Raw genomic sequence first — 41,835 nt, 5'->3', positions numbered from 1 at the left:
CCCCACTTGAGTGAAAACGAAAGTGGTGGGAGTATGTCAATTCTTAAACCAATATTAAAATCACATGAAAAGTTGCGGCTGCACAATTTAAAAATTGTTGAAGTGATGTTGTATTGTTGTGCGCTGTTCAACCTAAGCTGTAAAAACAAATAGGCGACCCGTAGGTCGCCTAAAGCAAAACTTGAATTGTGTATAAATTACCAGTGTTCACCTGGGAACAAGCGCGCATACGCTTTTTGTACCCAGTTCAGTTTTTGCTGCTCGCCCACAGACGCGGTAGAGCTTGGGAATAAGTTATAACCAATCGACATGAGTTTGTTGTTAATGTCTGGTGCAATCGCATAAGTGATTGAAGCCAAACGACCCAAATGTGTCGCAATTTTCTTCGGACGTTTCACAATCGCATAAGCAATTAAATCTGCCGCTTGCTCAGGTGAAAGGGTGGGCACGTACTTATAAATTTTGGTTGGTGCGATCATTGGGGTACGGACCAATGGCATATACACCGAAGTAATCGCAATTTTGTGTGTATGCGCTTCTGCAGATAGACAGCGACTAAACGCATCCAATGCGGCTTTAGATGCCACATAAGCCGAGAAACGCGTTGCGTTGGCTAATACACCAATCGAGCTGATGTTGATGATGTGACCATCTTTACGGTGCATCATCTGCGGCAAAATATTGAGTACCAAACGCACAGCACCAAAATAGTTGAGCTGCATGGTACGTTCAAAGTCGTGGAAACGATCAACCGACTCATGTACTGCACGACGGATTGAGCGGCCTGCGTTGTTAATTAAAATATCAATATGATCGACAGAGGCAAGAATTTGTTGCGATACAGCATCAATAGAGTCCATATCGTTTAGATCACAAGGGAAAACTGAAGCCTTGCCACCACGTGCTTCAATTTCAGCTTTGACTTGTTCGAGCGTTTCCTGAGTACGTGCCACCAAAAGCACATGCGCACCTGCATCGGCTAGCTTATGTGCCACGGTTAAACCAATACCACTCGATGCACCTGTAATAAGGGCAACTTTACCATTTACACGCTGTTGAAAAAGTTTCTCTAATTTTGGCTTCACGCTAATATTCCTGATTTAGATTCCTGAGTTGTCATTTTTATTGAGATTGACGATTCAAATTTCAGACTGAATTTGAACTGTTTTACTTGGCTTTATGATAGCCGATTGCACAAAAAAAGCTATGGAATAAGTGGTTGAATTTAAAAATGAATTTAGAGTAATTGCTCTATTTTTGTGAGCTGTATATCTTTATTTTTACCATGAAATAAAGCTAATGCAAAGACATACAAAGAAAAATTAAAATAAAAAAGCATCCTGTTGAAATTAATCAGCAGGATGCCAGTACAAAGTTTGAACTGATGAGTTTTTATACGGCTGCTAAAGCTTGCTCTAAATCGGCAATTAAGTCATCGGCATGTTCAATCCCGATGGATAAACGCACCATATCTTCACTCACACCAGCCGCTTTGAGTTCATCTGCACTCAACTGACGGTGAGTGGTGGTTGCAGGGTGGCAAGCCAGACTCTTGGCATCGCCAATATTGACCAAGCGTGTGAATAATTGCAGTGCATCAATAAAGCGGGTTCCGCCTTCACGGCCATCTTGCACACCAAAAGACAGAATTGCAGAAGGTTTGCCTTTCACATATTTTTGTGCCAACGCATGTTGCGGGTGATCTTTCAAACCTGCGTAATTGACCCATTTCACTTTTGGATGTGCCTGTAAATATTCCGCTACTTTTTGCGCGTTTTCAGTATGGCGTTCCATACGCAGGCTTAAGGTTTCTAAACCTTGTAAAATTAGGAATACGTTATGCGGGCTAATCGCTGCACCTGTATTGCGTAGTGGTACTACACGTGCACGTGCAATAAATGCTGCAGCGCCTAAGGCTTCTACATAGTTCACACCATGGTAACTTGGGTCAGGTGTATTTAAGGCTTTAAAACGCTCAGGATATTTGCCCCAAGGGAATTTACCGCTATCGACAATAATGCCGCCAATAGACGTACCGTGACCACCAATATATTTGGTCAGTGAGTGAATGATGATGTCTGCGCCAAAATCAAATGATTTTTGCAAGACAGGCGTGGCTACAGTGTTATCCACCACCACTGGAATGCCGTATTCGTGCGCAATTTTCGCAATCGCTTCAAGGTCAATAATATTGCCCAATGGGTTACCAATGGATTCTACAAAGACCAGTTTGGTTTTGTCATCAATCAGGTCGCGTAAGCTTTCAGGCTGTTGATAATCGAAGAAACGTACTTCAATGCCTTGTTTAGGCAAGGTGTGGGCAAATAAGTTGTAAGTACCGCCGTATAAAGTTGATACTGAAGCAATGTTATCGCCTGCTTCGGTAATGGTCTGAATTGCGTAGGTAATTGCAGCCATACCCGATGCTAAAGCCAATGCGCCAATCCCGCCTTCAAGTGCTGCAACACGTTGCTCCAATACTGCAGTGGTTGGGTTCATAATACGGGTGTAAATATTGCCTTGTACTTTTAAATCAAATAAATCGGCACCATGTTGCGTATTATCAAAGGCATAAGAAGTGGTTTGGTAAATAGGCACAGCCACGGCTTTGGTGGTTGGTTCTGGGCTATAGCCTGCATGAATGGCCAAAGTTTCGTCTTTATAGGTCATGTTTACTTCATCTTCGTGAGTTAAATTGGTTTGAGTCTAGCACTTTTAAATATGAAAGAAAGTGTAAAAATGCTGCAATATTTAGCTGTAAATTTGATATAGCAGGCAAAAAGTCCTGTGCTTATCCGCTGATCGCTAGAGTTGTAACAAAGCATGCAAGATGTTTGTGGTGTCTTATTTTTTCTCCGTATTCAGGTATAATACCCGATTATTTTTTCGCTCATTAGAGCAGGGGCTGCTCATCTGAGCCCCAGATTTGGTTTTCTATTGAGGAGTCCTACGTGGCCCAATATATTTATACGATGAACCGAGTGTCGAAAATGGTTCCGCCTAAGCGCGAAATCTTGAAAGACATCTCCTTATCATTTTTCCCAGGTGCGAAAATTGGTGTGCTTGGTTTAAACGGTGCAGGTAAATCGACTTTGCTCCGTATTATGGCGGGCGTAGATAAAGATTTCTCTGGTGAAGCTCGTGCACAGCCAGGCATCAAAATTGGTTATCTTGAGCAAGAACCACCACTAGACCCGAGCAAAGATGTACGCGGCAACGTGGAAGATGGTGTGCGTGAAGCTTTAGATGCTTTAGAGCGTTTAGACCAAGTTTTTGCAGAATATGCAGATCCAGATGCAGATTTCGACAAACTTGCAAAAGAGCAAGAGAAGTTAGAAGCGATTATCCAAACTTGGGATGCACACAACCTGAACAATCAGCTTGAACAAGCAGCGGCAGCATTAAATTTGCCAGCTTGGGATGCTGATGTTAACAAATTATCGGGTGGTGAGCGTCGTCGTGTGGCTTTATGCCGTTTGTTATTGTCTAAACCAGACATGCTGCTTCTAGACGAGCCGACGAACCACTTGGATGCAGAATCTGTATCTTGGTTAGAGCGTTTCTTAAAAGACTTCCCGGGTACGATTGTGGCAATTACCCACGACCGTTACTTCTTGGATAACGTTGCAGAATGGATTTTAGAACTTGACCGTGGACATGGTATTCCATATCAAGGTAACTACTCTTCATGGTTAGAGCAGAAAAATAACCGTTTAGAGCAAGAACAGAAGCAAGAAGAATCTTTTGCTAAAGCCTTGAAAAAAGAATTGGAATGGGTACGTTCCAATGCGAAAGGCCAGCAAAAGAAAAACAAAGCGCGTATGGAGCGTTTTGAAGAGCTTAACTCGCGTGAATTCCAACAGCGTAACGAAACTTCTGAAATTTATATTCCACCTGGCCCACGTTTAGGGAACAAAGTGGTGGAAGTGGAAAACATCAGCAAGTCATTTGGTGATCGCTTACTTTACGAAAACCTTTCCTTTACTGTGCCGCCTGCAGCGATTGTGGGGATTGTCGGTCCAAACGGTGCGGGTAAAACGACTTTATTCCGTATGATGACTGGCGAGCAGCAACCTGATACGGGCAGCGTGACTTTAGGTGACTCGGTAAAAGTGGCTTATGTCGGTCAGATTCGTGACACTCTAGATGATGACAAAACTGTTTGGGAAGAAGTTTCTGGCGGTTTAGACATTTTGAAAGTGGGCGATTATGAAATTGCATCGCGTGCTTATATTGGTCGCTTTAACTTTAAAGGTCAGGATCAGCAAAAACGCGTTGGTGAATTGTCGGGTGGTGAGCGTAACCGTTTACAACTGGCAAAAATTCTACAGCAGGGCGCAAACGTGATCTTGCTGGATGAGCCATCAAACGACTTGGATATTGAAACTTTACGTGCACTGGAAGATGCAATTTTAGTCTTCCCAGGTACAGTGATGGTGGTATCGCACGACCGTTGGTTCCTAGACCGTATTGCAACGCACATCTTGTCATTCGAAGATGAGCAACCAGAATTCTTTACAGGTAACTATACTGAGTTTGAAGAATATCGCCGTAAGAAATATGGTGATGATCTGGCAACCAAACGTAGCAAATACCGTAAAATTGGCGCTTAAGTCTAAAAACTTGAGTTCTCATTAAAAAAACCAGCCGAGAAGGCTGGTTTTTTTATATTTGCTCGATGATGTGGTCTTGTGATCAACCTAGCAACATTTTTCTTAATCTAGATGTAGACCAGTGAGGTTTAAACTTCCCACTCATGTGCACATTCACGGCACTTCCATTTTTTTTGTGACTGCATAAAGGCTTGCATAGAAATTTTGAAATCAGGCAAATCACGATAAAACAAGAAACCTGCAATTACACACAGCACAAATACCGCCACAGTAATGCTTTGTAAGGTTGTGCCTGCACCATCACCAAAAATCCACATGGCGATACTGATCAAGACAAGAAGTAATAAGACAAATACCGCTGGAATAAGCATCACCAAGCTTTTTGGCACCACAGGACGCGGTGTTGTTTGACCTGCCTGCGCAACAGGCATGATTTTTGGGCTTTGACATTTAGGGCATCGGTATTGCATTACAACTCCAAAATTCTAATCTGATCGTTATTCTAACCAAATGTACGGCAAATCAAAAACAGTCTGTCAGAAAACAGGGCAATAAAAAAGCCCAAGTCATTGCTTGAGCTTTATTATAAGATGAAGATAAGTGAATTTATATTCATCTTGAATATGGCGTCCCTACGGGGATTCGAACCCCGGTTACCGCCGTGAAAGGGCGATGTCCTAGGCCTCTAGACGATAGGGACTTGATGAGGCAACACAGGTAAAGCCTTATTTAAACTTGGTGGAGTCAAGCGGGATCGAACCGCTGACCTCTACAATGCCATTGTAGCGCTCTACCAACTGAGCTATGACCCCAGTCTGTGTGAGCGCAATATTAGGGCTATTGCGCGCACACGTCAACAAAAAAATGAATTAAGCTAGATCAATTGCATCATTTTTCGGCAATTTGATGCTTTCATTCAGTTTTTCCCAGACTTTAACTTCTTTTTTGCTTGGTCCGCCAACCACTTCTAAGGCATGACGCAAACGCGCAAAGGTCAGGTCAGGACCAATGGTGACCATGGTTTGCATCACAGGTGTAGATGCGGTTGAACCTGCAATTGCAATAAAGAACGCAGGCATGAAATCACGCAATTTGATTTCCATTTGGTTGGCTAAATCCATTAGGGTTTGGCTCACCGTGTCGTTGTTCCAAGTAAATAGACTTTCTAAACGCCAAATTGCAAATTGTAGGCTTTGACGCACTTGTTCTTCAGACAGTTTTTTACTTTCAAACTGTTCCTTGCTCAAGCTTGGGAAATGGTTGAAGTAATGTGCAGACCAATTGACCGCTTCTGAGAGTAAATTAATACGCGGTTGAATCGCGGCAGCAATCTCTTCCAATTTGGCACGATCTGCTTTCCAAGCCAATAAGGTATCTAACAGCTCAGCAGGTGAAAGCGCTTTAATCCATTGACCATTCAGCCAATTGAGTTTTTCCACATCAAAGATAGGGCCGCCTAGTGAAACACGTTGAATATCAAAGTGTTCAATCATTTCGGCTAAGGTGAATTTTTCACTTTCATCTGGCATTGACCAACCCATGCGACCTAAATAGTTCAGCAAAGCTTCAGGTAATACGCCAATGTCTTTGTAGTAGTTGATTGAAGTTGGGTTTTTACGTTTAGATAATTTTGATTTGTCTGGGTTACGCAACAATGGCATGTGGCATAACACAGGCATATCCCAACCAAAATATTGATAAAGCAATTGGTGTTTCGGTGCCGATGGAATCCATTCTTCACCACGAATCACGTGAGTGATTTGCATCAAATGGTCATCGACCACGTTGGCCAAATGGTAAGTTGGCAAGCCATCTGTTTTCAGCAAAATTTGCATATCGACTTGCGCCCATGGAATTTCCACTTCACCGCGCAGCATGTCATTAAATTTACATACGCCTTCGGTTGGCACTTTCATACGAATAACATGCGCTTCGCCTGCCGCTAAACGACGCTGCACTTCATCTGCAGACAAGTTTAAACCACGACCATCGTAGCGCGGGCTTTCACCACGTGCTTGTTGTTCTGCACGCATTTGATCGAGTTCTTCGCTAGTAGCGAAGCAATAGAAAGCATGTCCTTGTTCAACCAATTGCAAGGCGTATTGCTTATAAATATCCATACGTTCAGACTGACGATACGGTGCATGCGGGCCGCCGACATCTGGACCTTCTGCCCAATTTAAGCCTAACCAACGCAATGAATCCAAAATCATTTTTTCAGATTCAGGGGTTGAACGCAGTTGGTCAGTATCTTCAATACGAAGAATAAACTCACCACCGTGTTGTTTGGCAAAACATAAGTTAAACAAGGCGATATACGCTGTTCCCACGTGCGGGAAACCAGTAGGAGAAGGCGCGATACGAGTACGAACAGTCATAAGCAAAAATTAATTCAAAATGTAAATTGCAACCATTATAACGAAAAAGCCCAAGTACTTAATGTTAAATTCAACATTCTGTACTTGGGCGTTTCAACTGCATTTGAAAAGGGGATCAAAGGCAGTGAATTTAATGCGGAGTTATGAGTTATCTTGCGGGAATAAGGCTTGTACAAAACGGCTAAAACGCTGATTTTGCAAGGCAAAGAAATTTTGAGTTGGGGCAAGATTAATTGAAGTCAGCACTTTTAAATCATTATTCGATTCAAACTTTTGCTTGTCTGCCTGTTTTTGCTGGGTAATGGCTTTTTCAATTAAAGAGCCTTTTGCCTCAGTTAAATTGGTTTTGCTTTCAGCAGATTTGATCACTGCACTGTGACCGACTGTACTTAAGCTGAGTAATACTGCGAACATGAGTTTAGATTTCATTTTGATTCCCCCTTTCCTTTATGAGTGAACTCACAATTTATAAATTGTTTTAATCACTTTAATATTTAATCACAAAAATCATAACAAAAGTAGATTTGCGTCACACTCTTAATAAGATCTTTATCATCATTTACTCACTATATACCGATTTTTCAGATGATCTTTGATTTAGAACATGTTGTAACAAACAACTGTGGAGATATCGTGAAGATTGTTACAAAAGTCACAATAAAATAGTTTTGAAGCGGGTTTGATTGCTGTGATGTCGCTTATTTTACCGTTGAGTCTAAAAACGGATCAAAGTTTTATTCACTTTTTATATATCTAATCCATAAAAAGGTATAAATTTGGAATAAACGCCGCATCTTGAATTAAATTGATTAAAAACAATTAATTAAAGCTAAATTATTTGAATTTAATCATTTTTTGCATGTTTTTTACAAATTGCGCAGCGCCTGAGCATTGCATATATTGAGCGACAGATTAAAGGTGATGTGTGCTGTAATGAAAACTCAATTGAAAGCTTTATTGGCTGCTGCGCTATTGGCAACAGGTTTTGCTGCAACGACTGCTCAGGCTGCAGATCGTCAGTTTTTAAATGTATCGTATGATGCGACCCGCGAATTTTATGATGAATTTAACAAGTCGTTTGGTCAGTACTGGAAAAAACGTACAGGTTTAGACGTCAACTTTAAACAATCACATGGTGGTTCAGGCAAGCAAGCGCGTTCTGTGGTCGATGGTTTAAAGGGCGATGTCGTAACTTTGGCATTGGCGAATGACATTGAAGAAATTGTAAAGTCAGGTCAAATCCAAGCAGGTTGGCAAAAAGAATTTCCTCATAACTCTGCGCCTTATACCTCGACCATCGTCTTTATGGTGCGTAAAGGCAATCCGAAAAACATTAAAGACTGGAATGACTTAACCAAACCAGGCGTACAAATTATTACCCCTAACCCGAAAACAGGTGGTTTGCCACGTTGGGTGTATTTATCGGCTTGGGGTTATGCAGAAAAGCAGCCGGGCGGCTCTAAGGCCAAAGCGCAAGAATTTGTGGGCAAGATGTACCACAATGTAAAAGTGATGGATTCGGCAGCACGAGCGTCGATGACTACATTTGCTGAACGTGGCATTGGTGATGTGTTGTTGACTTGGGAAAATGAAGCCCTTGTAACTTTAAAAACCTTAGGCAAAGACAAGTTTGATATTGTTTATCCATCTATTTCTATTTTGACTGAACCTTCGGTGGCAATCGTAGACCGCACAGTAGAAAAAAATGGCAATAAATGGTTGGCGAAAGGTTATATCAACTATTTATATTCACCTTTAGGTCAGGAAATGGCGGCTAAGCATTTCTACCGTCCACGTAATGAAAAAGTCCTTGCAAAATATGCAGCACAATTCCCGAAATTAAAAACTTTCACGATTGATGAAGTGTTCGGTGGCTGGGAAAATGCACAAAAAACACATTTTGTGAATGGTGCGATTTTCGACCAAATTTATAATACTAAGCGTTAAACAGATATCCATTTTCGGCTAATCTTTTATTGGATTGGCACACAAAAAAATCTCTACGGAGATTTTTTTGTGCTTTAAAAAAGTCAAAAACGGTTTTCCCTATGGAAAGTAATATTTATCTACAAAAAGACGTTTGGAGCTTTGCCAAAACAAGGTAATAATGTGCAGTTACATTTTAGCTGTATTGATTGAACCTTATGTCGCATATTTCTGTATTACTTCATGAAACTGTTGATGCCGTGTTGGCAGATCGCAATACAGGAATTTATGTCGATGCTACCTTTGGACGAGGTGGACACACGCGTTTGTTGTTATCCAAATTGGATGCGCAGGCACGAGTCTATGCCTTTGATAAAGATCCACAAGCTTTGGCCGTGGCAGCAGAATTGGCGCAGCAAGATTCGCGCTTTCAGATTATTCATGCCAGTTTTGCCGATATGCAGCAAGCGTTGAATGATTTGGGCGTCACTCAGGTCGATGGTGTGATGGCCGATTTAGGCGTGTCGTCACCACAGCTAGATCAGGCAGAACGCGGTTTTAGCTTTATGAAAGATGGCCCGCTTGATATGCGTATGGACAACTCACAAGGCCCGACTGCGGCAGAATGGCTGGTGGATATTGAAGAAGAAGCCTTAGCCAATGTGATTTTTCAATATGGTGAAGAGCGTTATAGCCGCCGTATTGCCAAAGCCATTAAACAGGCGGGTTATATTGAAACTACCGCACAATTGGCTGAAATTGTAAAAGTTGCCCATCCGAAGTGGGAAAAAAACAAACACGCTGCAACACGTACTTTTCAGGCAATTCGTATTGCGATTAATAAAGAATTAGAAGATATTGAAAACTTCTTGCCGCAAGCCGTTGAGGTGTTAAAACCCGAAGGTCGTTTGGCGGTAATTAGCTTCCATTCTTTGGAAGATCGTTTAATTAAACAGTTTATTCAAAAAGAATCGAGCCTGCCTGAAGATTCGGGTTGGGGCTTGCCACAACAGCAACAAGATACACGTCGATTGAAAAAAATATCACGTGTGCGTGCCAGTGATGAAGAAGTCAAAGCCAATCCACGCTCACGCAGCGCATGGCTACGTGTTGCAGAACGATTAGCTTGAAAAGGCCAATAATGAAAACTGAAACCGTTGAAAAAAATCAATCTCAAGTGCGACTGAAAAAAATGGTCGCCTATTTTATTTTATTGGCGCTGGTATTTATCAGCGCGATTATGGTGGTGTTTCAAGTGTTTGAATATCGCCATGATTATCGTGAGCTGAGTTCTTATATGCGCGAGCGAGATGACTTAAATGCCGAATGGGGGCGTTTGTTAATTGAACAGCAGACCTTTGGTGCAACTGCACAAATTGGCACCCGTGCGGTGACGCAACTGCGTATGTATTCACCGCCCGCACCGCAAACTGTGGTGATTTCTTTGCCTACAACCTCAGAACAACAATAAGGCGAGTTGCACATGGTCGATACGCGTAAAAAGCAAACCCGAAAGAAACAGCAATCGGTAACTGGAAAAAATGCCATTCATGTAGAAATGTGGCGTTTTTACTTAATGTGGGCTGTGGTACTGCTGGTGTTCGTGGCACTGGTGGGACGTGCTTTTTATGTGCAAATTGTGAACCATGACTTTTTACAAAACAAAGCCAATGCCAATATTTTAAGAACAGAAAAGCTCAAAGCTATGCGCGGGGTGATTTATGATCGCCACGGTGTGCCTTTGGCAATTAGTACCCCTGTAATGAAAGTGGTGATTGATCCACGTGATTATTTTGACAATAAAAAACTGTTTGAAGAAATTACAGCCGAGTTGGAAAAAAATCCGACCAGTCGTAAATTGCAGCGTCAATTGCCAGATAAAAACTTGAATTTAGATGAACTTGCCGATGCAGTTGGGATGGATCGCCAAGAACTGAAAAATAAAATGAACGAGCGTCCGCGTTCACGTTATTTGGTTTTACAAAAAGAAGTGCCGCCGCAACAGGCAGAGCTGATTCTAAAACGTAATTTCCAAGGGGTATATACCGAGAAAAACTATAAGCGTTATTACCCGCAGCCACAGCCGAATGCACAAATTATTGGTTTGACCAATAGTGAAGGCACAGGCATTGAAGGCTTGGAAATGCAGCTAAATACCCGCTTGGCAGGCGTGGATGGCGAACAGCAAATCGTGCGCGATAAAAAGGGTAACCGTGTCAAAGACCCAGAAGTGGTGAGAGAGGTTGAACCGGGCGAAAATATTACCCTGAGTATCGACTCACGTTTGCAATACATTATGTATCGTGAATTGACTGCAGCAGGGGTGGCAAATAATGCCCGTTCAGCCACAGCAATTGCGGTAGATGTGAAAACGGGTGAAATTTTGGCGATGACCAGTTGGCCGTCGTATAACCCGAATGACAAAAAAAGTTTGTCCAATAAAGATGCCATGCGTAACCGTGGTGCGGTGGATTCTTTTGAACCGGGTTCGACCATGAAGCCTATGACGGTGGCAATGGCACTGGAAAGTGGCAAATATTCACCGAATACCGTGGTCAATTTAAGTGGTGGTTCAATGCGGGTGGGTAATCACACCATTCGTGATACCCACAATTATGGCTCACTGACTTTGGCGGGAATTATCCAAAAATCGTCAAACGTGGGTGTGGCGAAAATTGCTTTATCTTTACCGTATGCAACCTTACCGACTTTTTATAAGCGTTTAGGGTTTGGTGCGCGTTCTGCAGTGAAATTTCCGGGTGAAAGTGCAGGTTTAATTTTGCCGCCAAGCAAGTGGAATGTGTCGGAAGTGGCGACCATGTCTTATGGTTATGGTTTGAACGCCACTGTGCTGCAATTGGCAGATGCCTATGCCATGCTTGCCAATAAAGGCGTAAAAATGCCGCTGAGTTTATACAAATTAGAAGAACAGCCTAAAGGCGAACAAATTGTTGATGCTAAAATTGCCGATCAAGTTCTACTGATGATGGAAGCCGTAACGTTACCCGGTGGTACGGCACGTCAAGCCAATATTCCAGGCTATCGGGTTGCAGGTAAAACGGGAACAGCGCATAAACTTCGCGCAGACCGCAAAGGCTATTCACAGACTGAATATCGTGCCTTGTTTGCTGGGGTTGCACCGGTCAGTGATCCGCGTTTAGCCATGGTGGTCGTGGTGGAAAATCCAACAGGACAGTATTATGGTGGTTTGGTGGCAGCGCCTGTATTTGCTCGTGTGATGCAAGAATCTTTACGTTTAATGAACGTACCTTTAGATAAACCTTTAGAAACTCCCAACATCCAATAACAGGTGACGCATGTCTATCAGCTTTCAACATATTTATCGCAGTTCTCGCGTTGCAGATTGGATGACACAAGACTTTCAGGGCTTTCAACTTGACAGCCGCCATGTGACAGCAGGGCAAATTTTTATTGCCCTGACCAGTTTATCGCAGCCTGAAAAAACCGCACAATTTGCACAAGCAGCTTTAGATCAAGGTGCTTTGGCGGTGATTTCGGAAACTGAACTGGCAGTTGCCAATAATTTGGTGGTGCCAGATGTGCGTCAGCGCATGGGACAGTGGCAAAAACAATATTTACAAGCACGACAGCCTGTACCTTTAGCGCGTATGCTTGCAGTCACGGGCACCAATGGTAAAACCACGATTTCCCGCTTAATTGCTGAGTTGTTAATGTTACAAGCCCAACGCTGTGCGGTAATGGGCACCACAGGCAACGGAATTTTGCCTAATTTGGAAGCTTCAACACATACCACTTTAGATGCCTTGCAACTGCAAAATGCTTTATACAGCTATGCACAACAGGGGGCAAAATTTGCCGCAATTGAAGCCAGTTCACATGGTTTGGAGCAAGGGCGCTTAAATGGCTGCGATATTGAAATTGCGGTATATAGCAACCTGAGCCGTGATCATTTGGATTATCACGGTACTTTAGAGGCGTATGCTGCAGCCAAAGCCATGCTGTTTCAGTTTGCCAGTTTAAAAGTTGCAATTGTCAATTTAGATGATGAATATGCTGGGATCATGTTGCAAGCGGCGCAACAGAACCCTGCGCAACCGAAAATTTTGACTTATTCCACGCAGCAAGCGGCAGACTATCAAGTACAGCAGATTGAATACAGTCTGAATGGTGTACGTTTCCATCTACAAACTGCTACGGCAGAATATGTGGTGCAAAGTCCGTTGCTCGGACATTTTAATGTTGAAAACTTGGTCGCGGGTTTAATCGCAGCAGAGCAAGCAGGTTTTGCATTACAGGATTTAATACACACGACTGCACAACTTAAAGGCGCACCGGGGCGTATGCAAGTGTTGCGTGATGCAGAGCGTTTATTTGTGGTGGATTATGCACACACGCCAGATGCCCTAATTCAAGTGTTGCAAACCTTAAAACGCCATGTTAGCGCACAGCTTTGGGCGGTGTTTGGCTGCGGTGGAGATCGGGATCGTGGTAAACGCCCACTGATGACCCAAGCGGCATTGGACTATGCCAATGTTGTGCTTTTGACTTCTGATAACCCGCGTACAGAAGATCCTTTGCAAATTTTTGCCGATATGCAGACAGGTGTCGATTTGTCGGTGGCACAGAGCCATGAAATTCATGATCGTCGTGAAGCGATTAAATATGCAGTCAAACATGCACAGTCAGGCGATATTGTCTTGATTGCAGGCAAAGGTCATGAAAACTATCAAGAAATAGATGGGGTAAGACACTGGTTTGACGATGTGGTTGAAGTGCAATCTGCGATAGATGCACAGCATTGTTCACCTTCTGCTTATCCTGCCCAATAAGGAATTTGTATGCACACTTCCACCACCAGTACCGCAATTTTAGAACCTTGGACTGCCGAACAACTCAAACAGGCAACACAGGGTTATTGGTTCAATGGGCAAGCACCGCAAGGCGAGATTAAACGTATTTTAACCGATTCACGTCATGCCGAAGCAGGCGATGCCTTTTTGGCTTTAAAAGGTGAGCGTTTTGATGCGCATGATTTTGTGGCACAAGTAGCGACTCAGGGCTGTTCTATGGCAATTGTCAGCCAGCCTGTAGACGCAGATATTTGCCAATTGGTCGTGCCTGATACCCGTTTAGCTTTAGGGCATTTGGGCGCATTTCGTCGTCAGCAACATCCTCAGTTAAAAGTGATTGCGTTAACAGGCAGTAGCGGTAAAACCACCACTAAAGAAATGCTCGGTAGTATTTTGTCACGTTTGGCACCGACTTTAATTACCCGTGGCAACCTGAATAATGACTTGGGTGTGCCGATGATGTTGTTGGAGTTGAATGCAAGCCATCAATATGCAGTGATGGAATTAGGCGCCAGTCATCAAGGTGAAATCGATTACACCTCAAACTTGGTGCAGCCGCGGGTGGCAGGCATTATCAATATTGGTACTGCGCATTTGGGTGAGTTTGGTGGACGTGAGGGCATTTGTCGGGCTAAGTCTGAAATTTATGCACATATTGCCCCACAAGGCACGGCCATTGTCCCTGCTGCCGATGATTTTGCCGAACAGATTCAGCAAGCGGTTCAGTCAGAACAGCGTCTAAGTTTTGGTGCAGGCGGTGATGTGTTTGCGACAGACATTCAGTTGCAGCCACAATCGGCAAGTTTTTGTTTAAATACTGCCCAATGTGTGCGTCAGATTCACTTGCCATTCGCGGGTGAACACAATGTTCAGAATGCTACGGCTGCTGCCGCTTTTGCACTGGCAATTGGCGTAAGTTTAGATGATATTGTCGCAGGCTTAGAACAGGCGCAGGGGGCAAAAGGTCGTTTGAACTTTATTCAGCAAGGCACCCATTTATTCATTGATGACACCTATAATGCCAATCCAACCTCTATGCGTGCTGCAGGCGAAGTTCTTGCGCAGCAAACAGGCGTGCGAGTTATGGTAATTGGTGATATTGGTGAACTGGGCAACAGTGCAGCACAACAGCACTATATGTTGGGGCGTGACTTGGTGTCTATTCGTGGCATCAACTTTGTGGTGGCGGTCGGTGAATTTGCACCTGCGACCCAAGAAGGTGCGCGTAGTACCCAATATGGAAAAAAATTACAGGCTTTTGTCACTCAAGAACAAGCCTTGCCGTTTTTAATTGATCTGGTAAAAACACATCAACCTCAGTCCATGAGTTTCCTATTTAAAGGTTCTCGTTATACCCATATGGAAACGTTGATGGCTGCATTGATGGAGAAAATTTAAATGCTGTTATGGTTATTTGAACAGCTGGCGGGCTATCACAGTTCGTTTCAAGTGGTTCGTTATTTAACATTACGTTCATTACTGAGTGTATTGACTGCGCTTGGCATCGGTTTGGTGCTAGGCCCTGTGATGATTCGTAAACTGCAAGCATTAAAATACGGTCAGGCAGTCAGCTCTTATGCACCTGAAGGGCATGCCAAAAAAATGGGTACGCCAACCATGGGCGGGGTATTAATCCTGCTTTCCATTGGTATTTCGACCCTATTATGGGCAGATTTATCTAACCCTTACGTCTGGATTGTACTGGCGGTCATGGTCATTTTTGGCGCTGTAGGCTGGGCAGATGACTGGATTAAAATTCGCTACAAAGACAATGCGGGTTTGCCTGCGCGTAAAAAATTCTTCTGGACTTCGGTAGCATCATTGGGTGCGGGTATTGCGTTGTATGTGATTGCAACCCAACAGCCAAATCCTGCACAAACCGCAGATATGCTGGATGTGTTGATTCCATTTTTTAAAGATTTCAGCATTCCATTGTCGTCGATTCCACTCGGTATTGGCTTCATTATCTTTACCTATTTGGTAATTAACGGTGCCTCAAATGCGGTGAACCTGACTGATGGTTTAGATGGTTTGGCAATTATGCCAATCGTGTTGGTTGCGGCAGGTTTGGGCGTCTTTGCCTACTTGGCGGGGGATGTTCGTTTTGCTGATTATTTGCATATCCCTTATGTGAAATATGCGTCTGAGTTGGTGGTAATCTGTGCCGCGATGATTGGAGCAGGCTTAGCCTTCCTGTGGTATAACGCGCATCCTGCACAAGTCTTTATGGGCGATGTCGGCGCATTGTCTTTGGGGGCAATGCTGGGTACGATTGCCGTGATGGTACGTCAGGAAATCGTGTTTGCGATTATGGGTGGGGTGTTTGTAGTTGAAGCAATTTCGGTATTTCTGCAAATTGGTTCACTACGTATGCGCAATAAACGGGTATTCTTAATGGCGCCGTTGCATCACCACTATGAAAAGAAAGGCTGGCGTGAAACTCAAGTGGTGATTCGTTTCTGGATTATCACAATTATGCTGGTGGTTTTAGGTTTAATGACTTTAAAATTACGTTAAGCCTATCCAACCGAAAATTTTAAAAGTCGGCACTCGCCGACTTTTTTATGTGGTTCACTCTGGAGAAAATGATGAATTTGCTGATGTGTCCTGTGTGTCGTCAGGTATTGCAACTGCATGATCGAACGTGGCGTTGTGCCAGCAATCACAGCTATGATGTTGCGAAACAAGGCTACGTCAATTTGCATGTGGTGCAGCATAAGCACAGTAAAAATCCGGGGGATACACCTGCTTCGGTGCAGGCACGTCGTGCATTTTTAAGTGCAGGGCATTATGCGCCCTTGCAACAGGCAGTGGTGCAAAAAATTCGCACCTTACGCATCGAAAATTTGTTGGATATTGGCTGTGGTGAAGGCTATTACACCGCTGCCATGCAAGGCGAAGTGTTGCAGTGTGTCGGGGTGGATATTGCCAAGAATGCCGTACAAGTGGCGGCGAAACTGAATCCCGCAGTGACTTGGGTGGTGGGGACAGGGGCAACTTTGCCTGTTTTAGAACATTGTATTGATTTATGTGCCAGCTTGTTTAGCCCAATTCCGCAACAGGAAATTTTGCGGGTTTTAAAACCACAAGGCTATTTGTTGGTAGTAACGCCTGCGCCTGAGCATTTATTGGCGATGCGTCAAGCTTTGTTTGAAGAAGTGAAGCCGCATGAACCTGAAAAATTTATCGCTCAATTGCAAGACGCCTTTGATTTGGTAGAGGCTAGCGTGGTGGAAACACCATTACAACTCAATCAAAATGATTTAAATCATTTAATTGCCATGACACCTTATGCCTACAAAGCCAAAGCAGAGCGTCGCCAGGCTTTGGAACAGCAAACCCAGTTTGACGTGACAGCACAGCATCAAATTTATCTGTTTCAGAAAAAGTAAGTTTGAATAGCCCATAAAAAAGCCCTCATCTTTGCGTAAGAGGGCTTTTTCTGACTGCTTGTCTGTGTAGTTATAAGACTTCGTCAATTAAGTTTTCTAATGCATCGGGAGCAGGTTTGGGGGCCGCATTAGGTTTGGCAGGGCTGTTGTTTGGCGCTTGCATGGCAGGCGGTGCAGCGTTTTCAGGAATTAACACTTCCTCGCCTGGTAAATCGTCAAAATCTCGCTCAGGCGCACGTGCTGGCGCAACAGGTGTAGGTCGATACAGTGGACGTGCCAATGGCGGTGAAGCACGATAATCCTGTTGCTGTTCTGCATTCATTTGATTGAGTTCACGTTGTGGCGCTTTGGCTTTGCTGTCTAAACTCACCCATGCTTCAGGTGTGCCTTTCAGTGCATTGCCCATAAAGTTTGTCCAAATTGGTAGCGCTGCGACACCCCCATATTCACGACGTCCTAAAGTGGTAGGTTGGTCAAAGCCCACCCAAGCCACAGTCACCAGTTTGCCGTTGAAACCTGCGAACCAAGCGTCTTTGGCATCGTTGGTGGTTCCCGTTTTGCCACCAATATCACCACGACCAATTCTAAGTGCAGCACGTCCAGTACCGTGTTGAATCACGTCACGTAAAATATTGGACATATCATACGCCGAGCTAGATTTTAAAATACGTTGTGCCTGTTTGTACTGACTACGCTCTGCCAATAAGTTCGAGTCTTGTTCAGCTTGTGCCAGTTTTTTATTGGTGACTTCAATCACTTCATCATCTGGCGTAGTGGCTTCGGCACTTTCCAACGTTTGTTCTTTGGCGTTAATACAAGCAATACACGCATATTCAGGATTAGCTTGATAAATCACCTTGCCATAAGCATCTTCAATACGGTTAATGAAGTGCGGTTGAATACGGTAACCCCCATTGGCAAAAGTGGCATAGCCCGTTGCCATTTGAATAGGCAGAACTTGTGGCGTGCCCAATGCAATGGTGTAGTTACGTGGAATCTGATCTTCCTGTAATCCAAAATCCATGAACAGTTGGCGGGTACGCTCAATTCCCACATTTTGCAATAAACGCACCGAAACCGTGTTACGAGATAAATATAGCGCACGACGCAATGGGATCATGCCTAAATGACGACCATCGGAGTTACGTGGTGACCATTTGCCAATGGTGATTGGACTGTCATTGACCATGGTGTGTGGCGTCATACCACGCTCTAAAGCCAGAGCATACACAAAAGGTTTGATGGTGGAACCTGGTTGACGCCAACCTTGTAAAGTACGGTTGAACTTAGATTGATAGAAGTTGTATCCACCGACCAACGCTTCAATGGCGCCATTATTCGGGTTAATTGCGACCAATTGACCTTGCACTTTCGGTACTTGTACCAATGACCAAGCGGTTTTATTTTCATTTGGACGTAAACGGACAATATCTTTGACTTTTACAATCTGTGCCGCACGACTTGGCGCATTGCCTACACTGTTGGCATTGCGATAGGGGCGCGCCCAAGACATACCTGACCATGGTACAGTAACTGTTGTGCCATCTTGCATTAACGCTTCAAAAGAATTATTCAGCACTTTGCTGACTTGCGCAGGGTAGGTGTTGGCATAAGCGCGAAACTCATGCAGAGGCTTGTCATGTGCCTCTGCACCACGCCATCCATGACGACGATCATAGGCTTCTAGACCTTCTTGCACCGCCTGTTCAGCATACATCTGACGTTTGCTATCTACAGTCGTGTAAACTTTATAGCCTGAATCAACCGCTTGTTCGCCAAATTTACTGACCAGTTCAGCACGTACCATTTCTCCAATATACGGATGTTTATTGCTGATGCTGCGGTCTGGCATATCTAAATTAATCGGTTCAGCAATGGCTTTTTGGTATTCATTTTGGTTGATATAGCCTAGTTGCAGCATACGTCCCAAAATCCAGTTGCGACGCTCCAAAGCACGCTCAGGATTCACCACTGGATTGTAGCGTGAAGGTGCTTTAGGTAAGCCTGCAATCATCGCCATTTGTGCAATTGTCAGCTCTTCTAAGCTTTTGTTGTAATAAATTTTGGCAGCTGCCGCGATGCCATAGGCATTTTTACCCAAAAAGATTTTATTGACGTATAAAGTCAAAATTTCTTCTTTGCTCAGGTTCTGTTCAATTTTACGCGCTAAAAAGATTTCGGTGAGTTTACGCTTTAAAGTACGATCAGGGCTGAGATAATAGTTTTTTGCCACTTGCATGGTAATGGTTGAGCCGCCAGTTTGCACATTGGAGCCTGTTACCGCCTCGCTCAACGCGCGCCCCAAGCCTTTGAAGCTAATCCCACTGTGTTCAAAAAAGGCAGAATCTTCGGCTGCTAAGAACGCAAAAATGAATTTTTCAGGAATATGTTCATAATCGACAGGCACAGAAAGCTTACCGCCATACTCAGCAATTAGCTCATTATCGGCACTATAAACCTGTAATGGTTTTAATAATGGCGCTTTTTTTAAGGTGGTCATTTCTGGCAAAGATGGGGCAATATAGAGATACATGCCATAGAAACCCATCGGTATTGCGACCAAAATTATAATTATGATCAAAAAAAATGGATGAACACGACCCGAACAAGATAGCTTTTTCATAACAAGTGCGTTTTAATAAGCGCTAATAGCAAACTAATTGCTGGTCAGTATAGCGAGTAGATTTACGGATTGTTAGATGAATTATTGTATCCGTAAAAAATTATAGACCAGCGCGGATTAGTAGGTTAAATTTTTTTGGGGATAAAAAAATAATAGGAATGGTACTATTGTGCGTAGGTTATATCGTAAGCCAAGTAAGGGGTTAATAGGTGTAGATATTAGTTCTACTTCTGTTAAGTTATTAGAACTCTCTGTTAAGAATGGTAGATACTGGGTCGAGAGCTATGCGCTGGTCCCACTTCCAGAAGGCAGTGTGGTTGAAAAAAACATTCTCAATCCAGAAGCAGTCGGGGATGCGCTTGAACGTGCATTGAACTTAGCAAACACGCAATCTACATCTGCAGCATTAGCAATTCCAACCTCAATGGTGATTACCAAAATCATTGAAATGGATGCAGATATGACTAGCGATGAGCGTGAAGTTCAAATTCGTATGGACGCCGAGCAATATATTCCATTCCCATTAGATGAAGTCAGCCTAGACTTTGAAGTCCAACCAGACCGTTTAGCCAATCCAAACCGAGTCAATGTGTTACTGGTTGCAACACGTTTAGAAAACGTAGAAGCACGAGTAGAAGCATTGGAGTTGGGCGGCTTGACAGCCAAAATTGCCGATGTCGAAAGTTTTGCCATCGAAAATGCCTTTAAAGTGTTCTCCGATACCCTGCCAATGGGTGTGAACACCATTGGTATTTTGGATATTGGTCACACCATGACCACCTTGTCGGTGCTGCAAAATAACAAAATTATTTACACCCGCGAACAAACCTTTGGCGGTAAGCAGCTGACACAAGAAATTCAAAACCGTTATGGTTTGTCGTATGAAGAAGCAGGACGTGCGAAAAAAAGCCGTACTTTGCCAGATGACTACGATGTAGAGGTGCTCGAACCGTTCTTAGAAGCGGTGGTGCAACAAGCGGCACGTTCATTGCAGTTCTTTTTCTCATCTTCACAATTTAACGAAATTGATCACATTTTATTGGCAGGGGGGAATGCCAATATTCCAGGTCTTGCGAAGTTGTTGCAGCAAAAACTGGGCTACCGTGTGACCATTGCCAATCCATTCTTACAAATGGGCTTCTCTCCACAAATCGACATTAAAAGAATTGAAAGTGATGCGCCGTCATTGATGGTGGCATGTGGTTTAGCAATGAGGAGTTTTGATTAATGGCAAAGATTAACTTACTCCCTTGGCGCGATGAGCTAAGAGAAAAACGTAAAAAAGAATTTATTGTATTTTGTATTGCAGCGGCTGCTGTTGGGGTGTTATTGGTGGCTTTTGCGTGGTTCTTCTACAACGCGAAGTTACAAGATCAAGAACAAGCCAATCAATTGGTGATCAGTACCAACCAAAACCTAGATGTACAATTAAAATCTTTAGAAGGCTTGCAAGAACAGCGTAATGCTATTGTTGAGCGCATGAAGCTTATTCAGAGCTTACAAAGTCAGCGTCCAATTGCCGTGCGTTTGGTGGATGAATTGGTGCGTGTGACACCAAGCAATATGTACTTAACCAAAGTGAGCCGTACAGGCAATAAATTCACTTTTGAAGGCAAGGCTGAAAGTCCAAATACTGTGGCTGAATTCTTGCGTAATTTGGAAGCATCGCCGTGGTATCGCAATGCATTTATGAATTCATTCTTAGCCAAAGAAGAAAATAAAGATAAAGCACCAAGCTCTGTGGTTCCTCGTGTAGAGGAAAGTTACGGTACTTTTGTAGTAACTTCAGATTTAGAAGAAATTGCAATTCCAGTAACACCAACAGAATCTAATTCAACATCAGCAGCGGGGGCAGCACAATGAGTCTCGATGAATTTGATGAAGTAAATCAGGATGCTGCTGTTGCTCCGAAAAAGAAAATGACAGTTGAAAAGTTTTTTCAACAGTTCAATACCCTAGATCCTAACAATTATGGTGCTTGGCCACTTTCGGTCAAAATTACCTGCTGGATTTTTATTATTTTCCTGATTCTAGCTTTAGGTTACTTTGTCGTAATCAAGCCAAAGTTAGATGCCATTGCAGCAGCACATACACAAGAACAAAACTTGTTAAATGAGTTCCGTGAAAAAGATTCTAAATTGCGTAATTTGCAGCAATACCAAGCGCAATTACAAGAAATGGAAGCGAACTTTAACCAACAACTTGAACAATTGCCAAAAGAAACTGAAATTCCAGGTTTAGTTGAAGATATTAACGTCACAGGAGTGAATTCAGGTTTGAAGTTTAAAAACATTCGTTTAGAGAACGAAATTAAACAAGAGTTCTTTATTGAACAGCCAATTTCAATTGAAGCGACAGGCGATTATCATGCCTTTGGTTCATTCGTAAGCGGTACAGCAGCATTGCCACGTATTGTGACCATGCACGACTTTGAAATTGTGGCGACTGAAAATAAAGACAAGAAAACCGATATTCCGCAAGTGACCTATAAAGCACAAGCAAAAACTTATCGTTATGTCGGCAGTGCAGATGCACAAACCGCGGGTAATGCTGGAGGAGCGAAATAATGAAAATTGAAAAGCTTTCGTTGGCTCTGATGGCGACTTTGTTGATGGTGGGGTGTGATTCACGGATTGATGCAGTCAATGCACAAATGGCTGAAATTCGTAATCAGCCACCACTACCCATTGAACCTGCACCTGTGTTTGAGCCTGCACCAACCTTTAACTATGCAGCACACCAGCTCAAAAGCCCATTTATGCCAAGTTCATTGGCGGCAGAGCTTAAAATTATGGCAGGGAAGCGCGTTTATCCGAACCTTGCTCGCCAGTTACAACCACTGGAAAATTACGCACTTGAGTCACTGACTATGAAAGGCAGTATGCGTCAAAATGGTCAAATTTTGGCATTGATTCAAACACCTGATGGTGAAATTGAGCGTATCCAGCGTGGTAGCTATATGGGGGTAAATCATGGTCGTGTGGTGAATATTACACCTACACAAATTGATTTAATCGAAATTATTCCAGATGGTCGTGAAGGTTATGTAGAACGTCCAAGAAGTTTAATTTTAATTGGGCCTGCGCCATAAATTAAAGGAATAAAAATGAATAACAGTGTGAAAGATTTTATTTTTGGGGATGGTAATACAATGAACAATTTGTTCCGTCAGTTTTCAATGGGCGCAGTCGCAATGGCAGTGATGCAAGTTGCCAATGCCCAAGTCAGCATTACCAACATCGTACCCATGCAAATTCCGGGACAGGGCACCGAAATTCGTGTCATGTTCAATGGCTTACCACCACAGCCAGCGGCATATCAGTTGGAACAACCTGCGCGTTTGATTCTAGACTTTGATAAAGCACAACAAACGCTGAAACAAAACAGTATTGCAGTGGCGACCAAAGAAGCGAGTTCTGTAGAGGTCAGCTCAGATGCGCAGCGTTCACGTTTAACTGTGAACTTGGCTGATGCAGGTGCGTTTACGACACGTGTTGAAGGCAATACCTTTATTTTAAAGATCAACTCAACTACAGCCACACCTGTTGCAGCAGTGACTGCACAACGTAGCGCACAAGGAATTTCCAATATTGGTTTCCAACGTGGTGGCGAAGGTGAAGGTCAGGTGGTAATTGACCTATTGGGTAGCAACACCCCTGTAGATGTACAGCAACAAGGCAGCAAAATTGTCGTACGTACTTTGGGCAATAAAGTCCCTGCGCATTTGGCTCGTCGCCTGAATGTGAATGACTTTGCAACCCCAGTATCAACCATTGATGCGCATAATGATGGTAGCAATGGCGTGATCACCATTCAGGCTGCAGGTAGCTATGAATATATGGCCTATCAGGCAGAAGACAAGCTCACCATCAGCTTAAAACGCCCAGTTGATAAAAACCCGTTTAAGCCACGTGCAGCACAAAGCTACACAGGTAAAAAGATTTCATTGGACTTCCAAGATATCGAAGTGCGTCGTGTATTACAGCTGTTGGCAGACTTTACAGGCATCAATATGGTGGCTGCAGATACAGTACAAGGTAATATCACCTTACGTTTAAAAGATGTGCCTTGGGATCAAGCCTTAGACATTATTCTGAAAACCAAAAATTTAGACAAGCGCCGTAATGGTAATGTGATCTGGATTGCGCCAGTTTCTGAGTTGATTAAGGCGGAAGAAGAAGAAGCCAAAGCGATTGCACAAAGTGTTAAATTGGCACCACTGCAAACTGAATATATTCAGTTGAACTATGCTAAAGCCGCAGATATTGAGAAGCTTATTACTGAAGGTAAAAATGCATCACGTAGTGGTAGTTCAAATACAGGTTCTGGAGCTGACCCATTAGGTGATAGCGTGGGGAGCTTGCTCAGCCCACGCGGTACAGTGTCTGTAGATCCACGTACCAATACCTTAATTATTAATGATACTTCCGCTAAAATTGATCAAATCCGTCAGATGATTGATTTGCTTGATGTGTCTGTGAAACAAGTGATGATTGAAGCACGTATCGTACGTGCAACCACAGATTTCACCAAAGAGATGGGTGTGAAGTGGGGTATCTTGTCACAAGGGATCACCAACAATAATCACTTGTTGGTGGGTGGTAGTGATACCACTTTGTGGAACTTGCGTGAGCCAGAAGAGAATAGCGAGTTAGGCGGCTATACTTATGATATTGAGCGTCCGCAAAACCTCAATGTCGATTTAGGTGTGACCAGTCCAGGTGCCAGCCGTATTGCGTTTGGTTTAATCAGTTTATCTGACTTTATGTTGGATTTGGAATTGTCTGCATTACAAGCCGATGGTTATGGTGAAGTGATTTCAACACCAAAAGTACTGACTGCAGATAAGCAAAATGCCAAAGTTGCATCGGGTACTCAAATTCCATACCAATCTTCTGAGGGTGGCGGTGTTAATGCTGTCTCGACCACAGAATTTATTGATGCGACTTTAAGTTTGGATGTGACGCCAAGTATCACGCCAGATGGCAAGGTGCAAATGCAATTGAATATCACCAGTGACTCGCCAGGTGCGCCAACACCAACTGGTCAGCTCACCATTAACAAGAACGCAGTCAATACCAATGTTTTGGTAGATAATGGCGAAACTGTGGTCTTGGGTGGTATTTTTGAGCAGCAAACTGCCAACTCACAAACCAAGGTTCCGTTCTTGGGCGATATCCCTTATATCGGACGTTTATTCCGTAAAGATATCACGTCAGATAACAAACGTGAGTTGCTGATTTTTGTTACACCACGAATTGTTAATGACAGTGTTTCAAGAAATCATTAATATATTTTCAATTTAAACAAAATTTATAGGTGACTCCTTGCTAAGCAAAGAGTTTGAAACCCTACCAAATATCTATTTGGTAGGGCCGATGGGGGCAGGGAAAACCACTGTAGGACGACATTTAGCAGAATTGTTAGGGCGTGAATTTCTAGACAGTGATCATGAAATTGAGCGTAAAACAGGTGCAACGATTCCATGGATCTTTGAAAAAGAAGGGGAATCAGGGTTTCGTAGTCGTGAAACAGCGGTCATTGATGAGTTAACTACGCGACATAAACTTGTGCTGGCCACAGGTGGTGGTGCAGTAACTCAAGCCCCTAATCGTGAGTTTTTAAAACAACGCGGTATTGTTGTTTATCTGTATACTCCTGTCGAAATTCAACTCCAGCGAACCTATCGCGACAAAAACCGCCCTTTACTTCAAGTCGAAAATCCCGAACAACGACTACGTGATTTGCTTGCAATACGTGATCCGTTGTATCGTGAAGTAGCACATTATATTATTGAAACCAATCAGGGTGCTGCGCGAGATTTGGCGCAAAAAATCTTAAATACGATTGTTTCTGAGCAAATATCTTAGGTAGAAAGCGACTCTTTTCATGCAAACTTTACATGTTGAACTCGGCGATCGCCGTTATCCCATTTTCATAGGTAGTGATCTTCAGCCCAAAGACTTATTGGCACCTTATATTAAGGGGCAGCAAGTGATGATTGTCACCAATACCACAGTTGCACCCTTGTATTTGAGTCATTATGTGTCTGCCGTTGAAGCACTTGGAAAGAAAGTGGCAACATGTATTTTGCCTGATGGGGAAAAATACAAAGATATTCAGCATTTGACCCTTATTTTTGATGCGCTGTTGGAAGCAGGCTTTAACCGTGATTGCACCGTGCTGGCTTTAGGCGGTGGTGTGATTGGTGATATGGCAGGTTTTGCATCGGCAAGTTTCCAACGTGGCGTGTATTTTATTCAAGTACCAACAACCTTATTGTCGCAGGTCGATTCAAGTGTCGGTGGCAAAACAGGGATTAATCATCCATTGGGTAAAAACATGATTGGCGCGTTTCAGCAACCCCAAGTGGTGCTGGCCGATATGTCGCAACTGAATACTTTACCTGAGCGTGAGTTGTCTGCAGGCCTAGCCGAAGTCATTAAATATGCGCTTTTGGGTGATGTCGAGTTTCTAGAATGGCTTGAAACGCACATGGAAGCATTAGTGGCGCGTGATCCTGCTGTACTGGCAGAAGCGGTATATCGTTCATGTGCACATAAAGCGCGTATTGTTGCCAATGATGAAAAAGAGCAAGGTGAACGCGCTTTATTGAATCTTGGGCATACTTTTGGGCACGCAATTGAATCTTATTTGGGTTATGGTGAATGGTTACACGGTGAAGCTGTTGCGACAGGGATGGTAATGGCAGCCGATTTATCACAGCGTATGGGCTGGATTTCTGCCGAAGATGTAGAGCGTACAAAAAATATCATTTCTCGCGCCAATTTACCGATAGTATGTCCGCAAATTCCACTGGATCAGTTTTTGGCTTATATGGCACACGATAAAAAAGTGCTGAATGGTCAATTACGTTTGGTGCTCATGAAGCAATTGGGTCAAGCCATCATCACCAAAGAGTTTGACTTAGAATTGATGAAACAGGCGATTTTAGCCAATCAAGCATAAAAGGCAGCATATGACAGCACTGCGTACACACTGGCAAAAAATTCAACAGTCAATTTGGTTGCTGGGCGCGGTGCTGTGTTTATTGGCGGCACTGATTTTTTGGGCGGTGACTGACCGTGAAGAACTGGTTGAAATTGAAAAACAACCAGAGTCTGAAATTGAATTACAAATTCAACCCGAAAAGGTTGCTGCAACCACCTATTTGGGTGGCTTGCAAGAAGAAGTCCGCCCTTTGGAACTCACCACGCGTTTAACGGCTTCTGGTTTGCATGAGGCTGAGTTTCGCGGTACTAAATTTATTCAGGAACAAAAAAATAACAGCACGATTGAACTGTTTCGGGTCAATGATGAAAACATCATTAAAAGTTTTATTAAAAAGCAAACAGATCGAAGCAAGCTGTTTTATATCCGTTTAAGCGGTGAGGGGCAAGCTGAACAATATGTGATGTTATACGGCAGTTTTGGCAATAAACGCGAAGCCGCACAAACCTTGACCGCACTGCCATTCAAATTTCCTGAAACGATTCAGCCTGTTGTGGTGCAATTTGCTGACTATAGTCCTTATGTCAATGACTTAGGGGTAGATGAAATGGGACTGAGCACCAAGTTATATGCGGTAAATTTACGTCCAGCAGCTGTGCCTAAAATAGATGAAAGAGCTTTGGCACGTCCACCTGCAACCACAACGACTGCACCGACTACGCAGGCTGTTGCACCGCAAAATAGTACCACCAGCACTACAATTACCCGCCGTGATCAGGAGGGTAATGTCGTTGATGTACAAAAATCACAAAGTGGTACAGCACCTGCTCAGCCAGATGCACCTGAACCTGAAGTGCGCGATCCTTTTAACTAATCATAAACACTTCCAATATTCTTTTAGCTCAAGTCGAGTCATTCAAATAGCTACTTGAGCTTTATTCTTTTTGTCTATTTTGGCTCCATTGCACCAATTTGATCTAAAAAATTGATCATCCAGAATTAAAAATACGTTCTAAAATGGCGCAGCATGGTGTATAAAAATAATGAAGTGCACAAAAATAGTGCGAATTTATAGCAAAAATGTGAACTAACGACGATTTTTCTTGAATGATGCTGATGTTTAGCGCGTGTATAACTAAAAATTAAAGTTGGCATTGTTTTTGCTTTTATTGGTGCGTGAATTGAGTTGTTGTCCCTATTTTGGCGCAAAAAAGATTCAATGATTGTGCGAAACTGTCAAATTTGCCTGCTACATTAAAGTGTAAAAGTTGCGTAAATGATGAATGACACGTTTGAGGTTTAAGCCAAATCAGACTTAAACAAATGCGTGAAACTTCATTTACACAAGATTGATGTTTAGAGAAGTAAATTGAGTTAAATCGCAAAACTAGATTGTTTAATTGGCCCAATTGGGCAAGTAAAAGAAGGGTACGCTATGCACATGCCATCGCCTAATACTGTAGCTCCCGCTCAAGGTTTATACCAACCGGATGAGTTTAAAGATAACTGTGGTTTCGGTTTAATTGCCCATATGCAGGGTGATGCAAGCCATGATCTCGTCAAAACGGCTATTCATAGTTTAAGTTGTATGACCCACCGTGGCGGGATTGCCGCAGATGGTAAAACAGGGGATGGCTGTGGTTTGCTGTTGGCAATGCCAAAGCAATTTTTCCGTGAAGAGGCAAAACGCTTAAGTGACATTACCCTAAGCGAAATCTTTGCCGTAGGTACAGTGTTTTTAAACTTAGACCCTGCCTTGGCGACTCACGCTAAAAATATTCTGACTAAAGAAATTGAAGCTGAAGGCTGCAAAGTTTTGGCTTGGCGTGTGGTGCCAACCAATAATGAGGCATTGGGCGAAATTGCGATGCAATCTTTGCCTGCCTTTGAGCAAATTATTGTCAACTGCCCAATTGGCGTGACAGAAGTTGAGTTTAACCGCAAGTTATTCTTGGCACGTCGTCGTGCAGAGCAGCAATTAACTGCCGATCCATATTTTTATGTGACCACCTTATGTTCAACTGTGATCAGCTATAAAGGTTTGATGATGCCTGCTGCGATTGCAGACTTCTATACGGACCTTGCCGATGAACGTTTGGCATCACATATTGTGGTATTCCACCAACGTTTCTCGACTAATACCTTACCACGTTGGCCATTGGCGCAACCGTTCCGTTATTTGGCACACAATGGTGAAATTAACACCATTACCGCAAACCGTAACTGGGCGATGGCACGTACGCCTAAATTTGACAACCCACTTTTGCCAGGTTTAACTGAGCTGAAACCTATTGTGAACCGTACAGGTTCAGACTCTTCTAGCTTAGACAACATGCTGGAAATTCTGGTGGGTGGTGGAATGGATTTATTCCGTGCCTTGCGTATGCTGGTTCCGCCTGCATGGCAGAACGTAGAAACCATTGATGCCGATTTACGTGCTTTCTATGAGTTCAACTCTAAGCACATGGAAGCGTGGGATGGCCCTGCAGGTTTAGTAATTCAGGATGGCCGTCATGCAATCTGTATGCTGGACCGTAATGGCTTACGTCCTGCACGTTGGGTGATTACCAAAAACGGCTACATCACTTTGGCCTCTGAAATTGGGGTGTGGGGGTATGAACCTGAAGATGTAATTTCTAAAGGACGTGTTGGCCCAGGGCAAATTTTGGTGGTGGATACCTTTACTGGCAAAGTGCTCGATACGCAGGATGTAAATAACCATCTGAAAAGAATGCGTCCTTACCGTGAATGGTTACGTGAAAATTCAATCCGTTTACAAGGTAGCCCAGAGCTTGAAGAATATTTGTGTGATCAGGGTTTAAAAGGTGATGCCTTAAAAGCTGCACAAAAAATGTTTATGGTGACCTTTGAAGAGCGTGATCAATTATTGCGTCCAATTGCAGAAAGTGGTCAGGAAGCTGTCGGTTCAATGGGGGATGACACCCCAATGGCGGTATTGTCACGTCAGGTACGCCATGTGTCAGATTATTTCCGTCAGCAGTTCGCACAGGTAACCAATCCTCCAATTGACCCATTGCGTGAATCTATCGTGATGTCGTTGGAAACCTGTTTAGGGCGTGAACAAAACGTATTTGAGCAAGGACCAGAGCATGCTGATCGCTTGATTATCTCAAGTCCTGTGTTGACCAATTCTAAAATGCACCAAATTCGCACTTTGGGGCGTAAAGGCTATGAAATTGCCGACATCGATCTGAACTATGCTGAAAATGAAGGTTTACAAGCAGCGATTCAACGGATTTGTGAAACTGCTGCACAAGCGGTGCGTGAGGGTAAAACTTTATTGGTACTCACAGATAAAAAAATCCGTGAGGGTTACTTGCCTGCCAATGCAGTCATGGCGACTGGTGCGGTGCATCACTACTTAATTCAAGTCGGTTTACGTACCGATGCCAACATTATTGTCGAAACAGGCTTTGCCCGTGATCCGCACCAATTTGCAGTATTGCTCGGTTTTGGTGCAACTGCAGTGTACCCATATTTGGCTTATGATGTGATCAATGACTTGATTGCCAAAGGGGAGTTATTGGGCGATCCAGTCTATGCGCAAAGCAATTTCCGCAAAGGCATTGAAAAAGGCTTGCTTAAAGTCTTGTCCAAAATGGGGATTTCAACTGTAGCCTCTTACCGTGGTGGTCAGTTGTTTGAAGCAGTCGGCTTATCTGCCGAAGTGGTGAATACTTGCTTTATTGGTGTGCCAAGTCGTATTCAGGGGGCTACCTTTGCCGACCTTGAAAATGACCAGAAAAAACTGGCAGACACTGCATGGAAATCACGTAAACCCATTGATCAGGGTGGTTTGCTGAAATTTGTATTTGGCAAGGAATACCATGCCTTTAACCCAGATGTGATCAATGCCTTACACAAAGCGGTGCGTTCAGGCAATTATGCAGATTTTAAAGAATATGCAGAAATCGTGAATAATCGCCCAATCGCAACCATTCGTGATCTATTCAAGTTAAAAACAGACCATTCAATTGCCTTAGATCAAGTGGAATCGGTTGAGCAAATTTTACCGCGTTTTGACTCTGCGGGGATGTCTTTGGGTGCGTTGTCGCCAGAAGCACATGAAGCAATCGCCATTGCCATGAATACCATTGGAGGGCGTTCAAACTCAGGTGAGGGCGGTGAAGATCCTGCACGTTATGGCACAATTCGTAACTCGAAAATCAAACAGATTGCTTCGGGACGCTTTGGGGTAACACCTGCTTACTTAACCTCTGCAGAAGTGTTGCAGATTAAAGTGGCACAGGGTGCAAAACCAGGCGAGGGTGGTCAGTTACCAGGCGGTAAAGTGAATGGGTTGATTGCACGGTTACGTTATTCTGTGCCAGGTGTAACTTTGATTTCACCACCACCACACCACGATATTTATTCGATTGAAGACTTGTCACAATTGATTTTTGATTTAAAACAAGTCAATCCACAAGCCATGGTATCGGTCAAGTTGGTATCTGAACCAGGTGTGGGGACCATTGCAGCAGGTGTAGCCAAAGCCTATGCTGACTTCATTACCATCTCGGGCTATGATGGCGGTACAGCAGCATCGCCACTGTCATCTATTCACCATGCAGGTTCGCCGTGGGAATTGGGTTTAAGTGAGGCGCATCAGGCATTACGTGTGAATGACTTGCGTGGCAAAGTTCGTGTGCAAACCGATGGCGGCTTAAAAACTGGTTTAGATGTGGTGAAAGCGGCAATTTTAGGTGCGGAAAGCTTTGGTTTTGGTTCAACGCCAATGATTGCCTTGGGTTGTAAATATTTACGTATTTGCCACTTAAATAACTGCGCAACAGGGGTAGCGACTCAACAAGATCATTTGCGTCAGGAACACTATATTGGTGAACCGCAAATGCTAATCAACTTCTTCACATTTATTGCTGAAGAAACCCGTGAATGGTTAGCCGCATTGGGTGTGGCAAGCTTGAAAGACTTGATTGGCCGTACCGACTTGCTAGAAATTTTACCAGGTGAAACCGAAAAACATGCGCACTTAGATTTAAGTGCTTTGTTGGAATCGCACCCTGCGGCAGAAGGCAAAGCGCAATACTGTCAGGTTGAAGGCAATGCGCCATTTGACAAAGGCATCTTGGCTGAAAAAATGATTGAAGAGATGCTTCCTGCAATTGAAGCAGGTACAGGTGGTGAATATTACTTTAATGTGAGCAACTGTGACCGTTCAATTGGTGCGCGTATTTCAGGTGAAATTGCGCGTCGTTATGGTAACTTGAGCATGGAACATCATCCTGTCAAATTGAACCTTACGGGTACAGCGGGACAATCTTTAGGTGTTTGGAATGCAGGTGGTTTGCATATCAAACTTGAAGGCGATGCCAATGACTATGTGGGTAAAGGCATGGCGGGGGGGCGTATTTCCATCTTCCCACCAAAAGGATCGCCTTTCCAAACTCAAAACACAGCGATAATTGGTAATACCTGTCTCTATGGTGCAACCGGTGGTAAATTATTTGCTGCAGGTACGGCAGGTGAGCGTTTTGCGGTGCGCAACTCGGGCGCGTTTGCAGTCATTGAGGGAGCAGGCGACCATTGCTGTGAATACATGACAGGCGGGATTGTGACTGTATTGGGCAAAGTGGGACATAACTTCGGTGCGGGCATGACAGGTGGATTTGCCTATGTACTGGATTTGGATAATGACTTTGTAGACCGTTACAACCACGAACTGATTGAGCTGAATCGTATTTCGACTGAAGCGATGGAAGAACATAAAGAATTCTTGTGCCGTATTTTAGATGAACATATTAAAGAAACAGGCAGTGCGTGGGCGTATAAAATCCGCCATGAGTTTGATTTCTATAGCCGTAAATTCTGGCTGGTGAAACCAAAAGCTGCCAACTTGCAGACTTTGTTAAAAACTACCCAAGCAGATCCACAATAATCCACGACTCAGCATTCGGCAGATGTGGATAACTTTAGACTTATACCCAGTGTAAATGTCGCGTTATCCACATCCACCTACGGAGAAAGACATGGCAGAACGCCTACATAATGACTTTCAATTTCTGGATGTAGCACGCCAAGATCCAGAGAAAAAAGATCTCGATGTCCGCAAAAATGAGTTTGTGGAAATTTATAAACCGTTTACTGCAGAAGTGGCGGCCAATCAGACCCATCGTTGTTTGGGCTGTGGTAACCCGTACTGTGAATGGAAATGCCCTGTGCATAACTACATTCCGAACTGGCTTAAACTAATTTCGGAAGGTCGTATTTTTCAGGCAGCAGAATTGTGTCATCAAACCAATACTTTGCCTGAAGTTTGTGGACGGGTTTGTCCACAAGATCGTTTGTGTGAAGGCGCATGTACCTTAAATGATGGTTTTGGTGCAGTCACCATTGGCAATGCCGAAAAGTACATCAACGATACAGCTTTTGCCTTGGGCTGGCGTCCAGACATGTCGCATGTGAAATGGACCGATAAAAAAGTGGCGATTATTGGTGCGGGCCCTGCAGGTTTAGGCTGTGCCGATATCTTGGTGCGTAATGGCGTCAAACCAGTAGTTTTTGACAAACGGCCTGAAATTGGTGGCTTGCTCACCTTTGGTATTCCAGAATTTAAAATGGAAAAAGACGTGATGAAACGCCGCCGAGAAATTTTTTCGGGCATGGGGGTTGAATTCCGTTTAAATACCGAAATTGGTAAAGATATCACGATTGAACAATTGCTTGCAGATTACGATGCCGTGTTCATGGGCATGGGCACTTATACCTATATGAAAGGTGGATTTGCTGGTGAAGATTTAGATGGTGTTTATGATGCGCTGGATTTCTTGATTGCCAATGTCAACCGTTGCCAAGGCTGGGAAAAAGACCCTGCAGAATACATCAGTGTTGAAGGCAAAAAAGTGATTGTACTGGGTGGTGGGGATACTGCCATGGACTGTAACCGTACTTCTATTCGTCAAGGTGCGCAGCAAGTCACTTGTGCCTATCGTCGTGATGAAGCCAATATGCCAGGTTCACGTCGTGAAGTGACCAACGCCCGTGAAGAAGGGGTGAACTTCTTATTTAACCGTCAACCCATTGAAATTGTTGGTAAAAATGGTAAAGTCGCAGGTGTAAAAGTGGTCACCACACAATTAGGTGAGCCTGACAGTCGTGGTCGTCGCAGCCCAGAGCCTGTTCCAGGTTCAGAAGAAATTTTAGCTGCCGATGCGGTATTGCTTGCTTTTGGTTTCCGTGCCAGCCCTGCAGATTGGTTTGCCTCTGCCAATGTTGGGGTAGACGGTTCTGGTCGTGTACTGGCAGCAGAACAGCAAACATTTAAGTTCCAAACGTCTAACCCGAAAATTTTTGCAGGGGGCGATATGGTGCGTGGTTCTGATTTGGTCGTGACTGCAATTTGGGAAGGTCGTCAGGCGGCAGAAGGTATTTTAGATTATTTAGAGGTCTAAACGAGTTTGTTTTGCTTAGATCTTGAAAGGGCTGAGTTTTAAGGAATTCAGTCCTTTTTTAATGGATATTTTATCCAGCTCATCTTCATGTGGAATACATTGCCATCTCTGATTCATATAAGGTTTAAGAGCTGAAACTTCAATATTAATTCAATCTGCTGTACAAGGTTATTGTTTGATGTAAACAGTTTGGTGATTCGCTAGATTAAACAAAATACACAAACAGGTCAGAATTTCACGTTAGAATGAAATCATTTCAAACAAATACAAAGAAAATTTAGAGGTTAATTTATGAATTTCACGAAAAAAACCATACTCGCAGTGGCTTTAACCAGTACTTCGACATTAAGCGGCTGTGGCTATAATACCTTACAAGTGAAAGATGAAGCCGTGACTGCCTCTTGGTCAGAAGTCCAAAACCAATATCAACGCCGTGCCGATTTAGTGCCAAACTTGGTGAATGTGGTCAAAGGCTATGCCAAACATGAAGAACAAGTCTTGACTGAAGTGACTCAGGCACGTGCCAATGTCGCAGGCTTAAAAGTGGATAAGGCTGTATTGGAAGACCCTGCGTTATTCCAAAAATATCAAGAAGCACAGGCGCAAATGACCAGTGCCTTGTCGCGTTTAATTGCGGTGTCTGAAAATTATCCAGACTTAAAAGCCAATGAGCAATTCCGTGATTTACAAGTACAACTAGAAGGCACAGAAAACCGTATTGCCGTGGCGCGTAACCGTTACATCAGCACAGTGCAAGACTTTAACAGCTATGCACGCCAGTTCCCGCAAGTGATGACCGCAAAAGTCATTGGTATGGACACCAAACCAAACTTCAGTGCTGAACAAAGCGCACAAACAGCACCGAAAGTTTCGTTTGAATAACGCCTAGGAGGATGCCTGGATGCTGCAATCGTACAGCAAGACCTGTATAAATCTAGTGCAGATGCTGCTGCTCATGGCAGTTATGTGTTTCAGCTGCTTGGCATATAGTGAAGTTGCCACTGCAACTGATGAAACCGCCGAAGCTGCGGTGCTAGGTAAAATTGTGCAGCAACAGCATCCTCAAAATGCCAACCCTATCCCTGATCTTGCGAATTCACGTCAGCCTACATCGAGCACTCAGCAAGCACCTGTAGGATCACCTGTTCAGCAACCGCAAATTGCCAATGATATGGCAGACGGTGAATCCATCCGTGCTTTGCCGACCCTGAATCAGCCCGTGGTCGATCAAGCCAATTTGCTCACTGCTGCAGAAAAACAGCAAATCAGCCAGCGGATTTTAAATTTACATCAACAAGCCAAAGCGCAAATTGGCGTGGTGATTGTACCGACCACAGGGCAGGAAGATATTTTTGATTTTGCCATGCGGGTCGCAGAACAATGGCAGCTTGGTTCTGCCAAGCAAGACAATGGTGTGTTGATGGCAATTGCGGTCAATGACCGCCGTATTCAAATTTTAACAGGTTATGGTTTAGAGGGCGTGCTACCCGATATTGTGGTCAGTCGGATTATTAACCAACGCATTACCCCCTATTTTAAACAAGCTCAATATGCACAAGGCATTGATGCTGGCTTGGCAGAAATTGAACGGATTTTAAACTTAGACCCCGAAGTTGCTGCACAAGCGGCGCAAGAACTCAAACAACATCATGAACAAGCGTTGCAAGAACAACAGGCGCGTGAAAAAACCTTGAGCACTGCTTTATTTATTTTAATTGCAGGGGTAATTGGCTCACTGATTGTCGGAAAACGCCTAAGTGCTTCAACCGCTGCCGTAGCAGGAACAGTGGCAGGTTTGGTCAATGGTGCAGGCTTAATCACCAGTTTAATGATTGGCGCCGGAATTTTCTTTTTACTCATCACTGCCATTGCACAGACCATTTTCCAAATTTTCTTGTCCTCTGCAGGGCGTGGAGGTGGACATGGTGGCGGTGGTTTTGGCGGCGGCGGTTTGGGTGGCGGTGGCTATAGCGGCGGCGGTGGTAGCTTTGGTGGGGGAGGAGCGTCAGGATCATGGTAACCAAAACAGATACAACAGAAATTATTACTCAACCCAAAATGGACATTGTAGCCCGTCCGAGTGTAAAGCGTTGGCTGAAGCATTTCTTTTATTTACCTGCCACCAAACGTTTTTTTAATGCGCAGGATCAACATGCCATTGCAGAAGCGGTGACGGCTGCCGAGCGTGGGCATGTAGGTGAAATTCAGGTGGTGATTGAAGGTTGTTTACCCTCGCGGTTGGCGTATGCGATAGATACGCATACCCGTGCACGCCAATTATTTGCAGAATTGGGTGTTTGGGATACTGAACTGAACAGTGGGGTTTTGCTGTACCTGAATTTGTGTGAGCGCAAAGTTGAAATTGTGATTGACCGTGGCATTAAAACGGCAAGTACGCAACAGGTGTGGGATGAGGTCTGTGTGCATATAGTGCAGGGTTTGGCACAGCAGCAGTTTCGGCAAGCGGTAATCACAGGCGTGCAAGAAATTGGTGAAATTTTGGATGCGTTTTACGACCGCCAGTTGCTAGATCAGCAAAACGAATTGAGCAATGCGCCGATTATTTTGGGGTAATTAATTACAGATTGATTACATAAGAGCGCAAATTCACTTAGTACGATTAAAAGCCAACAAACCGATTATTCTACCGAAAGGCTCTGCCATTAATAACGACACTGTAGCGCTTGAAGCAGGGCGTAAACGGGGTTCGATTAAAAAGAGCCGTCATGCTGTATTAATTGAGGCAATTGAGCAAGCTACACAGGCAGCAGGGCAAAATGTTCTTTCGCCTGCCCAGCAAATTGAGCAAGCGAAAACTAAGACCAAAGCGGTGAAAAGTGATTATGAGCAGCTGAAAGAAGTTTATGAAATACTGCTGGAAAAGTGCAATTCGCTGTTGCTAGAAAATTTTGAGTTGAGGCAAAGTACTCGGACTATTTGATTGATATAGCCACTCAGTTTATGAACTTAGTGGCTTTTTAGTAAATGGAGTTAAAAAATATGCCGTTAAAATTATTGCCACGGTCTGAGATCTACAGTTTTGATGATAGACGCGGATTCTTTATTGACTAAAACCACCATATCTATTGCATTGGCTTTTAAGGGTAACCAAGCATTTGCTTTTGGATATTTGGCTATAGTTTTTTTCACTTCGGTTTTTGAATTGTATTTTTCCAATTCTATAAGCGGCAATGCACGTTTTCGAATTTGGTTTTTGGCTTGAGTCAGTTCTACGTAGCGATCAGGCTGCTGGGCAAGGGAAATACCACCTAATACTTCGGTAAACATATCATTTTGGCGTTGCTGGGTACTCACGGCTGATTTCACTGCAGCAAATTGTGGCCCAGTCCAAGATACCTGTTGAAACTGAGGTTGTGCTTGGTCAATATTTTCTAAAATTAGGTCATTTTTTCGCACCAATTCAAAACGGTCTGCATGAAATACTAACCATGCAGGACGACCTTGTTCAATAGTAAACACCCCATAACATAAAGCCGCGATTTGAATGAGAATAATCACACTGAGGTCAAACTTAAGTTTTTTCTTGCTTTCTTTATAGACCAATAAGCCTAAAAGTGGTCCTAAAATCACGTCGATGACCAACAGCATTAAAAAAATATGAGTAACGCCAACTGTGCTTGCTAGAGGAGATGGATACCAAATAAAAAAGACCAGTCCAATCACCAATAAAGCGATTAGAAATGAAATAGATAAATGGCTGAGAAAAAATTTTAGGCGTTTTGACATATTTTTACTTAAACTTATAACTTTCAGGAACTAAACAGTAACCAATAATTTTAGATTGAAATTTAGGTGATAAACGAATACCGAAGTTTTGCTCCACTATACACTCTTGTTTTATATTTGAAATATCTATCATAATAATTATACCTTTTGGAGATAGATCATTTCTAACTGCACAAGCGTAACTCAATGCCAATGAGTTTTTTCAGCGAAGGAGTTACTACTTAATTCACCATCAGCTTTTAGTTGAAAACCTTGCTTTTTAATATTTTCAAAATTCACTTCTGCGGTTCCATGGAAGAGAATATGACTATTATTTTCAAGTTCATCTGGAAATTGTCGGTAATTACTTTCTTCACCTAATGATTGAAACTTATATTCTTTAATCATAATTTTTTATTTACTCTAAGGTTGCTAACTTTTAACCATAAAAAAGACTGGCGAACCAGTCTTTTTACACTTTCTAAATATTAGTAAGTACCTTGACAAGAACCTGGAAGGTATTTAGCCGGCATTGGAGTTGTAGCACTTGGACCACACTTCCAACCCACGATTGTTTTACCGCCATCTGTAGCAGGATTTAATGCGGTAGAACCTGAAGGCACCATCATAGGAGTTAAATCAATAGTTCTTGCTCTTGCTGTGGTTTCCCCACCAAGAGTGGTTTCATTACCTTGAATTGAAATTACACCGTTTACATTAACACCGCTATTACCAGCAGACCAACCACGTGCAGGAGTAGCGTTAACATATTTAGTCGCCTCAATTCTACATGCATTAGTTAACACAGTACCCATGTCTTTTACAGGTGAATTCTGTACCATATCGGTAACTATACTACGGCATGAAGACGCTGCTAGCACAACTTCAGATACTTTTGCCTTTACTGTATAGTTTTGATAGGCAGGTAAAGCAACCGCAGCCAAAATACCGATGATCGCAACAACAATCATTAATTCGATAAGGGTGAAACCCTTTTGTACTGTATTCATAACATTCTCCACAAATGTTGTTAATTTAGTTATAAGCTTTGTAAGCTATTTTAATATTAGCACTAAACGTGCCAACTTTTATTATAGACAATTTACACAGAAAAACAGCATCTTATACATAAAAAAATTCAGACTATAAATTTTACTGCATATTATTGTTAAAAAGTGACAAATTTTGTCAGGTTGAATTTTGTACTTTGGACAAATATTGTCAATGTGTGATTTCTGTCACATTTTATGATAATATTTTATGATCTGAGTATGACTAATAGCGTATTTAATCTTCGCCACATAATTATCCCACTTAAAACTGGCAGAATTCCAATCAAACTTGCTACACAAAGCATTATCATCTTGCCTAAAAAAATATAAGATAGAGCCAGTTTTTAGTCTATTTTTTCCTATGAAATATGCATTGCTAATTTTGGCTGCCATCCTCATCTCCCTTGCATGGTTATTGCCCATTCACTACCGTCCGTGGGTCACTTATACAGGTGAACTTTACGCATTTTTGGCCTTGTTTGCCCTTGCAGCCTGCCTTTTTAAAGCAAAATTACAAATACCCAAAATCAGCCTGCCCTTACTGGCACTGTGCAGTGTTCCACTCATTCAGTGGGGCCTTGGCTTAGTCTACTTCTTTGACAAAGCTTTGCTCAGTAGCGTGTATATCTTCAGTTTTTGGTTGGCAATAATTTTTGGCTATAACCTCACGCAAAACAACAGCGAGCGTGAACGCATCTTCGCAGGCTTTAGTTATGTGCTACTTGGCGTGGGAAGTATTACCGCATTCATGGCAATGTGCCAGTGGCTCACACTCGACCAATACCTGCCTATGATGGTAGATATTAAAATCGGGCAACGTCCTTATGCCAACTTCGCTCAACCAAATAATATGGCGACCTTTTTGGTGATGTCGCTTATGGCATGTCTATATTTATACGAAAAACAAAAACTTAAAACCGTGTGGATTGTGATTGCAGCTGCCATAATTTTGGTGGGTGTGGTACTGAGTCAATCACGGACTTCGTGGTTGGCGTCACTATGTCTCTTGACCTATTTGAGCTATCAACAATACCGTGGCGTGATGCGGATTAAATGGCGCTATAGCTTGCTGTGGTTTGCCGCATTCATCGGGCTGATTTTTATCGCACCTGCTTTTAGTCAATTGCTCTCACAAAGTGCAGACCTTTCGGTGCAATCTCGTGATGTGGTACAGCGCGCCACAGGTGATATGTCACGCTTGGCAATTTGGCAGCAAATGCTCGCTGCGATTGAACATCAACCGTGGTGGGGCTATGGTTGGCATCAAACCAGCGTGGCGTATGTCACGATTAGTGAATTTGTGCAAGGCCCTGTGTGGATTCGCAGCGCACACAATTTCATTTTGGACTTTTTACTTTGGAATGGTGTGATACTCGGCGTACCATTTTTGGCGTATCTGGGCTATTGGGGTTACCAGTTGCATAAATATACCCAGTCGGTGGAATCGGTTGTGGGGATTTTAATGGTCGGTGCATTTAGTGTACATGCCATGCTGGAATTTCCACAAAACTATGCCTACTTCTTGCTGCCTGTAGGTTTTATTATCGGCATGATTCAGTCACAGCGCGTAGTGAAAGGTCTTACTTTATCTCCACTATATTTACGCAGTGCTTTTGTACTTGGCGCATTGTTGTTGATGCTGATTTATCGTGATTATGAAGTGATGGTGCCTAAACTGAATCAGTCGGTACGCTATGAACACACCCCTGAAAAAATCACCCATCAAGAGCGTATTTTTGTACTGGAAGAATTTAACCGCCGCATTGCGTGGATTCGATTAAATCCGTATAGCCTACAAACGCCTGAACAATTGCAGGATATCCATGAAATTGTGTTGAATTATCCAACCCGCTACGATTTATTGAAATATGCACGCGTATTAGCATTTAACGGTTATGAAGCAGAAGCCAAAAAGCAATTATGGTTGTTAAGCACTTTGTGGCAGGTCAATGTAGATTATGCGACTTTATTGGATGAAGCGGAGCCGCGCTGATTTGTGTAGCGCAAGGAGGGGGATTTGAAAATAGTGAGCCAAATATGGTGAAAATTTTCAATGTTGAAAATCTCTCCCAACTTCTCTTTAAAAAGAGAGGGGGTATTCATTATAAAATTGATTTCATGTGCGAAAATTTAAAGAGATGCTGAACTTTTGTTCAGATAAAGGGAGTTGTGTTAGAATTGTATGATGTATTCAAACAATAAGGCATGCTGATGGCGAGAACTACAAGTGTAACAATTGGCCCACAACTCGATAACTTTGTGAGCAAACTGATTGAATCTGGACGTTATGGTTCAACCAGTGAAGTGATGCGATCTGCACTAAGATTATTGGAGCAGCAAGAAAATCAAACTGCAGCTTTAAAGCAAGCGATTGAAGCAGGTGAGAACAGTGGAGAAAGTACACTTAGCCTAAAAGATATTGCGGCTCAAGTGAAGCAGAAGCATCGTGTATAAGCTATCAAATTTAGCTGTCGACGACTTCACTGCTATTTATGAATACACCTTACTTAATTTTGGTGTAGCTCAAGCTGACCAATACACGCAACATTTGGAAAATACCTTTCATTTGTTAGTGAGTTCACCGCTGATTGGTTATGCATGTGTAGATATTGGCGAGGGAATACGCCGTCACGATCATCATCAACATGCTATTTTTTATAAAAAACAGGATTATGGAATTTTTATTATTCGGATATTGCATCAACAGATGCAACCCATGAAACATTTTTTTGCGTTATAAATACTTTTTTATAAATCCAAGAATTTAAAATGCGCATAAGTAAAATATATTGATATTGAGAGCTTCTTCATTAGAGATAGGCAAGATACTGAATTTTAGGTAAAGTGCCCCAAAAAACAAAAGACTGGAAAACCAGTCTTTTGAGTTATCTAAACCAGATGAATCTTAGAGT

General features: G+C 43.1%; 35 protein-coding genes and 2 tRNA genes. 26 read left to right on the top strand and 11 right to left on the bottom strand.

All coding sequences use genetic code 11. The features are described from left to right. Positions 1-197: 197 nt before the first annotated feature. Both VF675_RS08720 and VF675_RS08715 read right to left on the bottom strand, forming a co-directional pair. A complete protein-coding gene (locus VF675_RS08720; protein WP_004974423.1) occupies positions 198-1,085 on the bottom strand; it encodes an SDR family NAD(P)-dependent oxidoreductase in 888 nt (295 codons plus the stop codon). 307 nt (positions 1,086-1,392) lie between these two features. Further along, complete coding sequence (locus VF675_RS08715; RefSeq protein ID WP_004974425.1) at positions 1,393-2,670, bottom strand: O-acetylhomoserine aminocarboxypropyltransferase/cysteine synthase family protein; 1,278 nt, start codon at positions 2,668-2,670, stop codon at positions 1,393-1,395. Positions 2,671-2,951: 281 nt separating this feature from the next. Between VF675_RS08715 and ettA the strand changes: the two genes are divergently transcribed. Continuing rightward, positions 2,952-4,613, top strand: a complete 1,662-nt coding sequence (ettA, locus tag VF675_RS08710; protein WP_004974427.1) for an energy-dependent translational throttle protein EttA — start codon at positions 2,952-2,954, stop codon at positions 4,611-4,613. A 128-nt stretch (positions 4,614-4,741) separates the two neighbouring features. Here the strand turns inward: ettA and VF675_RS08705 are convergent, their stop codons facing one another. From VF675_RS08705 to VF675_RS08685, 5 genes are all read right to left on the bottom strand, one after another. Continuing rightward, the gene (locus VF675_RS08705) at positions 4,742-5,083 is read right to left on the bottom strand and encodes a hypothetical protein (protein WP_004974430.1); all 342 of its coding nucleotides are present in this window, start codon (positions 5,081-5,083) and stop codon (positions 4,742-4,744) included. A 154-nt stretch (positions 5,084-5,237) separates the two neighbouring features. Continuing rightward, a tRNA-Glu gene (locus tag VF675_RS08700) sits at positions 5,238-5,313 on the bottom strand. Positions 5,314-5,349: 36 nt separating this feature from the next. Next, a tRNA-Ala gene (locus VF675_RS08695) sits at positions 5,350-5,425 on the bottom strand. A 57-nt stretch (positions 5,426-5,482) separates the two neighbouring features. Further along, positions 5,483-6,991 (bottom strand): glutamate--tRNA ligase, encoded by a 1,509-nt coding sequence (gene gltX, locus VF675_RS08690; RefSeq protein WP_440205100.1) that lies wholly within the window; start codon positions 6,989-6,991, stop codon positions 5,483-5,485. 141 nt (positions 6,992-7,132) lie between these two features. Further along, positions 7,133-7,420: a hypothetical protein gene (locus tag VF675_RS08685; protein ID WP_178319356.1), complete on the bottom strand. Its 288-nt coding sequence runs from the start codon at positions 7,418-7,420 to the stop codon at positions 7,133-7,135. A 504-nt stretch (positions 7,421-7,924) separates the two neighbouring features. Between VF675_RS08685 and VF675_RS08680 the strand changes: the two genes are divergently transcribed. The 8 genes from VF675_RS08680 (at position 7,925) to VF675_RS08645 (ending at position 17,141) form a co-directional block, all read left to right on the top strand. Then, complete coding sequence (locus VF675_RS08680; protein WP_440205099.1) at positions 7,925-8,938, top strand: sulfate ABC transporter substrate-binding protein; 1,014 nt, start codon at positions 7,925-7,927, stop codon at positions 8,936-8,938. Between the two features lie 197 nt (positions 8,939-9,135). Beyond that, positions 9,136-10,047, top strand: coding sequence for a 16S rRNA (cytosine(1402)-N(4))-methyltransferase RsmH (gene rsmH / locus VF675_RS08675; RefSeq protein WP_004974437.1), 912 nt, complete (start codon positions 9,136-9,138; stop codon positions 10,045-10,047). Positions 10,048-10,058: 11 nt separating this feature from the next. Beyond that, a complete protein-coding gene (ftsL, locus tag VF675_RS08670; protein ID WP_104852659.1) occupies positions 10,059-10,388 on the top strand; it encodes a cell division protein FtsL in 330 nt (109 codons plus the stop codon). Positions 10,389-10,400: 12 nt separating this feature from the next. Beyond that, a complete protein-coding gene (gene ftsI / locus VF675_RS08665; RefSeq protein ID WP_131260649.1) occupies positions 10,401-12,224 on the top strand; it encodes a penicillin-binding protein PBP3 in 1,824 nt (607 codons plus the stop codon). A gap of 10 nt (positions 12,225-12,234) precedes the next feature. Continuing rightward, positions 12,235-13,728 carry a UDP-N-acetylmuramoyl-L-alanyl-D-glutamate--2,6-diaminopimelate ligase gene (locus VF675_RS08660; RefSeq protein ID WP_440205098.1) on the top strand — a complete coding sequence of 498 codons (1,494 nt, stop codon included), beginning with the start codon at positions 12,235-12,237 and terminating at the stop codon, positions 13,726-13,728. 9 nt (positions 13,729-13,737) lie between these two features. After that, entirely contained in the window at positions 13,738-15,147 is a 1,410-nt protein-coding gene (locus tag VF675_RS08655; protein WP_440205097.1) for a UDP-N-acetylmuramoyl-tripeptide--D-alanyl-D-alanine ligase, read from the top strand. Further along, positions 15,148-16,266: a phospho-N-acetylmuramoyl-pentapeptide-transferase gene (gene mraY / locus VF675_RS08650; RefSeq protein WP_440205096.1), complete on the top strand. Its 1,119-nt coding sequence runs from the start codon at positions 15,148-15,150 to the stop codon at positions 16,264-16,266. It begins immediately after the preceding gene. A gap of 71 nt (positions 16,267-16,337) precedes the next feature. After that, the gene (locus tag VF675_RS08645; RefSeq protein WP_371970927.1) at positions 16,338-17,141 is read left to right on the top strand and encodes a putative RNA methyltransferase; all 804 of its coding nucleotides are present in this window, start codon (positions 16,338-16,340) and stop codon (positions 17,139-17,141) included. 70 nt (positions 17,142-17,211) lie between these two features. On the opposite strand, the gene ponA is transcribed toward VF675_RS08645, so the two are convergent. Further along, positions 17,212-19,764, bottom strand: coding sequence for a penicillin-binding protein PBP1a (ponA, locus tag VF675_RS08640; RefSeq protein ID WP_440205095.1), 2,553 nt, complete (start codon positions 19,762-19,764; stop codon positions 17,212-17,214). A gap of 169 nt (positions 19,765-19,933) precedes the next feature. Here ponA and VF675_RS08635 point away from each other — a divergent pair, with 169 nt between their 5' ends. The 14 genes from VF675_RS08635 (at position 19,934) to VF675_RS08570 (ending at position 37,086) form a co-directional block, all read left to right on the top strand. After that, complete coding sequence (locus VF675_RS08635; protein ID WP_004974460.1) at positions 19,934-20,992, top strand: pilus assembly protein PilM; 1,059 nt, start codon at positions 19,934-19,936, stop codon at positions 20,990-20,992. Next, positions 20,992-21,627, top strand: a complete 636-nt coding sequence (locus tag VF675_RS08630) for a PilN domain-containing protein (RefSeq protein ID WP_440205094.1) — start codon at positions 20,992-20,994, stop codon at positions 21,625-21,627. Before VF675_RS08635 ends, VF675_RS08630 begins: the two co-directional genes overlap by 1 nt. Then, positions 21,624-22,331 (top strand): type 4a pilus biogenesis protein PilO, encoded by a 708-nt coding sequence (locus VF675_RS08625; protein WP_004974463.1) that lies wholly within the window; start codon positions 21,624-21,626, stop codon positions 22,329-22,331. The genes VF675_RS08630 and VF675_RS08625 overlap by 4 nt, the downstream gene beginning before the upstream one ends. Further along, complete coding sequence (locus VF675_RS08620; RefSeq protein WP_440205093.1) at positions 22,331-22,855, top strand: pilus assembly protein PilP; 525 nt, start codon at positions 22,331-22,333, stop codon at positions 22,853-22,855. Before VF675_RS08625 ends, VF675_RS08620 begins: the two co-directional genes overlap by 1 nt. A 60-nt stretch (positions 22,856-22,915) precedes the next feature. Then, positions 22,916-25,054, top strand: coding sequence for a type IV pilus secretin PilQ (gene pilQ, locus VF675_RS08615; RefSeq protein ID WP_440205102.1), 2,139 nt, complete (start codon positions 22,916-22,918; stop codon positions 25,052-25,054). A 37-nt stretch (positions 25,055-25,091) separates the two neighbouring features. Beyond that, positions 25,092-25,634 (top strand): shikimate kinase AroK, encoded by a 543-nt coding sequence (aroK, locus tag VF675_RS08610; RefSeq protein ID WP_096901281.1) that lies wholly within the window; start codon positions 25,092-25,094, stop codon positions 25,632-25,634. A gap of 19 nt (positions 25,635-25,653) precedes the next feature. Continuing rightward, complete coding sequence (gene aroB / locus VF675_RS08605) at positions 25,654-26,733, top strand: 3-dehydroquinate synthase (RefSeq protein ID WP_440205092.1); 1,080 nt, start codon at positions 25,654-25,656, stop codon at positions 26,731-26,733. A gap of 10 nt (positions 26,734-26,743) precedes the next feature. Next, on the top strand, positions 26,744-27,589 hold the full coding sequence (locus VF675_RS08600; RefSeq protein ID WP_440205091.1) for a hypothetical protein: 846 nt from the start codon (positions 26,744-26,746) through the stop codon (positions 27,587-27,589). Between the two features lie 567 nt (positions 27,590-28,156). Further along, on the top strand, positions 28,157-32,632 hold the full coding sequence (gene gltB / locus VF675_RS08595; protein WP_440205090.1) for a glutamate synthase large subunit: 4,476 nt from the start codon (positions 28,157-28,159) through the stop codon (positions 32,630-32,632). Positions 32,633-32,723: 91 nt separating this feature from the next. Beyond that, positions 32,724-34,145 carry an FAD-dependent oxidoreductase gene (locus tag VF675_RS08590; protein WP_440205089.1) on the top strand — a complete coding sequence of 474 codons (1,422 nt, stop codon included), beginning with the start codon at positions 32,724-32,726 and terminating at the stop codon, positions 34,143-34,145. Between the two features lie 291 nt (positions 34,146-34,436). Then, positions 34,437-35,027 carry a LemA family protein gene (locus VF675_RS08585; protein WP_440205088.1) on the top strand — a complete coding sequence of 197 codons (591 nt, stop codon included), beginning with the start codon at positions 34,437-34,439 and terminating at the stop codon, positions 35,025-35,027. 19 nt (positions 35,028-35,046) lie between these two features. Further along, a complete protein-coding gene (locus tag VF675_RS08580; protein WP_440205087.1) occupies positions 35,047-36,165 on the top strand; it encodes a TPM domain-containing protein in 1,119 nt (372 codons plus the stop codon). Next, positions 36,159-36,719: a TPM domain-containing protein gene (locus VF675_RS08575; protein ID WP_440205086.1), complete on the top strand. Its 561-nt coding sequence runs from the start codon at positions 36,159-36,161 to the stop codon at positions 36,717-36,719. The genes VF675_RS08580 and VF675_RS08575 overlap by 7 nt, the downstream gene beginning before the upstream one ends. Before the next feature lie 10 nt (positions 36,720-36,729). Further along, the gene (locus tag VF675_RS08570) at positions 36,730-37,086 is read left to right on the top strand and encodes a hypothetical protein (RefSeq protein ID WP_440205101.1); all 357 of its coding nucleotides are present in this window, start codon (positions 36,730-36,732) and stop codon (positions 37,084-37,086) included. Positions 37,087-37,157: 71 nt separating this feature from the next. Here VF675_RS08570 and tfpZ read toward each other — a convergent pair whose 3' ends face one another. The 3 genes from tfpZ to VF675_RS08555 form a co-directional block, all read right to left on the bottom strand. Continuing rightward, the gene (gene tfpZ, locus VF675_RS08565) at positions 37,158-37,892 is read right to left on the bottom strand and encodes a TfpX/TfpZ family type IV pilin accessory protein (RefSeq protein ID WP_440205085.1); all 735 of its coding nucleotides are present in this window, start codon (positions 37,890-37,892) and stop codon (positions 37,158-37,160) included. Positions 37,893-38,075: 183 nt separating this feature from the next. After that, complete coding sequence (locus VF675_RS08560; RefSeq protein ID WP_440205084.1) at positions 38,076-38,279, bottom strand: hypothetical protein; 204 nt, start codon at positions 38,277-38,279, stop codon at positions 38,076-38,078. Between the two features lie 80 nt (positions 38,280-38,359). Beyond that, entirely contained in the window at positions 38,360-38,881 is a 522-nt protein-coding gene (locus tag VF675_RS08555) for a pilin (RefSeq protein WP_440205083.1), read from the bottom strand. Positions 38,882-39,284: 403 nt separating this feature from the next. Between VF675_RS08555 and VF675_RS08550 the strand changes: the two genes are divergently transcribed. The 3 genes from VF675_RS08550 to VF675_RS08540 all read left to right on the top strand — a co-directional run bounded on the left by VF675_RS08550 (position 39,285) and on the right by VF675_RS08540 (position 41,663). After that, the gene (locus VF675_RS08550; protein WP_440205082.1) at positions 39,285-40,916 is read left to right on the top strand and encodes a Wzy polymerase domain-containing protein; all 1,632 of its coding nucleotides are present in this window, start codon (positions 39,285-39,287) and stop codon (positions 40,914-40,916) included. 218 nt (positions 40,917-41,134) lie between these two features. Next, a complete protein-coding gene (locus VF675_RS08545; RefSeq protein ID WP_004974509.1) occupies positions 41,135-41,377 on the top strand; it encodes a type II toxin-antitoxin system ParD family antitoxin in 243 nt (80 codons plus the stop codon). Next, positions 41,370-41,663, top strand: a complete 294-nt coding sequence (locus VF675_RS08540) for a type II toxin-antitoxin system RelE/ParE family toxin (RefSeq protein WP_070153485.1) — start codon at positions 41,370-41,372, stop codon at positions 41,661-41,663. Before VF675_RS08545 ends, VF675_RS08540 begins: the two co-directional genes overlap by 8 nt. Positions 41,664-41,835 lie beyond the last annotated feature (172 nt).

It is taken from the genome of Acinetobacter sp. Lyrl_1, assembly GCF_051948795.1.
In the GTDB taxonomy this organism is placed as follows: Bacteria; Pseudomonadota; Gammaproteobacteria; order Pseudomonadales; family Moraxellaceae; genus Acinetobacter; species Acinetobacter towneri.
Note: the sequence above shows the minus strand (reverse complement) of the source record. Positions and strands in the feature narration are given on the sequence as shown.

What these genes read in the sequence shown, in the direction of transcription:
- VF675_RS08705 (WP_004974430.1), bottom strand. Translation starts at nt 5,083, where the DNA reads ATGCAATACCGATGCCCTAAATGTCAAAGCCCAAAAATCATGCCTGTT.
- VF675_RS08545 (WP_004974509.1), top strand. Translation starts at nt 41,135, where the DNA reads ATGGCGAGAACTACAAGTGTAACAATTGGCCCACAACTCGATAACTTT.
- VF675_RS08580 (WP_440205087.1), top strand. Translation starts at nt 35,047, where the DNA reads ATGCTGCAATCGTACAGCAAGACCTGTATAAATCTAGTGCAGATGCTG.
- VF675_RS08625 (WP_004974463.1), top strand. Translation starts at nt 21,624, where the DNA reads ATGAGTCTCGATGAATTTGATGAAGTAAATCAGGATGCTGCTGTTGCT.
- gltB (WP_440205090.1), top strand. Translation starts at nt 28,157, where the DNA reads ATGCCATCGCCTAATACTGTAGCTCCCGCTCAAGGTTTATACCAACCG.
- ftsI (WP_131260649.1), top strand. Translation starts at nt 10,401, where the DNA reads ATGGTCGATACGCGTAAAAAGCAAACCCGAAAGAAACAGCAATCGGTA.
- VF675_RS08645 (WP_371970927.1), top strand. Translation starts at nt 16,338, where the DNA reads ATGAATTTGCTGATGTGTCCTGTGTGTCGTCAGGTATTGCAACTGCAT.
- VF675_RS08620 (WP_440205093.1), top strand. Translation starts at nt 22,331, where the DNA reads ATGAAAATTGAAAAGCTTTCGTTGGCTCTGATGGCGACTTTGTTGATG.
- VF675_RS08560 (WP_440205084.1), bottom strand. Translation starts at nt 38,279, where the DNA reads ATGATTAAAGAATATAAGTTTCAATCATTAGGTGAAGAAAGTAATTAC.
- VF675_RS08715 (WP_004974425.1), bottom strand. Translation starts at nt 2,670, where the DNA reads ATGACCTATAAAGACGAAACTTTGGCCATTCATGCAGGCTATAGCCCA.
- ftsL (WP_104852659.1), top strand. Translation starts at nt 10,059, where the DNA reads ATGAAAACTGAAACCGTTGAAAAAAATCAATCTCAAGTGCGACTGAAA.
- VF675_RS08680 (WP_440205099.1), top strand. Translation starts at nt 7,925, where the DNA reads ATGAAAACTCAATTGAAAGCTTTATTGGCTGCTGCGCTATTGGCAACA.
- VF675_RS08660 (WP_440205098.1), top strand. Translation starts at nt 12,235, where the DNA reads ATGTCTATCAGCTTTCAACATATTTATCGCAGTTCTCGCGTTGCAGAT.
- VF675_RS08600 (WP_440205091.1), top strand. Translation starts at nt 26,744, where the DNA reads ATGACAGCACTGCGTACACACTGGCAAAAAATTCAACAGTCAATTTGG.
- aroB (WP_440205092.1), top strand. Translation starts at nt 25,654, where the DNA reads ATGCAAACTTTACATGTTGAACTCGGCGATCGCCGTTATCCCATTTTC.
- mraY (WP_440205096.1), top strand. Translation starts at nt 15,148, where the DNA reads ATGCTGTTATGGTTATTTGAACAGCTGGCGGGCTATCACAGTTCGTTT.
- VF675_RS08590 (WP_440205089.1), top strand. Translation starts at nt 32,724, where the DNA reads ATGGCAGAACGCCTACATAATGACTTTCAATTTCTGGATGTAGCACGC.
- VF675_RS08685 (WP_178319356.1), bottom strand. Translation starts at nt 7,420, where the DNA reads ATGAAATCTAAACTCATGTTCGCAGTATTACTCAGCTTAAGTACAGTC.
- tfpZ (WP_440205085.1), bottom strand. Translation starts at nt 37,892, where the DNA reads ATGTCAAAACGCCTAAAATTTTTTCTCAGCCATTTATCTATTTCATTT.
- ponA (WP_440205095.1), bottom strand. Translation starts at nt 19,764, where the DNA reads ATGAAAAAGCTATCTTGTTCGGGTCGTGTTCATCCATTTTTTTTGATC.
- VF675_RS08585 (WP_440205088.1), top strand. Translation starts at nt 34,437, where the DNA reads ATGAATTTCACGAAAAAAACCATACTCGCAGTGGCTTTAACCAGTACT.
- VF675_RS08630 (WP_440205094.1), top strand. Translation starts at nt 20,992, where the DNA reads ATGGCAAAGATTAACTTACTCCCTTGGCGCGATGAGCTAAGAGAAAAA.
- VF675_RS08575 (WP_440205086.1), top strand. Translation starts at nt 36,159, where the DNA reads ATGGTAACCAAAACAGATACAACAGAAATTATTACTCAACCCAAAATG.
- pilQ (WP_440205102.1), top strand. Translation starts at nt 22,916, where the DNA reads ATGAACAATTTGTTCCGTCAGTTTTCAATGGGCGCAGTCGCAATGGCA.
- gltX (WP_440205100.1), bottom strand. Translation starts at nt 6,991, where the DNA reads ATGACTGTTCGTACTCGTATCGCGCCTTCTCCTACTGGTTTCCCGCAC.
- rsmH (WP_004974437.1), top strand. Translation starts at nt 9,136, where the DNA reads ATGTCGCATATTTCTGTATTACTTCATGAAACTGTTGATGCCGTGTTG.
- VF675_RS08555 (WP_440205083.1), bottom strand. Translation starts at nt 38,881, where the DNA reads ATGAATACAGTACAAAAGGGTTTCACCCTTATCGAATTAATGATTGTT.
- VF675_RS08550 (WP_440205082.1), top strand. Translation starts at nt 39,285, where the DNA reads ATGAAATATGCATTGCTAATTTTGGCTGCCATCCTCATCTCCCTTGCA.
- VF675_RS08655 (WP_440205097.1), top strand. Translation starts at nt 13,738, where the DNA reads ATGCACACTTCCACCACCAGTACCGCAATTTTAGAACCTTGGACTGCC.